Annotated in this window: 47 protein-coding genes and 1 pseudogene (1 of these 48 running past the window's edge); 21 read left to right on the top strand and 27 right to left on the bottom strand. The window is 45.6% G+C overall.

Annotated features, from left to right (window positions below; all coding sequences use genetic code 11):
- The 6 genes from ACXAH6_RS14635 to ACXAH6_RS14610 form a co-directional block, all read right to left on the bottom strand.
- Positions 1 to 70, bottom strand: partial view of an acyl-CoA thioesterase domain-containing protein gene (locus tag ACXAH6_RS14635; RefSeq protein ID WP_474877976.1) — the 5' portion only. The gene continues 800 nt to the left of window position 1, outside the view; the window shows 70 of its 870 coding nt (coding positions 1-70); the start codon lies at positions 68 to 70; its stop codon lies off the left edge, out of view.
- Between the two features lie 60 nt (positions 71 to 130).
- Positions 131 to 1969 carry a serine/threonine protein kinase gene (locus ACXAH6_RS14630; protein ID WP_474877975.1) on the bottom strand — a complete coding sequence of 613 codons (1839 nt, stop codon included), beginning with the start codon at positions 1967 to 1969 and terminating at the stop codon, positions 131 to 133.
- A complete protein-coding gene (locus ACXAH6_RS14625) occupies positions 1970 to 2824 on the bottom strand; it encodes a 23S rRNA (adenine(2030)-N(6))-methyltransferase RlmJ (RefSeq protein ID WP_474877973.1) in 855 nt (284 codons plus the stop codon).
- A gap of 111 nt (positions 2825 to 2935) precedes the next feature.
- A complete protein-coding gene (locus ACXAH6_RS14620; protein WP_474877971.1) occupies positions 2936 to 4576 on the bottom strand; it encodes a dihydrolipoyllysine-residue acetyltransferase in 1641 nt (546 codons plus the stop codon).
- A 12-nt stretch (positions 4577 to 4588) separates the two neighbouring features.
- Positions 4589 to 5566, bottom strand: coding sequence for an alpha-ketoacid dehydrogenase subunit beta (locus ACXAH6_RS14615; RefSeq protein WP_474877969.1), 978 nt, complete (start codon positions 5564 to 5566; stop codon positions 4589 to 4591).
- A 2-nt stretch (positions 5567 to 5568) separates the two neighbouring features.
- The gene (locus ACXAH6_RS14610; RefSeq protein ID WP_474877967.1) at positions 5569 to 6750 is read right to left on the bottom strand and encodes a thiamine pyrophosphate-dependent dehydrogenase E1 component subunit alpha; all 1182 of its coding nucleotides are present in this window, start codon (positions 6748 to 6750) and stop codon (positions 5569 to 5571) included.
- Positions 6751 to 7167: 417 nt separating this feature from the next.
- On the opposite strand from ACXAH6_RS14610, the gene ACXAH6_RS14605 reads away from it, so the two are divergent.
- The 7 genes from ACXAH6_RS14605 to ACXAH6_RS14575 all read left to right on the top strand — a co-directional run bounded on the left by ACXAH6_RS14605 (position 7168) and on the right by ACXAH6_RS14575 (position 19105).
- Positions 7168 to 11958 (top strand): S8 family serine peptidase, encoded by a 4791-nt coding sequence (locus ACXAH6_RS14605; RefSeq protein WP_474877965.1) that lies wholly within the window; start codon positions 7168 to 7170, stop codon positions 11956 to 11958.
- A gap of 149 nt (positions 11959 to 12107) precedes the next feature.
- Positions 12108 to 13286: a hydroxymethylglutaryl-CoA reductase gene (locus tag ACXAH6_RS14600; protein WP_474877963.1), complete on the top strand. Its 1179-nt coding sequence runs from the start codon at positions 12108 to 12110 to the stop codon at positions 13284 to 13286.
- Between the two features lie 78 nt (positions 13287 to 13364).
- The gene (locus tag ACXAH6_RS14595) at positions 13365 to 14648 is read left to right on the top strand and encodes an efflux RND transporter periplasmic adaptor subunit (protein WP_474877962.1); all 1284 of its coding nucleotides are present in this window, start codon (positions 13365 to 13367) and stop codon (positions 14646 to 14648) included.
- Between the two features lie 18 nt (positions 14649 to 14666).
- Positions 14667 to 15356 carry an ABC transporter ATP-binding protein gene (locus tag ACXAH6_RS14590; protein ID WP_474877961.1) on the top strand — a complete coding sequence of 230 codons (690 nt, stop codon included), beginning with the start codon at positions 14667 to 14669 and terminating at the stop codon, positions 15354 to 15356.
- 14 nt (positions 15357 to 15370) lie between these two features.
- Entirely contained in the window at positions 15371 to 16684 is a 1314-nt protein-coding gene (locus ACXAH6_RS14585; protein ID WP_474877960.1) for an ABC transporter permease, read from the top strand.
- 12 nt (positions 16685 to 16696) lie between these two features.
- Positions 16697 to 17923: an ABC transporter permease gene (locus ACXAH6_RS14580; protein ID WP_474877958.1), complete on the top strand. Its 1227-nt coding sequence runs from the start codon at positions 16697 to 16699 to the stop codon at positions 17921 to 17923.
- A 105-nt stretch (positions 17924 to 18028) separates the two neighbouring features.
- Positions 18029 to 19105 carry a hypothetical protein gene (locus ACXAH6_RS14575; protein WP_474877956.1) on the top strand — a complete coding sequence of 359 codons (1077 nt, stop codon included), beginning with the start codon at positions 18029 to 18031 and terminating at the stop codon, positions 19103 to 19105.
- Here the strand turns inward: ACXAH6_RS14575 and rmuC are convergent.
- Both rmuC and ACXAH6_RS14565 read right to left on the bottom strand, forming a co-directional pair.
- Positions 19092 to 20531 (bottom strand): DNA recombination protein RmuC, encoded by a 1440-nt coding sequence (gene rmuC, locus ACXAH6_RS14570; RefSeq protein WP_474877954.1) that lies wholly within the window; start codon positions 20529 to 20531, stop codon positions 19092 to 19094. The genes ACXAH6_RS14575 and rmuC overlap by 14 nt on opposite strands.
- A 94-nt stretch (positions 20532 to 20625) precedes the next feature.
- Complete coding sequence (locus ACXAH6_RS14565) at positions 20626 to 22155, bottom strand: fumarate hydratase (RefSeq protein WP_474877952.1); 1530 nt, start codon at positions 22153 to 22155, stop codon at positions 20626 to 20628.
- Positions 22156 to 22359: 204 nt separating this feature from the next.
- On the opposite strand from ACXAH6_RS14565, the gene pabB reads away from it, so the two are divergent.
- The 3 genes from pabB to ACXAH6_RS14550 all read left to right on the top strand — a co-directional run bounded on the left by pabB (position 22360) and on the right by ACXAH6_RS14550 (position 25838).
- Positions 22360 to 23751 (top strand): aminodeoxychorismate synthase component I, encoded by a 1392-nt coding sequence (gene pabB / locus ACXAH6_RS14560; protein WP_474877950.1) that lies wholly within the window; start codon positions 22360 to 22362, stop codon positions 23749 to 23751.
- A gap of 3 nt (positions 23752 to 23754) precedes the next feature.
- Positions 23755 to 24327 (top strand): CoA pyrophosphatase, encoded by a 573-nt coding sequence (locus ACXAH6_RS14555; protein WP_474877949.1) that lies wholly within the window; start codon positions 23755 to 23757, stop codon positions 24325 to 24327.
- A gap of 137 nt (positions 24328 to 24464) precedes the next feature.
- Positions 24465 to 25838, top strand: a complete 1374-nt coding sequence (locus ACXAH6_RS14550) for an L-serine ammonia-lyase (RefSeq protein WP_474877947.1) — start codon at positions 24465 to 24467, stop codon at positions 25836 to 25838.
- A 57-nt stretch (positions 25839 to 25895) separates the two neighbouring features.
- Here the strand turns inward: ACXAH6_RS14550 and cysB are convergent, their stop codons facing one another.
- Positions 25896 to 26870, bottom strand: coding sequence for an HTH-type transcriptional regulator CysB (cysB, locus tag ACXAH6_RS14545; protein ID WP_474877945.1), 975 nt, complete (start codon positions 26868 to 26870; stop codon positions 25896 to 25898).
- A gap of 182 nt (positions 26871 to 27052) precedes the next feature.
- Between cysB and ACXAH6_RS14540 the strand changes: the two genes are divergently transcribed.
- Positions 27053 to 27757 carry a sensor histidine kinase gene (locus ACXAH6_RS14540; RefSeq protein ID WP_474877944.1) on the top strand — a complete coding sequence of 235 codons (705 nt, stop codon included), beginning with the start codon at positions 27053 to 27055 and terminating at the stop codon, positions 27755 to 27757.
- Positions 27758 to 27838: 81 nt separating this feature from the next.
- Positions 27839 to 28600, top strand: a complete 762-nt coding sequence (locus ACXAH6_RS14535; RefSeq protein ID WP_474877943.1) for a hypothetical protein — start codon at positions 27839 to 27841, stop codon at positions 28598 to 28600.
- A gap of 69 nt (positions 28601 to 28669) precedes the next feature.
- Here the strand turns inward: ACXAH6_RS14535 and ACXAH6_RS14530 are convergent, their stop codons facing one another.
- Positions 28670 to 29581, bottom strand: a complete 912-nt coding sequence (locus ACXAH6_RS14530; RefSeq protein WP_474877941.1) for a LysR family transcriptional regulator — start codon at positions 29579 to 29581, stop codon at positions 28670 to 28672.
- 110 nt (positions 29582 to 29691) lie between these two features.
- Here ACXAH6_RS14530 and ACXAH6_RS14525 point away from each other — a divergent pair, with 110 nt between their 5' ends.
- The 4 genes from ACXAH6_RS14525 (at position 29692) to ACXAH6_RS14510 (ending at position 32928) form a co-directional block, all read left to right on the top strand.
- Positions 29692 to 30390, top strand: coding sequence for a CoA transferase subunit A (locus tag ACXAH6_RS14525; RefSeq protein WP_474877940.1), 699 nt, complete (start codon positions 29692 to 29694; stop codon positions 30388 to 30390).
- Between the two features lie 11 nt (positions 30391 to 30401).
- Entirely contained in the window at positions 30402 to 31061 is a 660-nt protein-coding gene (locus ACXAH6_RS14520; protein WP_474877938.1) for a CoA transferase subunit B, read from the top strand.
- A 113-nt stretch (positions 31062 to 31174) separates the two neighbouring features.
- Positions 31175 to 32530, top strand: coding sequence for a DEAD/DEAH box helicase (locus ACXAH6_RS14515; RefSeq protein WP_474877936.1), 1356 nt, complete (start codon positions 31175 to 31177; stop codon positions 32528 to 32530).
- Positions 32531 to 32691: 161 nt separating this feature from the next.
- Complete coding sequence (locus ACXAH6_RS14510; RefSeq protein WP_474877934.1) at positions 32692 to 32928, top strand: hypothetical protein; 237 nt, start codon at positions 32692 to 32694, stop codon at positions 32926 to 32928.
- An 89-nt stretch (positions 32929 to 33017) separates the two neighbouring features.
- On the opposite strand, the gene ACXAH6_RS14505 is transcribed toward ACXAH6_RS14510, so the two are convergent.
- From ACXAH6_RS14505 to ACXAH6_RS14490, 4 genes are all read right to left on the bottom strand, one after another.
- The gene (locus ACXAH6_RS14505) at positions 33018 to 34667 is read right to left on the bottom strand and encodes a SulP family inorganic anion transporter (protein ID WP_474877932.1); all 1650 of its coding nucleotides are present in this window, start codon (positions 34665 to 34667) and stop codon (positions 33018 to 33020) included.
- 16 nt (positions 34668 to 34683) lie between these two features.
- Positions 34684 to 35328: a carbonic anhydrase gene (locus ACXAH6_RS14500; protein ID WP_474877930.1), complete on the bottom strand. Its 645-nt coding sequence runs from the start codon at positions 35326 to 35328 to the stop codon at positions 34684 to 34686.
- 219 nt (positions 35329 to 35547) lie between these two features.
- Complete coding sequence (locus ACXAH6_RS14495; RefSeq protein ID WP_474877929.1) at positions 35548 to 37068, bottom strand: SulP family inorganic anion transporter; 1521 nt, start codon at positions 37066 to 37068, stop codon at positions 35548 to 35550.
- Positions 37069 to 37095: 27 nt separating this feature from the next.
- Positions 37096 to 37752, bottom strand: coding sequence for a carbonic anhydrase (locus ACXAH6_RS14490; RefSeq protein WP_474877928.1), 657 nt, complete (start codon positions 37750 to 37752; stop codon positions 37096 to 37098).
- Between the two features lie 145 nt (positions 37753 to 37897).
- Here ACXAH6_RS14490 and ACXAH6_RS14485 point away from each other — a divergent pair, with 145 nt between their 5' ends.
- A complete protein-coding gene (locus tag ACXAH6_RS14485) occupies positions 37898 to 38842 on the top strand; it encodes a hydrogen peroxide-inducible genes activator (RefSeq protein ID WP_474877926.1) in 945 nt (314 codons plus the stop codon).
- Here the strand turns inward: ACXAH6_RS14485 and ACXAH6_RS14480 are convergent, their stop codons facing one another.
- Complete coding sequence (locus tag ACXAH6_RS14480) at positions 38843 to 41683, bottom strand: TonB-dependent receptor domain-containing protein (RefSeq protein ID WP_474877925.1); 2841 nt, start codon at positions 41681 to 41683, stop codon at positions 38843 to 38845.
- A 273-nt stretch (positions 41684 to 41956) separates the two neighbouring features.
- On the opposite strand from ACXAH6_RS14480, the gene ACXAH6_RS14475 reads away from it, so the two are divergent.
- Positions 41957 to 43081 (top strand): PepSY-associated TM helix domain-containing protein, encoded by a 1125-nt coding sequence (locus ACXAH6_RS14475; protein WP_474877923.1) that lies wholly within the window; start codon positions 41957 to 41959, stop codon positions 43079 to 43081.
- A gap of 12 nt (positions 43082 to 43093) precedes the next feature.
- Here the strand turns inward: ACXAH6_RS14475 and ACXAH6_RS14470 are convergent, their stop codons facing one another.
- The 6 genes from ACXAH6_RS14470 to ACXAH6_RS14445 all read right to left on the bottom strand — a co-directional run bounded on the left by ACXAH6_RS14470 (position 43094) and on the right by ACXAH6_RS14445 (position 49656).
- Positions 43094 to 44149, bottom strand: a complete 1056-nt coding sequence (locus tag ACXAH6_RS14470) for a FecR family protein (protein WP_474877922.1) — start codon at positions 44147 to 44149, stop codon at positions 43094 to 43096.
- A gap of 13 nt (positions 44150 to 44162) precedes the next feature.
- The gene (locus ACXAH6_RS14465) at positions 44163 to 44705 is read right to left on the bottom strand and encodes an RNA polymerase sigma factor (protein WP_474877921.1); all 543 of its coding nucleotides are present in this window, start codon (positions 44703 to 44705) and stop codon (positions 44163 to 44165) included.
- An 88-nt stretch (positions 44706 to 44793) separates the two neighbouring features.
- Positions 44794 to 47373 carry a TonB-dependent receptor plug domain-containing protein gene (locus ACXAH6_RS14460; RefSeq protein WP_474877919.1) on the bottom strand — a complete coding sequence of 860 codons (2580 nt, stop codon included), beginning with the start codon at positions 47371 to 47373 and terminating at the stop codon, positions 44794 to 44796.
- 342 nt (positions 47374 to 47715) lie between these two features.
- Positions 47716 to 47958 carry an EF-hand domain-containing protein gene (locus tag ACXAH6_RS14455; protein WP_474877918.1) on the bottom strand — a complete coding sequence of 81 codons (243 nt, stop codon included), beginning with the start codon at positions 47956 to 47958 and terminating at the stop codon, positions 47716 to 47718.
- 59 nt (positions 47959 to 48017) lie between these two features.
- Positions 48018 to 49013 carry an oxygen-dependent tRNA uridine(34) hydroxylase TrhO gene (gene trhO / locus ACXAH6_RS14450; RefSeq protein ID WP_474878014.1) on the bottom strand — a complete coding sequence of 332 codons (996 nt, stop codon included), beginning with the start codon at positions 49011 to 49013 and terminating at the stop codon, positions 48018 to 48020.
- A gap of 118 nt (positions 49014 to 49131) precedes the next feature.
- The gene (locus ACXAH6_RS14445; RefSeq protein ID WP_474877917.1) at positions 49132 to 49656 is read right to left on the bottom strand and encodes a VC2046/SO_2500 family protein; all 525 of its coding nucleotides are present in this window, start codon (positions 49654 to 49656) and stop codon (positions 49132 to 49134) included.
- A gap of 102 nt (positions 49657 to 49758) precedes the next feature.
- On the opposite strand from ACXAH6_RS14445, the gene ACXAH6_RS14440 reads away from it, so the two are divergent.
- Entirely contained in the window at positions 49759 to 51462 is a 1704-nt protein-coding gene (locus ACXAH6_RS14440) for a response regulator (protein ID WP_474877915.1), read from the top strand.
- Positions 51463 to 51470: 8 nt separating this feature from the next.
- Here the strand turns inward: ACXAH6_RS14440 and ACXAH6_RS14435 are convergent, their stop codons facing one another.
- Positions 51471 to 52385 carry a DMT family transporter gene (locus ACXAH6_RS14435; RefSeq protein ID WP_474877914.1) on the bottom strand — a complete coding sequence of 305 codons (915 nt, stop codon included), beginning with the start codon at positions 52383 to 52385 and terminating at the stop codon, positions 51471 to 51473.
- Entirely contained in the window at positions 52382 to 53233 is an 852-nt protein-coding gene (locus ACXAH6_RS14430) for a DUF6279 family lipoprotein (RefSeq protein ID WP_474877913.1), read from the bottom strand. The genes ACXAH6_RS14435 and ACXAH6_RS14430 overlap by 4 nt, the downstream gene beginning before the upstream one ends.
- Before the next feature lie 186 nt (positions 53234 to 53419).
- Here ACXAH6_RS14430 and ACXAH6_RS14425 point away from each other — a divergent pair, with 186 nt between their 5' ends.
- A complete protein-coding gene (locus ACXAH6_RS14425; protein WP_474877911.1) occupies positions 53420 to 54427 on the top strand; it encodes an ATP-dependent 6-phosphofructokinase in 1008 nt (335 codons plus the stop codon).
- A 13-nt stretch (positions 54428 to 54440) separates the two neighbouring features.
- On the opposite strand, the gene ACXAH6_RS14420 is transcribed toward ACXAH6_RS14425, so the two are convergent.
- From ACXAH6_RS14420 to ACXAH6_RS14405, 4 genes are all read right to left on the bottom strand, one after another.
- Entirely contained in the window at positions 54441 to 54902 is a 462-nt protein-coding gene (locus ACXAH6_RS14420) for a hypothetical protein (RefSeq protein WP_474877910.1), read from the bottom strand.
- A gap of 104 nt (positions 54903 to 55006) precedes the next feature.
- Positions 55007 to 55423, bottom strand: coding sequence for a hypothetical protein (locus ACXAH6_RS14415; RefSeq protein ID WP_474877909.1), 417 nt, complete (start codon positions 55421 to 55423; stop codon positions 55007 to 55009).
- 45 nt (positions 55424 to 55468) lie between these two features.
- Complete coding sequence (locus tag ACXAH6_RS14410; RefSeq protein WP_474877908.1) at positions 55469 to 56095, bottom strand: LysE family translocator; 627 nt, start codon at positions 56093 to 56095, stop codon at positions 55469 to 55471.
- 125 nt (positions 56096 to 56220) lie between these two features.
- Positions 56221 to 56751, bottom strand: a complete 531-nt coding sequence (locus ACXAH6_RS14405; protein WP_474877906.1) for a hypothetical protein — start codon at positions 56749 to 56751, stop codon at positions 56221 to 56223.
- Between the two features lie 77 nt (positions 56752 to 56828).
- Between ACXAH6_RS14405 and ACXAH6_RS14400 the strand changes: the two are divergent.
- Positions 56829 to 57559, top strand: a pseudogene (locus ACXAH6_RS14400) (IS3 family transposase); the annotation flags it as partial.
- Positions 57560 to 57671 lie beyond the last annotated feature (112 nt).

The following is a 57671-nucleotide window of genomic DNA, read 5'->3' as shown; positions in this document are numbered from 1 at the left end:
TTTGACCACGATACAAGCCAGTTTCCAAGGTTTCCAATTCAAGTAATGAGGCGAGTTTTACTTCTGACATACTGTCAATTTCTCCAATAAATATAGAATGCACCAAGACGTAACAGGGAGCACGCGTTGATTACTGTACCCTAGACTTGGGGTTACGAGGATAATACTTTTCCGGTAATTGTGCACGGTGATCAAAAAACCGGGTGTCTTTGTAAGGTAACTTCATAAAACCCGAAATACCTAAACCATCAATTTGATTCACCGTTGCCAGAATATTTGCCAAAAGCTCAGTAAATCTTTGGTGTTGGGTACTGTCGAGCAATACATAATAACTGTGGATTTTTAAGTGTGTTTCAAGAGCTTCGAAAATGATGCAGCCGGTATGATGAATGCTATTAAGCTCAGTGATATAGCGCAACATTGGCGTAGGAAGCGTGAGTAATTCATCGGGGTCATCACCGTCTTCAAAATACGAGTGCATACGACTACTTTCTTGCACGCTGCCACTGTCGGCAACGTCAAAGGGAATAACCATGTCCACAGGCGGTTCAAACGGTTGAAGCGTATTTTCCCGCTCTATATGTAACGTATCTTTTGCGTTGAACAGACAACATTTAAATACACCTTGACGATGAATCGCTCGGGCCAGTGTGATCACATTGTTTACCGATTGTTCAAATGCTGCCTTTAACGGCTCGCTATGCAAATTCAAGCTCGAATCGACATAAATACCTTCCGGTTGCCAGCGAATAACCAGCCCTCCTACCACGGGGAAATTCCCTAGCCGACTCACCGCGGCAATCAGCGCTTTTTCTGTTTCTCCCATGCCTTGTAAATAGTTTTTGTAGTAACGGTCGAATTGGGCGTCGTTAATATCATGCAACTCTTCGAGGCTTTCCTGTGGCACTTCTTGGCGTAGAAAAGACTTCCGAGAACTGTACACAACAGTTTCGATATCCTTCGGAGACGTAGCAAGCCATGTTGGAATGAGAGGTGTGTAACGATGAGGTTCGTCGGCTGTAAACACCATATGTTTTAACACATGTAAATGCTTGAAAAAATAATCACCGCCCTGACGTCTTTCTTCCGCGTCGTCACTCAGCATATAGGTGAGAATAGTGGCTAACATTTTGGGCAATCCCAAGGATGAAGGGGTAATAACTTTGCAGCCAAACTTAGCAGATTGACCTGATGCTAACGCATACAAAGTGCTGGCCAATCCTTGCTCGTCAAAACGAGGGCTTGAAAGCGCGCCGTTGAGCTGCTCTTCACCAATAAAGTAGATATCACCCAGTCTGGCACTAGTGTGTTGCATGTCGCCAGACATTAAATCCATCACGTTGTTACCTACAAAGTGTTGTTGGCAATCTACCTGAGCAAATACCGATGATCCCCAATCGATTAAAGCCACTTGCTCTAGTTTCGCGTCCCACACCAAATTAGACGGTTTAATATCGCCGTGAACGATGGGTTTGGCTTCACCTAATTCGTGATAGTTACGTAAAGACAGCAAAATATCCGCCACTTGCACAGCAATTTTCACGACCACTCTGGGTGGGAGCGCCCCTTGTCGTAAACTCACTTGCTCTAAGTCGTCACCGCTAGCTCGGTCCATTACCAAGATAGATTGCCGCCGTATCTGTTGAAATTCGATAAGCGAAGGCACTAGCTCATGATTGACATGGGCCAGCATAAAGGCTTCTTCTTCGAGCCGGTCTTGAATATGTTGTGGCAGGGTAATACGCGAAAACTTAAACACATGCGATTCGTTATTAGCGGTTTTACCGGCAAAAGCGAACCCATACGCGCCTTTGCCGATCAAGGCGATATCTCGATAACCCGCGTGTGCTAGCTGCTCCGTGCACAAAGAGACCCAATCTTTTAGCTTTTTGGCATCTTTTGACGACAACAGATAAATCGATTGCTCTTCAGGTATGTAAAAGTGTTTAAGCGCTTTTTTTACCGTCATCTATTCGCTTTTGGCTAACCAATTCACCGTTACCCTTGCAGCCTCGCCCAATACTTCTCGAACGCTTTCTAACGCGTTGGCTACGTCGATGTCCAATTCCCACGCAGGGTTCAGAACTAGCATCCCTGAGCCGTACATACCCGAATCATTTTCTTTTTCGTCTACGTGCAACTGGATATTCACCACATTGGCCGCCGCGTTTGCCAATTGCTCACACATTTGTTCACTGGCGCCCGTTTTCGCCCCAGCTCTCTCGGATAACAGCGGATACCAAATCAACACTTGCGCGTTGCTCCAACGCTTCATCATGGCCTCAACGTTTTTCACTACCGCAGCGTATTCTTGTTTTTGTTCGTAGGGCGGATCGATCAATACCGCGCCGCGATTAGGTGTCGGTGGCGTCATCGCGAGTAATCCTTCGAATCCGTCGCGATGATGGATATGAACAGAGCCTTCACCTTTACACGCCTTCATGTTTTGCTTGAGTAAACCAAATTCACCAGGGTGTAGCTCCATAATGTGAAAATGATCTTGTTCTCTTAATAAGGCTTTTGCGATACACGGCGACCCAGGATACTGTTGTTGCTGCCAAAACGGCTGCGTAACGTGTTTGTATTCAACCAATAACGGATTCGCCGTATCCACTGCCATGACGGGGCTAACTCCCGTCAGGTACTCTTGATTCTTACTCGACTGTTCAGACGACAAGGCATAGCTCCCCGCCCCTGCGTGTGTGTCGAACAATACAAAGGATTTGTTCTTTCTTTTTAGCTTTTGAATAGTGTTGACCCAACATAAATGCTTGATCAAATCTGCGTGGTTGCCGGCGTGATAGCCGTGTTGATAACTCAGCACGTGATTATAACTCTTAAATCTCTTTGGGTTAGTTTACCGCTTCCCTTTCAATCAGGCCAATAACCTTGTTGCAACGCATAAAAAACGGGCTAAACGCCCGCTTTGTGTTATTTATTTTAGATGCATCAACATCAAACTTGGGTTGGTTAAATAGTCAAACCAAAGGTTGTTAAACCTTACCATCGTGGCCCCATCGATGATGCGGTGATCACCAGACCAACTGACATTCATGATAGATTGAGCGATAACCTCACCCTTGTCGTCAAACCTCGGTAAGGTTTGGGTTTTACCCAACGCGACTATTGCCGCTTCTGGTTTGTTGATTACAGGTGTTGCCACCATTCCACCTAATACACCAATATTTGAAATACTGATTGAGCCACCTTTTAACGATGCGCTTGGTAACTTGCCATCACGAGCCAGTGCGATTAGTGATTGCATTTCTTTGGCTATATCTAACAAAGACAAGTCTTGTACACGCTTGATGTTGGGCACGAGTAAACCAATTTTGCTGTCTACAGCAAACCCAATGTTATGGTCACTGAGATAGGTTAATTCTGTTGCGTCATCATTAAGACGGCTGTTTATCACAGGGAAGTCGTTTAATGCCAGCGACAGCGCTTTGATAAATAAAGGCATAAATGAAAGTTTCACACCCTCTTTTTCAAACGCGGGCTTTAGCGTAGACCTGAGCGCAGTGAGTGGCCCCATATCGAGTTCGTCGCTTACCGTGAAATGGGGGATCGTCGACACTGAAGCGACCATTTGTTTTGCCATTGCAGCTTGCACGCCTTTTAATTTTATCGTGCGATCCGCTGTTGACACACTACTAGCTTCTTTCGACTCTGCAATTGCATCAAATGAATGTGGGGCCGGCGAATTCACGTTATTTTTCGCCTGTGCAACTACACTTGCCAAATCGGCTTTAAGCACTCGCCCCTTTTTACCCGAGCCTTTGATTGTCGCTAGGTCAATCTGCTGCTCCCGTGCGATGCGACGCACAGCAGGGCTTGCTAATACTTTCCCCGGAATACATACTGGCGCCTCAAAAGCATCTTCTCTGCCGTCTGCGACTTGGGTTTTAGCATGAGGTTTGTCTGCATTCGTAGTCGTTTGGTTATCTTTAAGTGTGCTTGGTAATTCTTCGCTTGTTTTACCCTGTTCGCTTAACGTTGCTCCTTCAGCACTTAACGCAAATAACGGTGTGTGTACTTTCGCTATTTCGCCTTGCTGATGATACAACTTTGTTACGGTGCCGCTGTGTTTTGCGGGGATCTCAACCACAGCTTTATCCGTCATCACTTCAACTACAACCTGGTCTTCTTCTACCGAGTCACCTTCGACAATATGCCATTTAACAATTTCGCACTCTACTATGCCTTCGCCGATATCAGGGAGAATGAAATCTTCACTTCTATCATTAGTTGGCGTCGTTAACGCTGTAGTAGATGTTTCAACAGTTTCGGGCACGCTATCAGCGGCACTTTCAGTTTTACTCGGTGCTTGATCATCGCCCTCTACATCTACCGCGAACAAAGGCGCATGGACTTTGGCAATGTCGCCAGGTTGATAGTGCAGCTTTTTCACCACCCCAGCATGCATCGCAGGAATTTGAACTGTCGCTTTGTCTGTCATTACCTCAGCCACTGGCTGGTCTTCTTCAATGCGCTCACCTTCACTGACCAGCCATTCCAGCAATTCGCACTCTACAATTCCCTCACCAATATCTGGCAAAATAAATTCTGTCATCATAGTCAGAGCTCCTTAGTAATGCATGGTGCGTTTAATGGCTTCATAGGTTTTGTATTCATCGGGCATGTATTCTTTTTCATGGGCCAATGGATACGGCGTATCTAAACCACACACTCGGCTAATCGGAGATTCTAGGTACAAAAAGCACTTGTCCTGAACTGTCGCTGCAATTTCGGCTGCAAACCCTGCCGTTTTTGGCGCTTCGTGGTTAATTAACAAACGGCCGGTTTTCATCACAGATTCACATACCGTTTGTACATCCCACGGGAGAATGGAACGCAGATCGATAATTTCACAATTGACACCGTCTTCAAGCGCCATAGCGGCCGCCTTTTGTACGATTTCAATTTGCGCACCCCACGCCAATAACGTGATATCAGCACCTTCTTGAACAATATCAGCCTTCCCTAGTGGTAAAGTGTAATCTTCCTCAGGTACCTCACTGACCGATGCGCGGTATAGGCGTTTGGGCTCCATAAACAACACTGGGTTTTTATCGCGAATACTGGCTAGCAACAACCCTTTAGCTTGATAAGGGTTACGTGGGATCACTATTTTCATTCCAGGCGTATGGGCAAAATACGCTTCTGGTGATTGTGAGTGGTAGTGTCCACCAGCAATTCCACCACCGTAAGGCGTTCGTATAGTAAGGCCGCCACAATCAAATTGTCCGCCTGAACGGTATCTAAACTTGGCCGTTTCATTCACGATTTGGTCGAACGCAGGGAATATATAATCACCGAACTGGATTTCAGCGATAGGCGTAGCACCTTGTGATGCCAAACCATTGGCAAAGCCGAGAATACCTTGTTCTGTTAGTGGCGTATTAAAACAACGATGCTTGCCAAACTTTTCTTGTAAATTGCTGGTAGCGCGGAAAACGCCACCAAAGTGACCCACGTCTTCACCGAATACCACGGCTTTTTCATCTTCCGTCATCGCAGTAATCAGGGCGTTATTTATTGCCTGTAACAAATTCATTTTTGCCATGATTAGTTTCTCCCTGCCGTTTTCGGATAATGTTGTGGGTACAGGCGCACGTGGGCTTCAAGTTCTTCTAGTTGTTCTTTGAGGTGCCAGGGCGGCGTGTCGTAAACGTCTTCAATGATATCTTTGAGTTCATTGACCGGTATTTTCTCAGCAGTCTTAAGTGCAGCGAGTACGCCCTGACGTTGTTGCTCTAAGTGTTTGTCGAAGGCACTTTCGTCTAACCAACCTTGTGACAACAACCACGCTTTCATTCGTGCAATAGGATCTTTCGCACGCCATTTTTCTTCTTCATCTTTTGAGCGGTAACCGGTTGGATCATCAGACGTGGAGTGCGCAGCCAGTCGGTACGACATGGCCTCAATTAATACGGGGCATGTTTGTGATAACGCAATTTTACGCGCTTGTTGGGTGGCTTCATAAATAGCGATGGGATCGTTGCCATCCACACGGATCGTTTTAACGCCGTAGCCAATTCCCCGAGAGGCAATGCCATCACCAGCAAATTGTTCTTCCGCCGGTGTTGAAATGGCATAACCGTTATTGCGACAAAAGAAAATAACCGGGCAATTGAGAACCGCCGCCATATTTAAACCAGCGTGAAAGTCTCCCTCTGACGCTGCGCCTTCACCAAAATAACAGATAGTGACTGCATCAACGCCTTCCAATTTCTGACCGTATGCATAACCTGCAGCTTGGGGGATTTGCGTACCTAACGGGGATGATATGGTCATAAAGTTCAGCGGTTTGTCACCATAATGGATGGGCATCTGGCGCCCTTTATTAGGATCTTCCTGATTGCTGAACATCTGATTCATAAACTGTTCGGTGCGATAGCCACGCCACGCCAGTGCTCCCTGTTCGCGGTATTGTGACATGATCATATCTTGTGGTTCGAGTGCAGCGGCACTCGCTACCGACGCTGCTTCTTCACCGGTACTGGCAAGGTAAAAACTAATACGGCCTTGGCGCTGTGCAGCAACCATGCGCTCATCCAAAATACGGATATAACTCATAGTTTGATAAATACGCTCGGCAACTTCTCTAGGCATTGTGACGTTGGTGTCGCCCACCACCTCACCATCGGGAGAAAGCCTTTGTAGCATGGGTATGTCGATCAACCCATTTTCAATGATGTGCACAGCATTTGTTATTTTTATTTTGGCTAAATGATTCCGGTCTTTCACTGTCGTTACCTCGTTCCGTACATTACGGTAAGTTTGACCCTGTGAGATTATGCTAGACCAGATACACCTCACTCACCTTGCTATTTCGAGGTCATTTTGATGGGTAATGAGATGGGTTATCCTAATTTTTTAAGCCCCAAAGTGATAAATAACCTAATTCCTGAGCAGGTTGTTAAAACTAAGTTACTACAGGTTAAATTTATCGCATTATTTCTCTATCGATGCAGTGTAAAGCTTACTTAAATTATGTCGAAGAATTTAAAAAACCATCGCAAACTTTAACCTGTTAGAATCACGCTATACTGAACAATCATGACGATGTTTATTGATAACCAAATCGTTTAAGATAAGCTCAGTTTACGCTAACAGGACGCCCAGCGAATTCACCACCCTATGGGGTTTAAATTGGAGGTAATCGTGATTAAACCCATTCCACTGGCATTGTCTGCCAGTTTTGCCGCGTTGACATTTCACGCTGCAGCAACCACTCAAACAGGTATATCTTTACAGCCTGTTTCTATAAATAAACATGTCAAAAATAACCGAATATCAAAACGATTTGACGAATCAAGCACACTCGACAGTACAACATACCGCTATATAGTTCAGTTCGACGACGCGTCAGTGGCCACCTATAACGGCACAATTAACGGTCTCGCCGCAACGAACCCCACTAAGCAATCGGGCACAAAAAAGCTCGACACTGAACGCACTGAAGTTAAAGCGTACAACGAGTATCTAGCCAAAAAACAATCCGCAATGCTCAGCAAACTCTCATCGAGCGTTGGCATTGACACTGCAATAAAACAGTTTTCGTATTCTCTAAATGGTGCAGTGATTGAAGCAACACCGGCCCAAGCACAACAAATTGCGTCAATTTCTGGCGTGCGCAGCATAGAGCGCGATCAGGTGTTTACCCTTACCACAGATACCAGCTACCAACTGCTGGGGGCAGATCAACTTTGGCAAGGTAGCGTGGGTAGCGCAGGTGCGGTACTCGGTGAAAATGTCGTTGTTGGTATACTCGATACTGGTATTAACACCGACCACCCTGCGTTCGCTGCGACGGGTGGCGATGGGTACACGCATGTTAACCCGCTCGGTTCTGGGCAATATCTTGGCGATTGCGAAACCGAAGCCCCATCACTTTGTAACGATAAATTAATTGGGGTGTATAGCTATAACGTACTCACCAATGCATACAATGATACGTCGGTGTTTCCTGTTGGTCTCGCTCAAACCGGTGAAGACTACAATGGTCATGGTTCACACGTAGCAAGTACGGCAGCGGGTAATATTTTATATAACGTACCTGAACTCGGTCTCGAATATGGGAATGAGACCGGTGATGGCACAGTAGGTAGCTTTACCTTTGACCAAACCTCAGGTATCGCTCCTCACGCCAATATCATCTCGTTCCAGGTGTGTTTACCCGGTGAAGATGATGACAGCTATACCGGCTGTTATGCGTCGGCCTCTATTGCCGCAATAGAAGATGCGATCGAAACAGGGATTGTAGATGTACTTAACTACTCCGTCTCTGGTGGCGGGTATCCTTGGTCAGGTTCACTCAATGCCGCGTGGCTTTCGGCTCGAAACGCAGGCATTTTTGTCGCTCATGCGGCGGGTAACGAAGGCCCCGATTCAGAAACAACAGAAAAGCACGCGCCTTGGCTTACTGCTGTCGCAGCAACCTCTCATGGACGTTATGTTACCCATGAAAAAACCATGAGTAATTTTACCGGTGGCGGAACTAGCCCAGGCACACTCTCTGGCGCCAGTAACTCAGGAGCAATTACAGCGAGTGTCGTCTACGCGGGAGATTACACAAATAGTAATGACCCTGATGGCGACCCAGCTCAGTGCTTAGAGCCCTTCCCCGCAGGTACGTTCGATGGCGAGATTGTGGTGTGTGAGCGCGGAGAAATTGCACGCGTACAAAAAGCAATCAATGTCGCAGAAGGTGGCGCTGGCGGTTACGTGCTGATTAACCTAGACGGCGGCGCAGAAAACGTTGTTGGCGATGTTTACGTAATTCCGGGTATTCATCTCGATGCAGCACAAGGTGAATCGTTGATGACCTGGCTGTCAACAGGTACCAACCACTCCGCCACGATTAGCGAGGCCGATAGTGAAGTACTGAGTGATGGCACAGAAGACATGGTTGCGTCGTTCAGTTCCAGAGGACCTAACACGTCCATCAGTACTTTAACCCCCGCAGTCGCCGCACCGGGTGTGAGCATTTATGCCGCATACGCCGATGAAATGTATGGTCATGACATTACCGAACCCGCCCCCGCTGATTGGGCATATTTAGATGGAACCTCGATGGCATCGCCACAGGTTGCAGGTGCAGCCGCGTTACTAAAAGCCGCTCACCCCGATTGGACACCCGATAATATTCGTTCAGCATTAGCCATGACCGCCAAGACAGGTCTTATTGATTACGACGGCAGTGAAGCCAACTGGCACACTTCTGGTTCAGGGCGTATTCAAATCGAACAAGCCACATTAGCAGGTTTGGTCATGGATGAAAGTGATGCAAATTACGAAGCGGCCGATCCTGACGAAGGCGGTGAACCAAGAGCACTCAATCTACCTTCATTCACAGATAACAACTGTTTGATCACCTGTACGTGGCAACGCACGCTAACAGCAACCACGGCAGGCACTTGGAGTGTTACCACTGACAGTATGGAATCAGGTTTATCAATTTCTGTCTCTCCGTCAAGTTTCAGTTTGGCCGCAGGTGAATCACAAACACTGGATATCACAGTTGAAACAGGATCTGCAGATGCTGAGTCTTGGTCTTACGGCCGTGTTAACCTTTCGTCTTCGTCTTCACCTGATTTACATCTTCCTGTATCGGTGATCGCGTCAAACTCCACCGTTGAAGAAAGTGTTGATATCACAGCGCATCGGGACCGAGATTCTTACCTGATGCAAGACGTGGTCGCTGTAGAAATTACGGATTTCCAATCAACTGTTTATGGTTTAACCGCGGCAACGCTTACCACAGGTACGGTTAAGCAAGACTCCGACGCTTTTGACCCATTTGACGATTTAACTGATGGCGTTGTGATGGTGCCCATTACCATTGACGATGCTGTGCGTTTTGTCGCCACTATCAATAGCACGACGTCATTGGATATGGATATCTATCTGGTATACGACTACGACCAAAACGGCGAAGCCACTGACGATGAAATTGTTGCCATGAGTATTAACTCTGGCTCAACTGAATATATCGATGTACTCGCGCCTGAAGCCGGCGACTACTGGCTGATCATCCACAATTTCTTTGGTGACTCACAGCAAGGTGATAGCTATGAGGTTGCATACGCGGCTGTCACATCAACCGCCGATGCGTCGTTGACTGTAGACGCACCTTCGTCAAACGCAGCATCGACCCCTTTCGATATTCGTTTCTTATGGGATATAGATGGTGCTGAACAAGGTGACCAATATTTTGGTGCCGTTGCGATGGGGTCGAGTGCAACAATGCCAGATAACTTAGGTTTAGTCGGTGTGGATATTACGCGTGGTGCAGACGACGTACAAATTATCTCCAACTCGGATGGCCGTTTATCTATTGGCGATACTGCCGACTATACCGTGCGGGTATTAGCAAACGACACCAATGAAGACCGAGACTATGTGATTTCGGTAACACTCCCAGATGAAATATCAGTGGTAGAAAGTTCATTGGGAGACAATGCCCAACTCACTGACAACACCATTACGTGGGAGCTAACCCAAACCACAGACGCCGGCACAAGCTTTGTTAATGCCACGAGCGTAGATAGCAGCCAATGTTCAACCGTTAACGTAGGCCAAGGTTCTGGGTACATCGATTTGGCAGCGTTAGATATTGCGCCTGTAAACTTGAACACGGATGAACAAGATACGTTAGCGATTAACTTCAGTGGCACAATTGAGTACTTCGGTAAAACTTACTCTAGCTTTACCGTAACAGACGATGGGTTTATTCAATTGGGTAATGGCGATACTGGCACTCAACCATGGATAAACCAAAAACTTGCAGATGCCACCTCCCCTAATGCTGTGATTGCACCACTTTGGCGTGACATGACATTTGATAGCAACAGCAATTTGTATGTCGCTCAATTTAACAACGGTCTAACCACTGTGGTTGAATGGCAGCAAATGCGTGATCAAACCACCGGTCAGCGATTCAGCTTTGAAGCAATCATGCATAAAACGGCGAGTGGCGAGTCTGATATTCAGTTTGCCTATCAAGGTGTGAGTTTATCTGACGCGACAGCGACGACAATTGGCGTCGAAGATGACACAGGGTCTACTGGTGTGCCACTTTATTACACGGGTACCAGTGAAAACACCGTTAATTCCGATGTCTTAGAAGCAGTCGAGAGCGATGGTACACTTTGCCTCAGCCGGGTAAGTGAAGACCTTGCGTCTACTGATGTGGATTTAGACTTCACCGTTACATTAAGCGCTGGCACCGCAGAGGTCGACAGCATTCAATTGATTGCGGTTTCTACGGTTCCAAACATTCCGGGTACCGTGTCTTACGCCAGCGAGAACAACGCAGTTCAAATTCACGCAGGGCCTGTGATCACCATTGATGGCAGCACCGAGAATACCGAACTTAGCGTAAGTGAAGGTACTACCTACACCCTGCCGGTGAGCATTGAAGATCCTAATGGTGACGATTTCAGCGTGAGTTGGAGTCAGTCAGGCGCAGTTAGCGTTGAATTTGACGACACCACCATTGCGGCTCCCACGATCACTACGCCTGAAGTGGATGAGGCTAGTACCACTACCTTAACGGTGACAGCGACTGACAGCTACGGTTACACCACCACCCGTACAATTGCGTTAACTGTAGCGATAAATCAGCCCCCTACTTTGGAAGTGACCTATGATACCCAAGTTCAAGAAGGTAGCAGTTTCACCATCACCGCATCGGGCACCGATCCAGAAGGTGATGACCTCACTTTCACCATCAATGGTGTAACAGGTAGCAGTTATTCGGCCACTGCCCCTACGGTAGATGAAGACACAAGTGTGACTTATACAGTATCGGTCACAGATGGTTTTAATACCGTGCCTGATACCATCACGTTTACCGTAACTAATAAACCCAAGAGCGGTGGCTCTATGGGCTATATATTAGTGGTGTTGTTAGTTTTGTTGGGTGTACGCCGTACCCCAATCAAAAAATAGCGGTATCAAAGCACTAAGTGGATTAAAAACGGCAGTCTACACACTGCCGTTTTTTTTGATGACCATCAGAATTACAACGGCTCTGCTTGACACCAGCATAGCAGGCATAGTGTGATAGCCAAGAGCCATTAACAAACAAGGACTGCAATATGGGTGACGGTCGTAATCGAATTCCTCGTGATGGGACCAACGACTACAGTGTTGAGCAAGCAAAGACACGTCGAGATTTTTTAAAACAGAAAACGGGGGCTGAACTTACACATACTGGACAGTTTACAATTGACCCAACGGCATTGCCCGGCAACATTGAAAACTTTATCGGTATTGTACAAATGCCCGTTGGGGTCGCTGGTCCGATTCAAATTCATGGCGAGCACGCCAATGGTTTGTTTTATGTACCAATGGCAACCACTGAAGGTACGTTAGTTGCCAGTTACAGCAGAGGTATGCGGGTAATTAATGAATGTGGCGGAGTAAAAACCACCGTTGTTGAGCAATTCATGCAGCGCGCTCCGGCCTTTATCTTCCAAGACGCGCGTCAAGCTCGTGATTTTGGCGTCTGGTTAGAGCAAAACTTCGATGCGATAAAAGCGGCCGCAGAAAGTACTACCAGCATAGGTAAATTGACCCATTTTGAGCAATGGTCGGTATCTAAAATTCGCTATGTACGATTCAACTACACGACCGGCGACGCTGCGGGCCAGAATATGGTAGGGAAAGCCACCTTGGTTGCGTGTGAATACATTAAGGCCCACTACCCCGGTGAGTTGGAATACTTACTATCTGGCAACATGGACACCGATAAAAAGCACTCCCACCTAAATATGTTACACACACGCGGAAAGCGCGTGATTGCAGAAGTGGTGCTCGATAAAGAAATTATGCGACGCATCATGAAAGTCGATACGAAAACCATGGCTCGTTCTTCCCTACTCGCGAATATGGGCGCCATGTTGTCTGGTGCTGCTTACAACGGCCCTCATTCAGCGAATGGCATTGCCTCTATGTTCATCGCGACTGGACAAGACGAAGCTAACGTTGTGGAATCTCATGCAGGGTTACTGTCTCATGAGCTACTCGATAATGGCGATTTGTACTTGTCTGTCACCTTACCCTCTCTGATCGTTGCAACTTACGGCGGCGGCACGGGGTTACCCACTCAGCGTGAGTGCTTAGAATTACTGGGCTGCTATGGCAAAGGTAAAGCCAACAAACTAGCTGAGATCGTCGCTGCTACGGTGCTAGCTGGCGATATTTCACTGGCCTGTGCTGTTATTGCGGGGCACTGGGTATCGAGTCACGACAAGTATGGCCGCAACCGAAATTAATAAAAATTTTCACCTCATTTAAACTTTTTTAGTTTTCTTTTCGACATAGCAGGTATTCGAACAAAAAGGATACCTGCTATGCAAATAGCTGACACCAGCGGTCAGGATCGACAAATCGCGCCCAAGCGCAACCGCACCCCACTGTATATTTCAATCGCTATTCTGTTCACTATCGGTGCATGGTTTTATTTGGTTCCCGTATTAAGCCAATGGCAAAAAGCCCAAGCGACGGTTGCCTTTGAGCGTTTACGCATTGCCACTGTGAATCAAGGTGACTTAATTCGTGACCTGTCAGTAGAAGGCCGTGTTGTTGCTGCGGTAAGTCCCAAGCTTTATAGCCCCGCCCAAGGAACCATTACCTTTCATGTAGCTGCTGGCGATTCGGTAGATAAAGGGCAAACCCTCGCCACCATAGATAGCCCAGATCTCACCAATGAACTTGAACAAGAGCAAGCGGTGAAAGATGAGCTAACCACGGCTCTTGCGAGACAAAAAATTCAAGCCAAAAAGCAAATGCTCGAAGATCAAAAAGCGATCGACATCGCAAAAGTGACCCTCACTGCTGCCGACCGTGAAAAACGCAGAGCGGACAAAGCCTATGAGAATCACGCGATCAGTAATATTGACTTCGAGAAAGCCCAAGACGACCTGCATAATGCGCTGTTAGTGCACCAGCACGCGGTTAAAGATGCAGAGCTAAACAAAGAGTCACTGCTATTTGAGATAGAAAGCAAAACCCATCAGGTCACACGACAATCGCTAAAAGTGGAAGAGCTTCATCGCCAAGTCGACGCGTTAACCCTCACCTCTCCCGTTAATGGCATTGTGGGTAATCTCGCAGTTGAGCAAAAAAACCAAGTCACAAAAAATCAGGCTATTTTAAGTGTGGTAGATTTAAGTGAATTTGAACTCGACATCGCCATTCCAGAAAGTTACGCAGATGATTTAGCCATTGGTATGTTGGCTGATGTTTCGATTAACAACATCCCATTCCCTGCCACACTGGTGAATATTTCTCCCGAAATTGAAAACAATCAGGTAACAGGTCGGGTGCGGTTTATGACCGCTGAAGCGCACTCACAACCTCAAGGGTTACGACAAAACCAGCGTCTGACGACCCGCATTTTTCTGGAAAACAAACCGAATGTACTGAAGGTACAGCGCGGCCAATTTTTAGAATCTGGAGGCGGACGTATCGCATATCGTATTGATGGCGATGTGGCCCATCGAATAACCATTCAAACCGGTGCGCGTAGCTTGAGCGATGTTGAAATTATCAGCGGTCTTGCACCGAATGACCAAATAATCGTTTCGAGCACTGAGCAGTTTAACGGCGCTGAAACCGTACTCATCACACAATAAATGCAACAAGGAACTCCCATGCTAACGATGACCAATATCAACAAGGTGTTTCGCACTGATTTAGTGGAAACCCACGCCCTTCGTGACTTCAACCTAACCATCAATGAAGGCGACTTTATTTCTGTTACTGGCCCGTCTGGATCAGGTAAAACGACCTTTCTCAATATTGCTGGGTTATTAGAAACCTACACCTCTGGACAATACTGTTTAGACAATGTGGACGTCAGCCACCTAGGAGATCGGGAGCGCAGCAGATTGCGAAACGAAAAAATCGGCTTCATCTTTCAAAGCTTTAATTTAATCCCCGACCTGAATCTTTACGATAATGTAGATGTGCCTTTGCGTTATCGCGGCATGAGTAAAGCCGAGCGTCATCAACGCATTACCGCCAGCCTAGAACGGGTTGGTTTAGGCAATAGAATGAAGCACATACCGTCTCAGCTTTCAGGTGGTCAACAACAGCGGGTAGCCATTGCCCGCGCCCTTGCGGGTGAACCTCGATTCTTACTTGCCGATGAACCCACTGGTAACCTCGACAGCCACATGGCTGAAAGTGTAATGGCCTTATTACAAGAGATAAACCAACAAGGCACCACCATAGTCATGGTGACTCACGACGCTGAACTTGCCCAACAAACAACGCGCAATATTTTCGTCAAAGACGGGCAAATAAGTGAACTGCCCACCCGCACTCAAGCTGTGGCATAACAACAGGACGAACCATGTTTATCTACTATTTAAAGCTGGCGCTAAAGAGTATTCGCCGCACACCTTGGCTCAGTGGCTTGATGGTCGCCGCCATTGCGCTGGGTATTGGGGCGAGTATGACAACCATTACGGTAAATTATTTAATGTCGTCAGACCCGATACCGGAAAAGAGCGATCAACTTTACTATGTTCAGCTTGATAGCTGGAGCCCTTTTTCTGCGGCTCGTGAACCCAATGAGCCGCCCGACCAGCTCACTTGGCGTGACGCTACAAACCTGATGCGAGCGAACAAGGCCTTGCGACAAACCGCTAACGCCAGCACTGCGGGTGTTATTCAGCCTGAGAATAAAGACACAAAGCCTTTTATGGCTAGCATTCGTTTGAACTTCGCCGATTTCTTTCCCATGTTTAACTCACCTTTTTTATATGGACAAGGTTGGCAACAAGAAGATGATCAAGCTCGCAAACAAGTTATTGTACTCAGTAAGCGCATTAATGATCGCGTGTTTGGCGGCGACAATTCAGTGGGGCGTTCTATAAGCGTTGCTGGTCACCTTTTCACCGTAGTTGGCGTTCTGGATGATTGGGTATTGGTACCCAAATTTTATGACGTAACAACCGGTGCTTTTGAAGAAACGGAAGACGTGTTCATGCCATTTTTGCTGAAAGAAACATTAAGGTTGCCCAATGGAGGGAATACGAATTGTTGGAAGTCTCCTGAAGGAGAAGGCTTTACCGCGTTTTTACAGTCTGAATGTGTGAACTATCAAATGTGGGTAGAACTACCTACACAAGCTGATAAACAAAGCTATATGGACTTTCTGAATACATACGTTGATGAGCAAAAAGCACTTGGCCGATTTGCTCGTCCGCACAACAATCGCCTATCCGACGTGATGACCTGGATGGAAAACGAACGGGTTGTGGCTGAAGATGCACAAATTATGATGTATTTGTCTTTCCTGTTTTTAGTCGTTTGTATTGTAAATACCATTGGTCTGTTACTTTCTAAATTTACCAACCGGACGGCTGATATTGCCCTCAGACGCGCCATTGGCGCCAGTCAATCTGCCATATTTTCACAATATATAACTGAATCAGCGCTAATCGGTACATTGGGCGGCTGTTTAGGATTAGGGCTTGCTCTCCTTGGCTTAGAAGGCATTAAAACCTTGTACGGTAGCTTTGTCAGCGACTTGGTTCACCTTGATATCAATATGGTGCTATTAGCAATTGGGCTATCAATTTTAGCTGCCGTTCTTGCGGGTTGTTATCCGGCGTGGCGTATTTGTCGTATCGCGCCCGCCAGTCAGCTAAAAACACAATAATTAGGAAGACAGATGAAAACCAATTATGAAATAGGCCCCATGTGTCGTGCATTACTTCGCAGCCGCGTTGGTGCAATATTAATTGCATTACAGATCGCGCTAACGATGACAGTGATCGTTAACGCCGTATTTATTATTGTTGAGCGTAACGCTCTCATCGCGCGTGAAAGTGGCATGGATGAAGCCAACAGTTTCTATCTAACCTCAACTGGCTTTGGCAACGACTTTAACCCTAAATTTGTGATCCCCGAAGATCTTGCATTAATACGTTCAACCTTGGGGGTTATTGATGCTACACAAATTAACGCCATTCCTATTAGCGGTGGTGGCTGGAGCATGAGTTTGGCTACCGAAGCCGGCGATGATGTAGATGATATAGGCACCGCCAATTACATGGTGGACGAGCACGGCTTAACAGCGCTCGACCTCGCACTAGTCGCGGGAAGTAACTTTTCCCGTTCAGATGTTAGATGGCGGGAAGCTAATCAACCAGATTGGCCGGATATCGCCATTATTACACAGTCCCTTGCCACACTCTTATTTCCCGACACCGACCTAGCCGCCATTGTTGGAAAAACCGTCTATATTGGCGATGACGAGCCAGTGATTATTACCGGCATTATCGACAAACTCCAAGCTCCTTGGATTGGGTGGAGCAATGTTGAGAATGCCATGCTGACACCAGAAAACCTCGCCTTTAATTCAACGCGATATTTTATTCGCACAGAAGCAGGTGAACGAGATACTGTTATGGCCAACCTTGAAGCTACACTTGCCGACGCCTACCCCAACCGCATTATTCGCAATATCCATACTGTCGCCGACACTAGGGAGCGGAGTTATCGTCAACACAGTGCCATGATCAACATTCTCATCACTGTTATGGTGTTGCTTGTTATTATTACTGCGATGGGCATCGTAGGCTTAACCACCTTCAACGTAAATCGTCGGCGTAAACAAATTGGGACTCGCCGTGCTCTCGGAGCGAGTCGTCAGAACATTGTTCGCTACTTCTTAATTGAAAACATGTTGATCAGTGCTTTTGGTGTGGCCTTAGGCGTTGCCTTAAGTATCGGGTTAAACATGGCGATGATACAATGGTTTAATACCACACCGCTCGATTGGTATTACCTCCCCATTGGCGTTGTCGTACTGTTCATTGTCGGACAACTTGCTGTTTTTGGCCCTGCTTTAAAGGCCGCATCAATCTCGCCGGCAATTGCCACGCGTACCGTGTAATAGAACAATAATGACGCTACAGGGCCGATATCAGGCCCTGTTTCCTTCGTGATATTTCATACAAATCAACGACGAGATGATGCATAATGACCAAGAGTTTACACATTGAACAATAATGGATTGATGGAAGATAAAATTGTTGTATCGGTCGGACCGAGCCAAAACTTACTCAGCTATAATTGGGTTATTGTAGATATTATAAAACACATTCAAGGTCTCACAGACCAGTTTGAATTTCGCGAATTTCGGCGCTTCAGCGATATCGATACAGCCTCAGATATCGTGATTTATTCTAAGCAATTACCCGACATAGGCACGCTTAAATCGTTAAACGCAAAACAGGTTTGGGTGCCCATTGATTTGCCCATTAAATACCTCAATAGCGCGTTGGATTTATGGTGTCACAAGCCTACAATCGACCAGTTCGATGCTATACTCACGCACAACACAAATTTAATCCCGCTACTCGGCAATCGGCCTCAAACCTATAACATCGACCATTACGCCAAGTACCCGATTGATTGGCTGGGTAATTTGTCGAGCGGAAAATTCGTTTGGATAGGCGTATTAGAGTATCTTCCCGAAACGGTGGCTTATTTCAGGCAAGCCGGCATCAATATTGAACGCCTGCACTTATTAACTAATGTAAGCGACTACCCAAGCCAACCTGAACACCTGAAAAGTGCCATTCAGCAACTCGGAGAGGTGTCGTTTAACAAAGGCACCATCACTATTGATGACATGACATTCCATCAATGGACAGAAGCACAACAAGCCCAATCACTCGCCAATTGCAGCGCTGTGATAGATATAAAAACCCCCACCTTTAGAAACACAGTTAAACCTCCAACGAAGTGCCAGTTATATGCATTTAACGGCATCCCAGTGTTGGTGAACCCATCTCACCCTGCACAAAGCCAATTAGCGCCGTTGGGTATTGAGTTACTGCCCCTGGACAGCATCCACCACCTCGACACCGCTACACTGAAAGCAAACAGTGTTAAAAACCGAGCTATTGCCACAGAGTTATATGGCCTGGACAAAGTCGCCAACGACTATATTCGATATCTGTTGGCGATTTATCATGCTAATAGCAACGGGAAAAAAGCGCCGTCTATGTTCAGCTACCATTACCGGAATATGATTTGGAAACTCAAGAACATATGGACTAATCGTCGGTAATCATATTGTCGGGCAGTCGTTTATTCGGCTGTACCCCCAACTTTCTAAATTGTTCTATTTGACGCACGATATTGCCCCGCCCCGTGGACAACTTGCTAAAGGCACTGTCAAAACTCTTTTGTGTGGTATCTAACGCTCGACCAATTTTTTCCATATCGGTCACAAAACCGGCGAATTTGTCGTAAAGCTTACTCGCATGCGCTGCAATCTCTTGGGCATTTTGGTTTTGGTACTCATACTGCCAAATGTTGTTAATTGTGCGTAGCGCTACTAGTAAATTGGTTGGTGAAACCAACATAATATTACTGTTCAACGCCAAGTTAACTAGCTCTGGGTCGGCGTCTACCGCGAGTAGAAAGGCAGGCTCAACAGGGATAAACATCAACACATAATCCAGCGTACGCAACTCTTTTAAATCGTGATACTCTTTTTTGCCTAAGCCTTTAATGTGAGCGCGAAGCGAATTCACATGCTCTTTGAGGTGAACCTCTCGCTCGGCTTCATCCGCACTATTAAAATAACGCTCATAAGACGCTAAGCTCACCTTTGAATCGATAATCACGTCTTTGTCGTTTGGTAGGTGTACTACCACATCAGGCTGCTGCAATTTACCGGTTTCAGTACGCACCGACACCTGAGTGTCAAACTCATGGCCTTCACGTAAGCCCGATTCTTTGAGAATTCGCTCCAATACCACTTCGCCCCAGTTACCCTGCTGCTTATTGTCACCTTTCAAGGCTTGGGTAAGCGCGGCAGCTTCAGTGGTGATCTGACGATTTAATTCTTTCAACCCGAGTATTTCTGTTTTTAACGACGCACGTTCTTGCCCTTCGCGCACATACTGGTCGGTCACTTGCTTTTTGAACCCTTCAATTTGCTCCTTTAATGGATTGAGCAAGGCATCAAGGCCGGTTTTATTCATCTTAGAAAAGCTTTCGCTCTTTTGTTCAAAAATCTTATTCGCCAAATTTTCAAACTGGGTTTGCAAACGCTTTTCTGTGTCTTCCATCAACTTCACTTTGTCTTGATGGGCTTTTTGAATTTCGCTCAAGGCTGACTTGGTTGACTCAAACTCAGCGCGTAAATCGGTGATGGTTTGCTGTTGGGCACGGGTTTCATTCGACAGTGTATCGCGCTGTTTCATTAAATCAGGCACGAGTGCGGCCTTTTGCCCGTATTCGTTGGCTTGTTGCTGTAATTGCTCGAGTTGTTGGCGCGACTGCATTAGTGTGTTGTTGAGTTGATCCAGTTGCTGATCGTGATACGCCTGACTTTGCTCTAGTTGCTGTGACAGAAGTTGGTTTTCAGCATGCTGGCTTTGAATAGCACTCTGCGCCTTTTTTGACGCCCAAAGACCACCAATCACGCCCCCTAGGCCTAACCCTACTGCCCCAGAGACAAGATAACTGATTTCCAACATTTGCATTTAGCAGGTTCCTTTTTAAAACTACTGAATAAAAAAACAGGTACTAAATAGTACCTGTTTTTTCTTGATAAGGTCTAGCTTTTTAAATTGCAGATTAACTAGAAAGCTTTCCGTCCAGCTCTTCCAGTTTGGCTTTCCAAATCGCAGGGCCGGTTTTATGGGCGTTTGCCCCCGTGCTGTCTACGGCAACGGTTACTGGCATATCTTCCACTTCAAATTCGTAGATTGCTTCCATACCTAAGTCTTCAAACGCCACAACACGAGACTTTTTAATCGCTTTTGATACTAGGTAAGCTGCACCACCTACCGCCATCAAGTACACGGATTCGTGTTTAGCAATTGAGTCAACGGTAGCTGGGCCACGCTCGGCTTTACCGATCATGCCGGCAATGCCGGTTTTCTCTAGCATCATGTCAGTGAACTTATCCATACGCGTTGCCGTTGTCGGGCCAGCAGGGCCAACCACTTCGTCACCCACTGCATCAACAGGGCCAACGTAGTAAATAAAGCGGCCGTTTAGGTCGACGCCTTCTGGCAAGCCTTCGCCATTATCCAACATGGTTTGAATACGTTTGTGCGCGGCATCTCGGCCAGTCAGCATTTTGCCTGAAAGTAAGATAGTCTCGCCTACTTTCCACTCTTTAATGTCTTCTTTGGTCACTTCGTCCATGTTCACACGACGAGTGTTTTCGCTCACTTCCCAAGTCACTTCTGGCCAGTCTTCCAGCTTAGGCGCTTTCAGATCAGCAGGGCCACTTCCATCTAGGTAGAAATGGGCATGACGCGTAGCCGCACAGTTCGGGATCATAGCAACAGGCTTAGACGCTGCGTGGGTAGGTACCGATTTAATCTTGATATCCACCACGGTTGTCATACCGCCCAAACCTTGAGCGCCAATACCGAGCTTGTTCACGCGGTCGAAAATTTCCAAACGCAGCTTTTCTTCAGTGGTCTCTGCACCGCGCTCCATTAACTCTTGAATATCAACAGGGTCCATCAAGCTTTCTTTTGCTAGAACAGCTGCTTTTTCTGCCGTACCACCAATACCTATACCTAACATACCCGGCGGACACCAACCCGCGCCCATTGTTGGCAAGGTTTTGACTACCCATTCCACAATATCGTCGCTTGGGTTTAACATCACCATTTTAGATTTGTTTTCAGAGCCGCCGCCTTTCGCCGCGATCATCACTTCAATCTTTTCACCTGGCACCATATCGATATGCACCACAGCTGGGGTATTGTCTTTGGTGTTTTTACGCGCGCCAGCAGGGTCTTCAACAATAGAAGCCCGCAAAGGGTTGTCGGGGTTCATGTATGCACGGCGAGTGCCTTCGTTCACCATTTCCTGAACCGTCATATCGGTTTTGTCCCATGTCACGCCCATGCCGATTTTAACGAAACAGGTCACGATCCCTGTATCTTGGCATAATGGACGCTTACCCTCGGCAGACATGCGCGAGTTAATGAGAATTTGAGCCATGGCATCTTTTGCCGCTTGGCTTTCTTCTTTCAGATAGGCCTGTTCGACAGCTTTCACATAATCGAGTGGGTGATAGTAAGAAATAAACTGTAGGGAATCTTCAATACTATCGATAAAGTCTTGTTGACGGATAACGGTCATGGCGTCCTCTTTACGTAGCCTTATTGATATTCTATTTGAAAAAACACGTATACTACCTTATGAAGCGAATCCGCACCACGCCCAATATCGTGATACTTTGGTGGAACAGCGAGTTAAAGCAATTGATTTTAGTTAGATAATTGCAACCCCCGCCATTCTGTGCACAATACGCGCGGTAGCCATATCCAAAGAGACGAAATACCCATGTGCCAACGCCCCACTCGGCAGCTAACTATAACAAAACTAGCACTCCCTGAGACTACGTCAATTCAAGCCATATTTAGCCACTTTGCGCACCTTGATTACGCAATCTTGCTCGACAGTGCAGGAAGCCAGCAAAGTAACAGTCGTTTTGATTATATGTACTGGCAACCCGAGCACGTTGTTGTTGCCGACAATGGCCGTATAACGGTAGAAGACCATGTAAACCATACGTCAGCGGTTACGAGTGAGCCGCCTTTTCAAGCGGTAAATCACTGCGTGGAGCAACTCAAAGCGAGCCTTATTATCGAAAATGCGCTAACGCCACTATTGGCTATGTTACCCGGTGCGGTAGGCGCCGTTGGGCATGCCGGTTATGACCTTGGGCGATACTACGAATCACTTCCGTCACAAGCGGCGAACGAGGCCTCCACTCCCGACATGGTTATGGGTGTATACAGCCAGTCTTTAATATATGATAACCGCGACAAAGTGTTTTATTACGTCTCGACATCAGACAAAACACCGGTTGATTTCAGCGCCTTCATTCACACCGAGCCAAAGCCTTTTTCACTGACGTCTTCGTGGCAGTCAAATTTGTCAGAACAAGGGTATCATCAGGCCCTCGATAAGATTCACCATTATTTGGTAGAAGGCGATTGCTATCAGGTTAATATGGCGCAGCGCTTTTCGGCCCGTTATCACGGTGACGAATGGAGTGCATATGTTAAATTACGTGAGCAAAACCAAGCCCCATTTTCGGCCTTTATTCGTCTGCCGAACAGCGCCATATTGAGTATTTCACCTGAGCGCTTTTTATCTGTGAAAAATGGTAATGTTGAAACCAAACCGATTAAAGGCACCCGACCTAGAAGCGACGATAGCGACCAAGATCGCCTTAACGCAGAAGATTTATTATCAGCAGAAAAAGACCGTGCAGAAAACCTCATGATCGTCGATTTGCTGCGCAACGATTTAAGCAAGCATTGTGAACCCGGATCGGTAAAGGTACCGAATCTATTCGCTTTAGAAAGCTATGCAGCCGTACATCACATGGTGAGCACAGTGGTTGGCAAGCTGAAACCCAACGCCACAGCACTCGATCTGATGGCTGGTGCTTTTCCCGGCGGGTCGATTACTGGAGCACCGAAAGTACGTGCGATGGAAATCATCGATGAATTGGAACCCCACAGACGAAATATCTATTGCGGTAGCGTGTTGTATTTCGACATCAACGGCAATATGGACTCCAGTATTTGTATTCGTACCTTGTTAGCAGAAAATAATACCCTTTATTGTCACGCTGGTGGCGGGATTGTGTTAGATTCAAAAGCCAATGAAGAATATCAAGAAACCTTAGATAAGGTTGCGCGCATCCTACCTGTTCTGGAGTAATGATTGGATACATCCACCCTGCTTTCTCGTTTACATCGCCCGTTACAAGTGAACGCGCCACAGGATTTTCCGCTGCGAAAAAAAGCACGCTCTGCAGCAGTATTGATCCCCATCGTCGAGCGAGAAAGCGGGCTAACGGTATTATTAACTGAGCGAGCCAAACATTTACGCCATCATCCGGGGCAAATTGCGTTTCCTGGCGGAAAAATAGAAGACTTCGACGAATCAGCTGCCTCCGCAGCATTACGCGAAGCAGAGGAAGAAATAGGCTTAGCCCCTCACCACGTTGAAATTGTTGGTCAACTTAGCCACTACCGCACCATCACAGGCTTTTCGATACAACCTTTTATTGGCTTGGTAAAACCCGATTTTTCACTCACGATAGACAAAAGTGAAGTAGCAAGCGCGTTTGAAGTGCCCTTAATACATTTACTACATCCCAGCAATCAACTCACACACACGATGAAACGCGACAATACGTTCTACGATATCTATTTCATACCTTTTGAAGAACGTCTCATCTGGGGTGCAACAGCGGCGATACTTCACACCTTATCACTCCACCTCGCACCTTAATGGGTCAATAAAGCCTCGATTCAGCGAACGCCAGCACCAGATAACAATGGTTAATGCCACTCATTAACTTTTCTAATTTGTGCTTTGTCTATTATTAAAGACAATAATAGGTAGAAAATAATAATACAGGCATAGATATGATCAGCGTTTTTGATATGTTCAGCGTGGGCGTTGGCCCCTCAAGCTCCCACACGGTTGGCCCCATGCGTGCCGCCGCTGAATTTGTCGACACCCTAGCCCAGCGTGAATTACTCACTCAAGTTGCTTCTGTAAAAGTGGAGTTATTTGGCTCTCTCGGACAAACGGGAATTGGCCATGGTACGGGCAAAGCAGTCATTCTAGGCTTGTTGGGAGAACTGCCCGATTCGGTAGACGTTGACGCCATCGATGGGTGGTTAGAAGACATTCGCGTGTCAGAAACCCTACAATTAAACCACCAACACACGGTAAAATTTCCGGCCAAAGGCGCCATTGTTTTTCACCGTCGGCGAAGTTTACCGCGCCATGCTAACGCCTTAACACTCTTTGCCTATGACAATGCAGGCAATGTGGTTTTCAGCGATACCTATTATTCGATTGGCGGTGGCTTTATCATTCGTGATCAAGACTTTGATTGTGCAAAAGCAGAAGCGGTGGCCCTGCAACAACAAGTGCCCTTTGCGTTTAAAACAGCAGGTGAACTCGTCAACCTATGTCGTGAGAATGGGCTTACCATCAGTTCACTTATGCTTAAAAATGAAACCACCTTTCGGCCCAAAGCCGAAGTCAAGAAAGCTCTCTATGATATTTGGTTAGTAATGAAAGCCTGCGTTGATAGGGGCATTCAGACCGAAGGGATTTTGCCAGGAGGTTTAAAAGTAGTCCGACGGGCTCCAGGGCTCTATCGCCGCCTACAAACCGAAAAAAGCGGCGACCCTATGCAGTGCATGGATTGGGTTAACTTGTTCGCGTTAGCCGTGAATGAAGAAAACGCCGCCGGTGGCCGAGTGGTCACGGCCCCCACCAATGGCGCGGCGGGCATTATTCCCGCAGTTATGCACTACTTTGACCGTTTCGTTCGTCCGATGGATGAAGACACCGCAGCAAGATTCTTACTCACAGCTGGCGCCATCGGTATTCTGTACAAGGAGAATGCATCAATATCAGGCGCTGAAGTGGGTTGCCAAGGTGAAGTTGGCGTTGCCTGCTCGATGGCTGCCGGTGCTCTCACTGAAATATTAGGCGGCTCTGTCAGTTCAGTAGAAAACGCTGCGGAAATTGGTATGGAACACAATTTAGGATTAACGTGCGATCCTGTCGGAGGGCTTGTTCAGGTGCCTTGCATTGAACGCAATGCAATGGGGGCAATCAAAGCCATTAATGCATCGCGTTTAGCCTTGCGTGGTAGTGGTGAACACAAAGTTTCGTTAGACAAGGTGATCAAAACCATGCGTGATACCGGCAATGACATGAAGACTAAATACAAAGAAACCGCCCGAGGCGGTTTAGCGGTTAATATAATCGAGTGTTAATTAACAAGGTGACATTGAACTTGCCCTATCAGTTGGCAAGTTCAATCACAGGCCTGGTTATTTAACCGGTAACGTATGACCTTTAAACATCTTTTCTACTTCATCGTTGTTTTTCAGCATCATTGCCTTTTCCACTTTGTCGCGGGTTAGATGTGGCGCAAAGCGCTCGATAAAGTCGAACATGTAGCTACGTAGGAATGAACCTTTTCGGAAACCGATTTTGGTGGTGCTGTAGTCAAATAGATGGCTGGCATCAATTTTCACCAAATCATCGTCCAACTCTTCATTAACGGCCATTGATGCAATCACACCAATACCCACACCTAAGCGTACATAGGTTTTAATCACATCGGCATCGGTTGCGGTAAACACAATCTTAGGTGTCAGCCCCGCACGCTCAAACGCATGGTCGAGCTCGGAACGGCCGGTAAATCCAAACACATACGTCACCAATGGAAACTGAGCGATATCTTCGATTTCAATGGTCGATTTACTTGCCAACGGGTGGTCTTTGTTCACAATGACACTGCGGTTCCAGTGATAGCACGGCAGCATCACAAGGTCGTTATATAGATGCAGAGCCTCAGTGGCAATCGCAAAATCAGCCTCACCTTTCGCCGCTAAATCGCTAATTTGCGAAGGTGTACCCTGATGCATGTGTAATGACACCCGTGGGTATTTTTTCATGAAACCTTGAATGACATCAGGTAACGCGTAACGCGCTTGAGTATGAGTAGTCGCAATATTCAGCTTACCTTGGTCTGGCAAGGTATGCTCTCGTGCTACCGCCTTGATACTCTCAACTTTATTCAAAATTTCGCGTGAAATATTAATCACATCACGCCCCGCCTCGGTCACGTGCGTCAAGTGCTTGCCACTGCGACCGAAAATTTGCACACCCAATTCATCTTCGAGCATACGAACCTGTTTGCTGATACCGGGCTGAGAGGTATACAAGCTTTCAGCGGTCGCTGACACATTCAGATTATTATTCAACACTTCAACAATATAACGCAGTTGTTGTAATTTCATGTCTTGTCCATTTAATTTTCAGATGTGTCGCCAGTGCGCTTATAACCAAATTTATATACTTATTTGCTATTTATTTCTATAGCTCTGTGCTTATGTTATCAAAGCCGCCGCAAAAAATAAGGAAAAAAACCGTAATATAATAGATACTAACAGTTATTACTTAGTTACAAATGGAAGGTTACATGCCAGAACAACAGGCCCCTCGCCCGCTAAATATCGACTTTTCTTCGGTATTAGCCGCTGCGGTCCATGATATGAAAAACTCATTATGCCTGTTAATCCAATCTATAGAACAGATTGCCGAACAATTGCCTCCCGCCCAAACAGAGACCAAAGAACAAGTCGCCAATTTGCATTATGAAGCCGCTCGTCTCAATACCAGCTTGGTCCAAATACTGTCTTTATATCGGGCCCAGTTAGAAAGCTTGCCGATTACGGTAGACCAGTGCTTTATTGAAGATCTGTTTCTCGACATTGTCAGTTCAAATCATTTATACATTGAACAACGAAAAATAGACATTACCACTGAATGCGAGCCCGATCTTGCATGGTATGTTGATAACGACCTTATCTATTTGTTAATTAATGATGTTTTAGTAAACGCCCTTAGGTATGGGAATTCATGCATCCGTATGCATGCATATACCGAAGATAACAAGCTAGTCATTCAGGTAGAAGACGATGGCCCAGGCTACCCACCGCAAATGCTTGCGCAGAGTGACGCTGAGCTGTCTGAATTTACTATGAGTCAAGGTCGCACAGGATTAGGACTATTTTTTGCGCGATTGATCGCATCAGCCCACACGCGAGACGCTCAATGCGGCGAGATTTCATTATCTAATGGTGGTAGTCTAGGTGGGAGTGTTTTTAAGGTTATCATTCCTTAAATTCAGTCGATAAGAATACAAATAATTGAGTTATGCAAATTATATGCATGGAATATTAGCGAGTCTGCAGGAATTTAATCGATGACAATCATTATTATCGTCACGTTAGTTGTGGTATTGCTTGTGGTAGCCATTTTGGCAAACGCATACCAACAGCATCGCGCTCAAGTTGAAGCCGAAAAGCGTGCCGAATTAACAAAACAAAAAACAATTATCGATGAGACCGAAAACGTTATCATGGCATCTAGCCAAATGCCCGTTTCTCAACGTTTGCACCAAATATTACACGGCCGAGTGCTGTCAGCGCTCAAGTTGATTGCCGAGCTAAACCCACAAACCCCTGATATTCGACAACGTATTAAAGATGTCGAGCAACGCACCTCAAGCCTAAGCGGTAGCGCCGACACCCCCGCCGACTTTAGTCTTCCTGAAACCGACAAGCTTATTATTCAATATATTCAGGCTGTTAAAAAGCTACGAGCGCTACTCAGAGCAGAACATAGCAAGGGTAAAATTGATACTAAAACCTATATCGACGAAGACAAGCAATTAGAGCGTTTACAACTCAAAGTTAATGTTGAAACCCTTAACCGACGTGCGCGTGCAGCGATGCAATCAAATATGCTTGGCTCAGCTCGCCAATACCTAGAAAAGGCAATTGCTGCGTTGGAAAACCAGGTTAACCTTGATGACTTTGGTAAAACTCGATTGACCGAGATGAAGTCTCAACTGTCTGAAATTCAAGACAACCTGAAAAATGCCAACGCCAAAGATCGCGCGAAGAAGAAAGAAGAAGAGCGTGATGAACTGGACGAGTTGTTTGCTCCGAAGAAAAAATGGTAACCGTGTGCCGCTCAGCGCAGTATTGTACAGAGCGGCATATTTTTATGGCTTTACGCTAGCCAATTTCAGTTACTCTGGGCTTCGAGCCTTGCCTGTATGGCCGTAAGTACGCGTAATCTGCTGCCATAGCGCATTAGCCGCCACCGACATACTGCCTCGAGAGGCTTTTATCATTCCTACACGTTTCACTAACGGGTTTTCGGTTATCGGCCGACACACAAGCCCTTTACTTTCCATCTGAGTACGACACAACTCAGGTACCACAGAAACGCCTAAGCCTTGTGCAATGAGTTGCCCTACTGAACCATACTGTCCTGTTTCAGCAATAATACTCAATGCCCCTTTCGAACTTGCCACTTGCTCGGTCCATTTCCTCACACTAGAACCGCGGTTCATGGCAATAAATGGGTATTTTAATAAGCTTTCCCACCGAGTTTCTGGCTCGTTCGCGGCGGGATGATCTTTAGGCATTACAGCAACAAAATGATCCGAAAACATCGGGTGAAATACCAAGCCATCCATTAACTCAGGTTCAAAAATAAACCCAATTTCTGCGCGCCCACCCAGCACGCTGTCAATCACTTCCTCCATCACAATGTCTTGAATACGAATACGGATGTTAGCGTGAAACTGATGATAAGTTTGTAATAACGACGGCAATATTGACTCTGCAAACGAAGGCATAGAGGCCAGAGTCAGCCGGCCTTGTTGCACCGCAAATAAATTTTGCATCTCCTCGAAGGTGTCATCCCAGTCGTTCACAAGGCGCTTGGCCGTAGGCAGTAAAATCTCGCCTTCTGGCGTTAATTGCACGCGGCGAGTTGTGCGGCTAAATAACCGACCGCCGAGCTGTGTTTCCATCTTTTTGATTGCACTTGATAATGCTGGTTGCGTTAGATGTAATTTTTCAGCTGCTTCGGCAAAAGTGGCTGATTGCGCCACCTGTATAAAGGCCTGCATATTTCGGTAGGAAATACTCATTGCTATTCTTAAATTCAATTTATTAATAATGTTATAAAATCAATTTTACAAAACTTCAACTGTCGCTGATACTTTTTCTGTCGCTTATTTTATCTACAGGAGAGACGTGGATGTCAGGTTTCGATAAGGTCGTCACCAGTTACACAGAGGCCATGCAAGGGCTAACAGATGATATGACCGTGATTGCAGGCGGTTTTGGTCTGTGCGGTATCCCAGAGGGGCTAATTGCTGAAATTAAAAATGCTGGCGTGAAAGGTTTAACTGTCGTGTCAAACAACTGTGGCGTAGACGGTTTTGGCCTTGGTATTTTGCTAGAAGACAAACAGATTAAGAAGATGATTTCGTCTTATGTTGGTGAAAACGCCCTGTTTGAACAACAACTTTTAAACGGCGAACTAGAAGTTGAACTTACCCCTCAAGGTACATTAGCTGAAAAAATGCGTGCTGGCGGCGCGGGTATTCCAGCATTTTACACGGCAACAGGCTACGGCACTCCTGTAGGCGAAGGAAAAGAAGTTAAAACCTTTGACGGCCGCCCCTACATATTAGAAGAAGCAATTACTGGTGATTTTGCCATTGTAAAAGCGTGGAAAGCCGACCGCTACGGTAACTGTGTTTACCGTCACACAGCACAGAACTTTAACCCTATGGCGGCAACAGCAGGCAAAATTACCGTTGTCGAAGTAGAAGAAATTGTCGAGCCTGGCGAACTCGACCCCGCGCATATCCATACGCCCGGCATATACGTTGACCGAGTGATTAAAGGTACGTTTGAAAAACGCATTGAACGCCGTGTATTGGCTAAGTAGGGAGAAGAAAAATGGCTTTAACTCGTGAACAGATTGCAATGCGCGTGGCGCAGGAGTTTCAAGACGGTAGCTATGTGAATTTAGGAATTGGTATTCCGACATTGGCTGCTAATTACGTACCAGATGGTATTGAAGTGATGCTGCAATCAGAAAATGGCTTATTGGGTATGGGCCCTTACCCAACTGACGAACAAGTCGATGCGGATATGATCAATGCCGGTAAAGAAACCGTGACTGCCGCAACCGGAGCTTCTATTTTCAGCTCGGCCGAGAGCTTTGCCATGATCCGTGGTGGTCATGTTGACTTTACCGTGCTGGGGGCTTTTGAAGTTGACGTAAATGGTAATATTGCGTCATGGATGATCCCAGGAAAATTAATAAAGGGCATGGGCGGTGCGATGGATTTAGTCGCAGGCGCTAAAAATATAATCGTCACCATGACCCATGCAGACAAACACGGTAACTCTAAATTACTCCAGTCTTGTAATCTCCCTCTGACTGGAGTGAACTGCATCACACGTATTATTACCGACTTAGCGGTTCTAGAAGTGGCCAATGGCGCATTTCATTTACGTGAACGCGCGCCGGGTGTCGGTGTAGATGAAATACAAGCAAAAACAGCCGGTGAATTGGTCGTCGAAGGCGACATACCAGAAATGCAGTTCGCCTAATTTAGTGATAATTTGCCAAAATAGCACACAGTGGGCCCTTCACTGTGTGCTTTGCCTTTACTCTGCTGGTGATTCAAGGATAATAGGCCCGTTTTCAATAAAGAGGCCTATTTGTGCAAGTATCTGATCTACCCGTTAATCATAAAATCGTTTCTCGCCTGACGGACAAAGGCATCACTGAATTAACGGATGTGCAACGCGAAACCATTCTTCCCGCTTTACTCGGCAAAGATATTATCGCGTCATCAAAAACTGGATCAGGCAAAACTTTCGCATTTTTGGTGCCTGCGGTCGAACGCTTACTCACTAACAAGGCATTGAGTAAGCAAGATCCTCGAGCGCTAATACTCGCGCCTACTCGAGAGCTAGCTAAACAAGTATTTTTAGAAACCAAATCTTTGATACAAGGCCTTGGTTTACAATGTCAGCTTATTGTTGGCGGCGAAAATTATAATGACCAAGTGAAAGCTCTGCGCCGCAACCCTGATATTTTAATTGGAACCGCTGGGCGAATTGCCGACCATTTAAGTGATCGCTCTTTCTTTTTGAACGGCCTAGAACTACTGATTTTCGATGAAGCCGACCGTATGTTTGACCTTGGTTTTGCTTCACAGCTGTCTCACATCAACGAAGCAGCAGACCATCGCAAGCGTCAAACTATGTTGTTTTCAGCAACACTGGACAATATTGAACTCAACCACATGTGCAATAAGCTGTTGCGTGCTCCTGTGCGCGTGGCAATAGGCTCATCAGCCGAACAACACGTGGATATTAGCCAGTCGTTGTATTTTGCTGATTCAGTGGAACACAAAGATACATTGCTTAAAGCGTGTTTGGCGGCAACCGAATACAACCAAGCAGTAGTATTTACCGCAACGCGAGAAGACACCCAGCGTATTGCTGATGCATTGAATGAAGCTAATTTGGACGCTGTAGCATTACGCGGCGACTTCTTACAGAATAAACGCGCTCAAATTATGAGTGAGTTTAGTCGCGGCCAACAAAGTATCTTGGTTACTACCGATGTGGCATCGCGTGGCCTCGACCTGCGCAAAGTGGGCTTAGTTGTCAATTACGATATGCCAAAACACGCCGAGGAATACATTCATCGCATTGGACGAACAGGCCGAGCGGGTGACAAAGGGGTTGCCATTAGTTTTGTGAGTAAACGTGACTGGCGTAGTTTTACAGCCGTAAACAATCATGTTGCCTATTCATTGAATTGTGAGCAGCACCCAGACCACCCTGCTAATTTTAGTGGTTTTGAAGCTGCAAAACCTAAAACCGGCCAACAGCGCACTAAAAACAACCTTGATGACCAAGCTGCAAATAAAAATGTCGCTGATAAACCGGTAAAACGCATCAACACAATGACAGGTAAAGATGTAGGTATGCGCCCGGTGAAAAAGAAAAGACGTCCAGTTGAAGATATCGACGACATAGATAATGACGGTAATGACGACTTGTAATATTACGTCGAGTTAACTATTGTTTTAATCACAGGCGAAGATTATCCTTCGCCTGTTCTACACAGTTATAGGATACGGATAACCTGCAATTAACTGTACAGAGGAAACAGGCTTACCTCTGTTTTTTAATCCCGTCAACAAACAAAGATAAGGACTTCTGAATGACTATGTTGAATTTTGGCGAAATCATCCTCGCAGGCTTTGCGTTCTGGATTGGTTTTTCCACCTTAATAATCGCACTACTTGCCCGAAGAAAAAGCCCCACTCCCTTGTACACCGCCTGTATTGGTTTTTTCCTCTCTTTTATCCCGGTATTTAGTTTGTTGTACATGACGATCCTAGTATTGAAAAACGATTCGACAGACTCCGCAGCCCCGCTAACTCGCGAAGTGCAATAACACTCTTCGCTTCGCTATTTCTCTATCAATACACATAAAAAAGCCCTGTCAATTAACAGGGCTTTCAAGCGATACCATTGGTGAGCTAGTTAGCTTTGTTGCGCCAAATTACCACCAACGGCCGGATCAGACTTTCCCGCTTCGGCACCTTCTATTTGCCTTACTGCATAATCCAGTGCTTCAAGTAAAGTGTTATAAACGGTGACATCACCTTGTAAGGCGTTAATGCCTTCAAGTACAGTTTGAATGTTTTCGTTCGCACCACAAATAACCAACTCTCTACCTGCCGCAATTGCATCAGAAGTGACGGTTTCAACCGCCATTGCCGCAGATACGTCAACAACCGGTACACGGGTAAAGTCGAGGATCAACACTTGCGTGCCTTTCGCTACTTTTTCACGTACATGGTGCCCCACATCCGCCGCCGCACCAAAGCTTAACGGGCCGCCAAAGCTAAAGATGTTTATTTTGCCTTTACCGCGTTTCAACAGTGCATTTTCTTCTGGGTCATTTAGAGTTTCAGGAATGCGCTTAAGTTCTTCAATTTGCAAGCTTGCAACCTGACGAACATACGCAAGCGCCGCTAACACAACACCCACACCAACCGCAGTGATCAAATCGACAAATACAGTACAGCCGAGTACTAAAATCATTAACGCGAAGTCCCAACGAGGACCATTGTGTGCACGCTTCAAATAGGCCCAGTCGATAATATCTAACCCAACTTTAACTAGGATACCAGCCAGTACTGCATGAGGAATAGCCGACGCCAGCGGGCTTAAACCAAGGACCACAGCAAGCAACACTAATGAATGAACCATTCCTGAAATGCGGTCTTTACCACCACTTCGAATATTCACTACGGTTCTCATGGTAGCGCCTGCACCAGCGATACCGCCAATAAGGCCCGCTACGGTATTACCAATACCCTGCCCGACTAATTCTTTATTGCTGTCGTGACGTGTACGGGTCATGTTGTCGGCTACCAATGACGTTAACAGACTGTCTATCGCGCCGAGTACCGCCAAGATAAAGGCCGCTTCTAATATCAACAGGGCTTTGCTCTGTTCAAATACAGGTAAATGTAAGCTTGGCAGCCCTGTAGGGATTTCACCCAAAACAGGCACATTACTCAAACCTAAACTCACTAAGGTACCAATAATCAGCGCTGCCAGTGCGCCTGGCACAAATTTACCCAACGCCGGTGGCCATTTGTATGCAATTACTAAGGTACCCAAACCCAAGGCTAAGGTAACAAAGTCGATATCGGCTAACGCTGTAGGTAGGTAAGTCAGTGCGCCCATGGTACCACCAGGAGGCTCATGACCTAATAAACGACCTACCTGTAATATGATGATAATGGCACCAATGCCTGACATAAAGCCCGAGATAACTGGGTACGGCACTAAGCGTATATACTGACCTACCCCCAAAAAGCCAAAGACTATTTGAAAAATACCGGCCAACATCACGGCGGTGAAAATTAATGACGCATCGCCAGACAAACTGGCAAACAATCCAGCAAGAACAACAACCATAGGGCCAGTTGGCCCTGATATTTGTGACGGTGTACCGCCGAATAGCGCGGCAAAAAATCCTACTGCGATCGCACCGTATAGGCCAGCCATTGGCCCTAAACCTGATGCAACACCCAAAGCTAAGGCGAGTGGTAATGCAACAATACCCGCCGTCAATCCGCCGGTAAGGTCGCCTCTAAGATTCGATAAATTGAGTTTCATTCTTTCCCCTACCTGATTATTTTGAGTTTAGCTGTCCGTACGCTTTTTCTAGGTTTTCGAACGCCCCTTTGCTTTCACTAAAGCAAAGAATATCACCCGTTTCAATATTGTACATCCAACCATGCAATTGAACTTGACCGGTTGCGATTTTCGCGGCAACCGCAGGGTGCGTGCGTAAATGTTGTAATTGTTGTACCACGTTTTCATGGGTGACTTGATGTAAATGGTCTTCTGCATTGAGCTCGCACTTGCAACGCTCTTTAACGACTTCAGTCGCAACACGGCAATGGCTCAACCATTCTTTCACATGGGGTAGTGCATCAAGTTTTTCAGGATGCAATGCTCCTTTCATCGCTCCACAGTCGGTATGCCCGCATATTACGATGTGTTTTACACCTAATGCAGCGACTGCAAACTCTATAGAAGCCGTCATACCACCAGTTTGATTACTGTGCGGTGGCACAATATTCCCCGCATTACGGCAGATAAACAGTTCGCCAGGGTCAGTTTGTGTGAGCAAGTTCGGATCAATACGAGAATCTGAACACGTAATAAACAGCACTTCAGGGTTTTGACCGTTCGCTAATTTTTGAAACGTGCCTTTTTTCTCGGGGAATACCTCGTTTTGAAATTTGGCAACGCCTGATATTACATGATCCATAATTTGTCTCCGATTTCATTGTTATTTATAAGAGTCAATAACAGTTTTACTTGATAGGTTAATAGAAAAAAACATTATCTCGTGATAATAATTTGCTATCAGATGGATACAATGATGTAGGACTTGTGTTAATGCAATGTTTATTTTAGGCGGGAAGAAATAATATTGAAAGCAGGTGCAGTTCACTAAGGGAGAATGAACCGCACCTAAAAACGCATTTTATGATTGGAAATCAATCGTTTTTACAGTGATATTTTGATGATGTGCCTTAGCAGAATACTCTTTTACGAGCTCTACCACATCATGTGCGAGGGATTTAGTGTTGCTAAAATCCAATATCACGGTTGAATCTTGAGGAATAGTATTTAACTTTTTCAAAATACTCGGTTTATTGAAAAATGAAACTTCCTCTGCCATGACGATATGGTGTGTTTCTTTATTATCCACCACCTGCACGTTGTCTTTAAAGTGAAACGCATTTTTATAGCTGTGTTTCAACGTAAAGAATACGCTTACTGCAAGGCCGGCAATCACCCCTGTCAAAAGGTCTGTAAACAGCATTACCAGAATCGTCGACATAAAGGGCACAAACTGCTCCCAGCCAGTACGATACATCAAAGCAAACATGCTTGGCTTGGCCAGTTTATAACCAACAATAATCAACACAGCCGCGAGTGAAGCCAATGGGATCATATTGAGCATTGACGTAATCAGACCGACAGCGATAAGCAAGAAAAAGCCATGCATAATGCTAGACCACTTAGACTTGGCACCAAACGCAATATTTGCAGAACTACGTACAATGACCTGGGTGATAGGTAAACCACCAATCAAGCCAGAGATAATATTCCCCAGTCCTTGTGCTTTAAGCTCTCGGTTAGTGGGTGTGGTGTGACGTTCTGGGTCAAGCTTGTCAGTGGCTTCAACACTGAGCAAGGTTTCGATACTTGCCACAATTGCCATCACAACGGCTATCTTCAATACATCGAATTGCCACATTTGTGAAAATGCAGGGAATGCTAATTCATTCGCTAGCGCACCAAAACTCGCAATCACAGGTAATGACACCAACTGCTCAGGAGCTAATGGAGAGCCAGATTGCTCAAACACTAATGTGAATACAATACCTAGCAGAACCACTACGATAGGGCCCTGAATCATCTGAAATACTTTGTGTTGGTGCGTGAGATATTTATCCCAGATAACCAACAACGCCAGTGAAATTGCAGATATTGCTATGGCACTACCCGACATTGCTGAAAGCGCATGCTCGATGGCAGTGAGCGTATTCTCACCGTTAGTTTGAGTAAACGATTGTTCACCCAAGAAATCAGCATGCCAACCCAACAGGTAAGGTAACTGCTTCATGATAATCAATACACCAATACCAGTAAGCATACCGGTGATCACAGAGTTAGGGAAAAAGTAAGCAACAAAACCGGCTTTTAAATACCCCAACGCTAGTTGAATGACACCCGCAAGCACGACCGCACAGAGAAACAATTCCCAACTGCCCAGTGTTGCAATGGCATCAAATACAATAACGGCAAGCCCTGCTGCCGGCCCACTCACCCCCAAACGCGATCCGCTGGCGTAACCCACGATAATCCCGCCGATAATTCCTGCAATGATACCAGAGAACATCGGCGCGCCTGAAGCCAGAGCAATACCCAAACACAGGGGTAAGGCTACGAAAAACACCACAATACTGGCAGACAGATCCGCTTTAAAATTTTGCATAATGTTCAATCCTATTGAAACCAGCGATTATGCTTGTTTTTCGCGAGCCAGTAGTTGACGCTCTGCATACGCTTGATCCATTGATTCGAATTCACCTTTTTCAGGGTTAAAACAAAGGATCTGACCGCTACCAATTTCATAAACCCAGCCGTGGATTTGCACTTGACCTGTTGCCAACTTAGCAGCAACGGCTGGATGCGTGCGTAAATGTTGCATTTGTTGAAGCACGTTTTCTTTCGTGACTTCTTCCAAATGTTCGTCTGTCAATTCACCAAATTTTTCTTTCAATACTTCGGTTGCACAACGGCAGTGGCCTAACCACTCTTTTACGTGAGGCAGACTGTCTAACTTCTCTGGATGCAACGCCCCTTTCATCGCGCCGCAGTCAGTATGACCACATACTATGATGTGCTGAACGCCTAGCGCCGCAACAGCAAATTCAATTGAAGCTGTCATGCCCCCAGTTTGATTACTGTGTGGTGGAACGATATTACCGGCGTTACGGCAAATAAAAAGTTCACCTGGTTCGGTCTGCGTTACGAGGTTGGGATCGATACGAGAATCGGCACAGGTGATAAACAACACTTCTGGGTTTTGACCGCTCGCCAACTTTTTGAACGTCCCTTCTTTACCCGGAAATACTTCGCGTTGAAATTTAGCAACGCCTGAAATGACGTGATCCATAATTGAAACTCCTAATGAATGTAACTGAAAAATAGAGAAAACCGTCTTGGTTTTAGAGTTTTAACTGATAGGCATATAGTAATATATAGCATTTGGTGATAGCATTTACTTATCACGAAGACGAATTGTATGATTTAACCGACCAATGCCATTTTTATTTTCAGATAAACTACCACCGGTTAACCAATTGCGATATTTTGCAACCGTTGCCCACTATTTAAGTTATCGAAGAGCGGCATTACAGCTCGGCATTAGTCAACCTACGCTCACCAGTCAAATCAATACACTCGAATCGCAACTCGGTTTTTCGTTATTTGAACGTTCGCGAAGCGGTACGCTTTTGTCTGCCCAAGGCCGTGCCCTACTCCCCGTTGTTGAGAACATATTACGGGATTACCAAACGCTACAAGAAACTGCAAGAGACATTGCAGAGGGCCAAAAAACCACCTATCGGTTAGGGATACCACCAACACTCGGCCCCTATTTATTGCCTTATGTATTGCCGGATATTCATTACCGCTACAGTGAACTAAAGTTTTACGTGCGCGAAGGGTCACCGGGTCAGTTGGAACAAGGGTTATTAAACGGTGAATACGATTTGATCTTACTTCCAACCTTTAACGCCACTTCGCAACTGATTATCGAGCCTTTATTCACAGAGCCATTGAAGTTTGTTATGCCCAGTGACCACGAACTGGCGGGGATACCGTTTATCGACCCAGAGTCGTTACGTGGAGAACAAGTGCTTACCCTCGAAGATACACACCACTTTCATTATCAGGTACAGGAAATTTGCCAGTCGCTGGGCGCTAACGTACAACGCGATTTTGAAGGTACGAGTTTAGATACATTACGACAAATGGTCGTTATGGGCATGGGAGTGTCGTTTTTACCTGGGTTGTATGTTCACTCAGAGCTACACAGACCCGAAGCTTTACACGTTTGTGAATTAGCGGATATGCCGATCTCTCGTCAACACGGTCTGGCGTGGCGCAACACATCTCCAGGCCGCGTTTTCTTCAGAGAGTTAGTGAGTGAAATCAAAGCAATTATCAACAAAAACTTATCTGGCATCGTTAGAGTCGACTAACTACCAATGTGATCGCCATTGCGCATAAACCATCCCACCATCTATGCCTCCGGGAGACGTTGAGGGGTACTTTGCCCCTGCTTCACCACTGTATGGGTTGAGGCTGGGATAAGTATTCAGCAAATTACGAGCACCAATACTCACACTGTGTTGATCACTAAGTTGCCATAACCAGTTCACATCGACGATGAACCGCGCCCCTCCCCGAATATCCATTTGTGCGCCAGCGTCGAGGTGATCTTCATAAAAATGGCCATAGTAATGCAAACGCCAGGTTAACTGATTGGCATCAAACCACTGTTTCAAGGTCAACGTCGCACGTAAATCAGGAAGGTTGTCTTCCAGCATCGCTATTTTAGACGGCGTTAAATTGGCGACATCCACGACATGCCCGTCAGGTGTCACACTCGGATAAGTTGAAATGTTTTCTACCCGTGTATTGGTGTAATTAACTGCAAAGGTAAATTCATGAGGAATATCTAAAACCGCAGTTTGCCAGTGTGAAACCAAATCAACGCCTTGAGTTAAGGTGTCGAAATCATTGGTAAAGAATTTAATACTGCCGTAACTATCGGCTTCAACAAACCCTTGTCTTACCAGTTGTTCAACGTTTTCAGGCATCAAGGCAATAGGTGAGGTAATGCTGATCCGATTTTGCAGTGCAATACGAAAATAATCCAAAGTAAAGCGCAAACGGTCAGTCAACTGCCCCACCACACCAAAACTGAAACTAGTTGATTCTTCGGGCTTTAATGGCCTCGCACCAAGAGAACGAGCAACCGCATTCGTCGGTGGGAGTGTGATTTGGTCTTCTAAGCCTGTACTGCCGTACTTAGTACTGATATTGATAATGTGGTTTTGGCCTACCGTGGGCGCTTTAAAACCCGTGCTCAACGATGTGCGAAAAGCGTAATCGTCGGCCATATCGTAGCGCAATGATAACTTTCCATCGATATTGGTACCAAAATCGCTGTAATCTTCCAGCCTGAGCGCTAAGCCCAACAGCAATTTTTCGTCGACTCTCGCTTCAGTATCAATATAGGTTCCAAAGTTTTGTCGCCCCCAATCGCCTGACGTTTCGGGGCGGTAACCCGGAAAACCATTGGCGCCAGCACTGAATTCATAACCAGAATGACCATCCAATGCATAAGGCCCGACTTCATAAGACGCTAATTCTCCCGCCTTTTGAAAATAGGTTTCCTTTCGCCACTCAGCCCCCAAGGCTACATTGAACTCCAGATCGTTCGAATACTGCCAGTCATAAACCCAGTCGGTGGCAATTTGCTGCTCTAACTGGGCCGCACCGCCAGGTTTAAATGACGTAGGTGAGCTTAACCCCAAAGACGGGTTTACAGTATTCGTCAGCGTGTAATCAATACCCGAATAACCCACTCCAACGCTTAGGTCATATTGCCAGCCATTAGACAACAGGCCGCGAAAACCGGTATACATAGCCCCATCCTTGATCACGCCTCCAAATCGCGGTGTAAAACCGCCTGGAAACCATTCATTGTAGGCAAAACAGTTTTGTCCTAAAGCGGTTGTATTGTCAGCTATGGCTTGATAGCTGGATAAGTCTTGAATGTTGACATTTTCAGTGTAAATCGTTGGGCAAGCGATGCCGTTATTCAGGCCGTCCTGATCAATCACAAGCAGTTTCTGGGGGCCTGACGCAGCATCACTGACAAACACGCCTTCTCTTAATTGAGGGTGCCGATAATAAAAGCCTCCGTCCATTTTACGCTGATTAGCCAGTGCAAAACCGTACCATTCCGCGTGAGCATTAAGTGGCAATGCGCTATTAATCGCAAATTTATAATCGTAATCTATGTTTGGAGCACCCCATGTTTGTGCGGGGTTGGGAATATCACTATTGCCCAAATTGGCTAATGCCGCTGCGTCTTCTCGCTGAACGCTTCTATCGGTCGGATTTTGATTAAAATATTCCAGTGTTAGGTTAGCAAAGCCAGATTCACCGACACGCCAACCTTGGTTAAATTGCACTTGCACACTCTCGCCGTCGCCCGCAAAATACTCGCCGTACTGCACATTGACTTGTGCACCATGGGCTTCCTCGCGTAAAACGAAGTTCATCACCCCGGCAATAGCGTCTGAACCATACTGGGCTGCCGCGCCATCACGCAACACTTCTACCTGAGACAGCCCTGATGCTGGTAGCACCGATATATCGGGGCCTTGAGCACCGTCTGACAAGCCACCACCTAAAAATGTGATAACGGCCGAGCGATGCCTCCGTTTACCGTTGATCAGCGTGAGAGTATGGTCCGACGCTAACCCTCTCAGGTTAGCTGGCCTTACCAGCATAGCCGCGTCATTGGTAGCTTGTGCACTAACATTAAATGAGGGAAGCACTTGAGTTAACGCGTCTAACACATTGCCCGCGCCCTGATTTAACAGGCTTTGAACTGAGATAATGTCGATGGGAACGGGGGCGTCATAAGCGGTTCTGGCGGCGTTACGCGTACCCACAATTGAGATACGTTCAAAGATTGGTAGCGTGTCGTCTTTCTCTGCTGTAACTGCGGCCAACGCTACTGTAGTGGTGGGTGTTTCGACCCTTTCTCGCTCAACGATTAACATAACGCCATTATCATTGGTTCTCAATTCTAAATTGGTACCCAATAACAAACGAGTAATGGCCTCTTCCAATGTATAAACGCCGTTTAACGGCTTCACTACTTCTTGTTGTGCAATTGCATAAGGGAAGAGCAACGTTGTGTTGGCTTGCTTAGCCAGTTCAATTAATGCTTTATCGGCTGTTTGAACCGCAATATTAAAGCGGATATTTGCTGGCTCTTTTGCTAAAACAGAAGACGACATTACCCCACTACCAAGGCTGACAAGCCCCAGTGAAACACTAAAAGCAATGGGTTTTATTCGGGTAGATAAATAGCGCAAGAACGAGCTTCGTCTGTGAGTTATTATTATTAGGCATAAATATTGACACAAACTGTGACAATCTGCCAATTATCACGCTACGCCCATACTCGGCTTTAGCTCAACTGTTCAATAAACAAACATTTCGCTGCGACAATTTGCCGTACTTACTTCACATCCTTAATGGGATAAAATGGCCGTTTTCGTTATTTACCTATGAAGCAGTTTTGTCGTACCTGGCATATTCGAATTGGTATAGTATTATCCATCTTTGTATTGTTTATGGGGATATCTGGTGCATTCCTCACCTATTACACCGACATCGATCGTTGGTTGCATCCCGAATTACGCGCTTATCACGCCTCTAGCGACTCAGCCCCAAATTGGGACAATATTCTATCAACGTTAAAAGCGCGATACCCGAACTATGAAAATCGTTGGCGATTCGAGGTAAACAACGACAACACTCAGCCAATCGCAGCTCGGTATTATTCGCCCCCTGATCACAAAAGTATTAATTTTGCCCCCAAACTCGTGTGGATTAGTAGAGACGGCAATCTCATCATCCGTGAGACGTTTTGGGATACGTCGTTGATGACGTGGCTATTTAATGCCCATTTCCAATTGTTAAGTGGTAGTACCGGAACCATGATTGTCGGCATTTTGGGTTTAGTGACGTGCGTGTTTTTAACGATGGGCGCTGTAGCTTGGTGGCCGAAACCTAAGCGGTGGAAAAGAAGACTGAGTTACCATAGGCACAGTGCAAAACAGATCAAATTACACCAATTACATCTGTTAGTCGGCGCAACTGCATGCATACCGCTGCTTATACTCTGTATTACAGGCGTTGCACTTGCTCTTCCCACACAAACAAAATTTGTGCTTAACCTTTTCTCGCCGAGTACTGTATCAGCTTCTATCGCAACAACAGAGCAGGCACCATTACCTGCGCCTCCGTCATATATCCGTATATCTGAGGCATTAAAGGTAGCGCAAGCAACTATTGGTCAACAAAGGCTGGCGTGGATTTATACTCCCGATACTCACACGCCGTATTTCACCATTAGATTTAAAGAAAATGGCGAACTATCAAGGCGGTTTCCGAAGTCGAGTATTGTTATCGACGGCCTTTCTGGCAAGGTTATTAACACGCAATTAGCCAGCAGTGCTAGCCGCACCGACAAAGTCATGCAATGGATGCACCCGTTGCACAATGGCGAAGTGGGAGGCAATGTACTGCGTGTATTTTGGATAGTCACGGGGCTAGCAAGTGGCTTGCTTGTGATTACAGGTGTGTGGCGCTGGTGTTGGCGAAAGCGTCGCTACGCGCCCGCCAAATGAAACAAGAAAGAACTACGGCGCGTCTTTAATCGACGAAAGGTGAATGACATTGTGCGCGTCTTTGTGATGAGCAATGCCAAAGCTATACTCAAGCGACGCCAACAAGCTGTTAATATCACCGACTTTAAAATAGCCAGCAACCTGGGTTTGCTTTAACGCATCGTTATCGATGATAAAATCTTGAGAAGAATAACGGCTGATTTCTTTTAACACGCTTTCCAAATTATCGCCTGAAAATACTAATTGCCCTTCTTGCCACGCAAGGTTTTGCGACATTTCAGACTGGGTTAAACTCTCTCTGCGCTCAATTCTATCGCTGACCCATGCTCTTTCACCAGAAAACACCAAAACGCCTTGATTTTGAATTACGCTGTCAGCAGTCACTACTTGGCCAGCGTCTCCCTGTTTCGGAGAGTTTTTCACCAACACCTTACCTTCGGTAACAACGAGCTCCAACTGACGGCTGTCGAGAAACTCCATATTAAATGCTGTTCCAACGGCAGTCACTGAGTGCTCGCCTGCGTAAACAGTAAAGGGGCGAGATTTATTCGAGGCCACGTCAAAGTGCGCTTCCCCTTGTAATAAATGCACCACACGTTTATCAGAATAGTAATCAATCTTCACTGAGGTTTGGGTGTTTAATAAAATCTCAGAGCCATCAGACAACACTAAGTTTTTTTGCTCACCCACTTTAGTGCTCGCAAACTGAGTGATTGGCGCTTCGCTGTAGGTAGAAGATGAAGGCGTAATATGAGAGTACGTCACCCACCCGACTAACACCAACACGAGGAATGAAGCTGCTGCAGAAACAGGCATAAACCATTGTTTCGTTTTACGCTTTTTAACGCCGCTATTCGCTATTAAACCTTTGAGTTCGTTCAATACACTGAGGTCGTCCCACAAACTCGCCATATCGACCAAAGACTTGTAATTCGCAGGACTTTCATTCACCCAGTCTTGCAACATGGCTTCCTCGTCGGACTTCAGACCACGATCGAGCTTGCTGATCCACTCACATGCTTGCGACTGAATTTGTTCTTTGCTGACGAATTGACTGACGTTACTCATTACTGCGATAAACCTAACCTAATTGCTTATGTGTTTTTTGGGCTTTGTTGGGATGCCCGACCCGCGCGAGATGTTGCGCACACAACATCAGGCCTTTCGCAACGTGCTTTTCTACGGTACTTTCACTCAAATCCAGCATCTCGGCAATTTCTGCCTGTTTGAGCCCATAAACCTTTTTTAACAGAAACACCCTTTTCACATCGGGTGTTAAATTGTCTGCTGCACGGCAAAAATTTAAAAATCGCTCTTTACTCTCAATATCTTTTTCAAGAGAGTACCCCAGAATTTCATCTGGTAACGCGTCCATGTTATCAATTAAATCGTTCTGTTTGTAGGCAGCCTTGCTGACATGATTAATCGCAAGATTCTTCACTGTTCGCATCATATATGTGCGTTCGTAACTAATTTCTTGCTTTAATTCAGCCTCATAGCTTTTTACAAATGCGTCCTGCACAATATCTTCGATATCATCAACGTCTACGATCGCGCTTACCGCCCGCATCAAGCGGTTTCGATATTTGATAAACGTATCGGCAACTTTTGACTTATTCGACATTACTTTATTTATATGACCGTTTGATAAAAGCCCGGCCATTACCGGCCGGGCCACAATTATACGCAGTTACACTGCACTTTGCTCAGCTTTAGAAGGTGTAAATACCACGAAGGTAATAAAAACCACCATTAATGCCGATAGGTGATGTAGTCGGATATTCAGAGCCTGCTACTTCATTGTCGTACATAGTATTGCGATCAGGTCGCTCATCAAGGGCATTTTTTGCACCTGCAACTAACTGAAGGTTTTCAGTTAAGTAGTAGCCTACTTCAACATCTACCGTAAACTCAGATCCTACTTTGTTAATAGGTAACGCCGAGTCTAAGTGATCTTCATAGATACTACCGGCATAGTTTAAGCGACCAAGGAAGCGCCAATCACCATTGGTATGATCCGCAGTAAGGCTATAACGAACGGCTGGTAGGTTATTTTCTAACATGCGAACACGTTCTTCAGAGATGTTATCTGAATATTCGTCTACTGTGGTCGACGTCCAGTTATACGCTAATGCAAACTTAGTATCACCACCCATCATTGGCATGCTGTAGTTAGCAACAATATCAACGCCTTCCGTTGTCGTATCGAAGTCATTGGTAAAGAAACTTACTTCAGAGAAGCTAGATGCGTCTTCAACACCCTGCGCCAGTAGCGCAGCAATATCTTCTTCAGTCAACGCAATACCTGAAGTGGTACTAATACGGTCAGTCAGCTCAATGTTGTAATAGTCAGCTGTAATAAATAAGCCACTATCAAACTCAGCGATAACACCAAAGCTCATGCTTACTGATTCTTCTGGAGTAAGTTGAGTACCGCCCTTCTGAACAGAGATAGGATCGGTTGGAGGTAAGGTAGCGCGGTCGATTAACTTGCCACCAGTACCAAATGCGGTAGTTACGTTACGCACGTTACTTTGACCAATAGTCGGAGCCTTAAAGCCTGTGCTATAAGCACCACGGAACGCAATGCCGTCTGTGGCCTGATAACGCAATGCTACTTTACCTTTGGTAGTGTCACCAAAATCTGAGAAGTCTTCATAACGCAATGCAGCAGTTAACAACAAATCTTCAGTTAGGTAAGTTTCAACATCAAGGTAAAACGCAATGTTGTGACGAGAGGCTTTACCCGCGCTTTTCGCTGACAAGCCAGGGAAGCCGTTAGAACCAATACCAAAGCCTTGAGACGCTAGGCTACCGATGGCGTAAGACGCATCATCACCGGCAATGCTTTCGTAAGACTCATGGCGATATTGAAAACCACCGGCGAAATAGAGCGGTTCAGACAAGCCAACATCAACAGGCTTAGTCAAATCAAGGTCCAGGGTTTGTTCTGACTGTATATATTTACCTGGTTTGAATGATGTTGGCGAGTCTGGACCTAAAGAAGGGTTAATGGTGTTTTTAATCGCGAAATCGACTTCATTTCGACCCAAGTTAACACTCACGTCGTAACCAATTTCATTACCAAATTCACCTTTGGTACCAAAAACAAATGACGCATCATTTACTGTGCCACCGAAACGTGGTGTAAAGCCACCTGGGAACATTTCGTTGAAGGCAAAACAGTTTGCCCCCACTGCAGTGGAATTGTCGGCAATAGTGAGGTAATCATTATCATCGAGCACGTTACCGTCGGTAATGGTAACTGTTGGACACTCAATACCTGTGCCTACACCATCTAAATCGCCGACTAGCAATAATGCATTGCCGTCTTCATCTGTGCCACCGTCATAAACACCACCGCGAGTGTGTGGGTTACGATAGTAAAATCCACCTTCTACTTCTCGGGTCGCATAGTTACCAAAAGCGTAAAGCTGGCTATCACCTAAGTCGTAACCGAAGTTTGCGAAGATTTTAATGTCGTCTTTGACTTCTGGATTTCCCCAGATCTGAGCGGGATCTGCCACATAGGTGTTACCGGCTTCAATAAGTGCCGCGGCGTCATCACGCTGAACGCTACGAGACGTTGCATCAGCGGTACGGTACTCTGCTGAAATATTCGCAAAACCATCAGCGCCTAGTGGTAAACCAATATTGCCAGACAACTGCATCATATCGCCGTCGCCTTCGTAATAAGAGCCTGAGCGGGCCTCAAAAATGCCGCCTTCAGCATCATCTTTCAACACAAAGTTCACCACACCAGCAATGGCGTCAGAACCGTATTGTGCCGCAGCACCATCACGCAAAACTTCTACTTGCTTAAGCGCTGATGCTGGGATAGTTGAGATATCAGGGCCTTGAGCACCGTCTGACAAACCGCCCCCCAAGAAGGTGATGACCGCTGAACGATGACGACGCTTACCGTTTACCAACACCAAAGTGTGATCTGAAGCCATGCCGCGTAAGTTCGCCGGACGAACTAACGTCGATGCGTCGTTAATGGGTTGGTCGTTAACGTTAAAAGAAGGCACAACCGTTTGTAACATTGACACCATATCAGTGGCGCCTTGATTAACAAATTCTTCTTCAGAAATAATGTCTACTGGAACAGCTGAATCAGTGGCTGAACGAGGTGCAGCACGTGACCCCACTACCGCAATTTTCTCAACAACGCCGTTATCAGCTTCTTCGTCTTGCGCTAAAACTGGTGTAGATACCAATGCACCTGCAGCAACCGTGGTTGCCAGTGCATATCGCATCTGCTGAGCCAGCATAGATACTTTAGTCTTCATAGTGTGGTTTCCCGGATAATTTTTCGGTGGTGAGCTGTGAACCTATCCACCTTTCATTTTTTAAGTTTTATAGATACCTTCAACACTAATTCGAAAAACCGAAATAGTATTTTGCTGGAATGTCATATCCAGCCTTTTGGTTATAGTCGGGAAACTATTGAATTATAAGTTTTTTTAACTTAATTCGCTTATGTAGAAAAAAAATGGAGGATTTTCTTTGTTGGCTTGTCTATGTAGTAATTGGGATAGTTGTAAATGGCCGAGTCTCTCGTCAAAACAGTCACAAAAAAGCCGGCATTCGCCGGCTTCTCTATTAGGTATTGAATTGACCAAATAGGTTGATCAGTATTCCCACCAAGACTCTTGCCACCACGACAAGAACTCTTCGAAGTCGATAAAACCATCGCCATTGCTGTCGATTAAGGCAAAACCGTCTTCAACACTGCTGACTTTAGTTTTAGGTGATAAAACCGTTAATAATTCAATGAACTCGGGCAAATCGATCTGACCGTTGCCGTCTCGATCGAAAAAACTGAAATCCTTTTGTATTTCAGCGATCTTCTCCGCTGATAATTGAGTTTCCATGACCTGTTCCACTTAAAAATAAAACTTGAAGGCAGTGTACCGCCCTCTTTTACCCATGTCTACGACTGCTTTTGCTTAGCCGCTTCTGCACGAGCACGTTGCTCTTGTGCTTTTTTCTGGCGACGATTGTGCATCGCATCACGCGCTTCCGTGCCCACGTGCTCTTCGTTACGCGCTCTGGCAAGGTTAACTTGCTTTTCACGTTCGCGGAACCGCGCAACTTGTTCTTCAGAATGGGTACCATAGCAATGTGGGCAACTTACGCCTTGCTCGTATTTATCACTGGCTTTGTCTTCGTCAGTAATGGGTAAACGACACGCGTAGCACTGTTCATATTCGCTTTTCTCAAGGTCGTGGTTTACTGCAACACGGTTGTCGAATACAAAGCAGTCGCCTTCCCACATCGTTTCTTCTTTAGGAACGTCTTCCAAGTACTGCAAAATGCCACCTTCAAGGTGATACACTTCTTCAAAACCTTGCTCTTTCAAATAAGCAGTCGATTTTTCACAACGAATGCCACCCGTGCAGAACATCGCCACTTTTTTGTGTTTTGCAGGGTCGAGGTTGTCTTTTACATACTGCGGAAACTCACGAAATGTTTTGGTGTCAGGGTTTACCGCATTTTTGAAGGTACCAATTTCGATTTCGTAAACATTACGGGTATCAATCAAGGTCACGTCTGGGTCGCTGATCAATGCGTTCCAGTCTTTAGGTTTTACGTACGTACCCACCGTGCGACGTGGGTCGATACCTTCCACGCCCATGGTCACGATTTCTTTTTTCAGTTTTACCTTGGTGCGGTAAAAAGGCTGGGTATCGTGAAGCGACTCTTTAAAAGAGATGGGGTTTATGCGCGCATCGCTGTTGAGATAAGCAAGTAGAGCATCGATGCCCTCTCTTGTACCCGATACGGTGCCGTTTATCCCTTCTTCAGCGAGGAGTAATGTCCCTTTAATGCCATAACTTTCCATTGCTTCAACCAGTGGCTGACGCATAGCTTGATAATCTTCTAACGCAACGAATTTATACATTGCGCATACTACATACTGACTCATCATTATTTACCTTTGCGAGTTGGAACGTAAAACCAGTGCAAAAATGCGGCGCGCAATATACCAGAGCGAGACGTAGTTTTAAAGCCTAAGTGCCAGATGTGTTGATATTCAATGCACGCTAACTTGCCAGAGAGAAAGAGTTAGCCAGTTCAATTAGCTCAGAAAGTTGTGTGGCATCGGTTGGGTAAGCTTCTGTCGCGTTGGTTTGTGCTGTTTTATCAGTTTGACGTAAACGTGACAAACGGCGCTGAGCTTGTAAATCACAATTTTCGATAATATCCGGCGTAATAAACATCGGATCATCATGCACAGATAGCGCATCAGGATGCATGCTCTGCCACAAGTTTAAGTAACAATGCTGAGCTTCATTGGTGTGATATAACCCTTCATGCCAGGCTTTGTGAATTTCAGCACGCACCTCATCAATTTTAAGTGGCGGGCGGCGATATTGATTTAATCGCTGAGGAAAATCGTCTTCAACCGGCAACGAACTGTTGTCATCAAAATGTATATGGCTATCAGCTGACTGCGCCAACGCTAAGTACAAATTGAAGGCCGCACCTTGACCAGCGGTACGTGCAAGCGTGCCCTGCCACTCGATACCTGAGGGCGCACGAACCACAGTTTGATCAATGTCAGCCATGTACTTTCACTTATTCAGATTAAGATGATTCATTGATATTGCTATCGACAGGTTGTGAAAATACTTAAGCACGTTCATAATTTAGCGATAATCACATAATACATGGTTTCATTTTTGCACCCTTTGCTTAATGACAAACAGGATACGCCTTTTGCATCCACGACTTATGCAAATAAACGGATTTTAATCATTGAAGATCAGCGTCCGTTTTTATTGCTATTACGTGGATTGGTGAACAACCTTGGTGCCAAAGAAGTGGGTATTGCCCATTCTGCAGACCAAGCCCTCTCAATGTGCAGAAAACAAAAATTCGATGTTGTGATTGCCGATTTGCACTTAGGTGCTGACAAGAAAAATGGCTTTGAGTTAATCGAAGAACTACGCATTCGAAAAATGATCAAAGCCAGCACTGTCTTTTTAATCATGAGCGCGGATAGCGCGCGGCCAATGGTTTTAGGCTCGCTTGAACGCCGGCCAGATGATTATATCGTCAAACCCTTTTCACAAGCTCAGCTGAAAAGCCGTATTAATCGTGCATGGCTTAAACGCCAATTTATGTTGCCAGTGTATGACGCCCTGTTTAAAGACGACATCTATACCGCAATTAAGCTGGTTAAAGGATTAGCGAAGCAAAGTAGTATTTATCAACGCTATTGTGTGCAAGTATTAGTGGAATTGTATTGGCAGACCGAGCAATTAGATAATGCACTTGCTTTGTTGACCCACGATGAAAAAGCAATGCCGGCATTATGGACACAAATCGCGCTAGCGAAAACCCATTTGCTCAAGGGGAATGCTGAACAATCGGCCAAATTGGCGAAACAAATTCTCGTGCACAATCGGTTTAATGCAGAGGCCTACGATATTCTGGCAGAAAGCGAAAGTATACTGACGCATAAAGAAGAAGCCATCACCGCGATTAAGCAGGCCATAAAAATATCGCCACTCTCGCTTAACCGACAGTATATCGCTTGCCGCATTGCTCGTGAGAATGGGGATTGGGAGTTATTAACCGAATCCAGTTTGCAAATTTGGGAGTTGTCTAAACGCACTGTACATCAAGATATTCAGCATTGGTGCAACCATATTGCAAGTATTCTCGATGCCGCTGAGGCCAGTGATGATCGGCGGGTTAAAAACCGTTATCAGCAAGAAGCATTACTTCTGATCCACCGAAGTCAATTTGATGACAATTTGTCAAAAGTAAACCAAGATTTTGACCTCAGTATATTTGAGAAATTGGTCAATGCGCGCGTGTCTTTACTCGATGGAAAACTCATTGAAGCCAAGGCTGAAATGTTGCGCTCACAATTACAAATAGAACGCCGTTATGACGAATATCCAGCTGGGTTTGCGCCAGAAAGCCTTAAGGTCATGTTCGACTTAGGTGAATTTGAAGAAGCCGCGAATTTAATGGCGCAATTAAAGGCGCAAGGCACAGAATTAGATCCTAATAGCCAGTATCTGATGGGACGCATTAGAAATCGCGCAGAACGAAAACAAGCCGATTACGCCACTCACAACAAACGTGGTATTACGCTTTATCAGCAAGGGAAATTTGAAGAAGCGCGAATAGCCTTCCTTCAAGCACAAGAACATGCCCCAGTGAATACTGGCGTAGCGCTTAATTTATTACAATGTAATTTAAAAATTCTCGCAATGAACACCAAACCTGAACCCGTGCTAGTCAGAGAATGTAAACAGGTATTCAAAACGGTTGATGGCATGCCACTCAAGCCTCACCACCAACAAAAATTAGACGGGTTGTTGGAAGATCTCACACGATACATCAAGCATCAAAAATAACAGTACGCTTACCTTTCTCGCCCTAACGCCGCAAGCATCGAGCCACCGACTACTAACGCAGCGCCAGCATATGCAACCCAACCTAAAGCTGGTTGGGTAAACTGATCTGGCCATAGGCTCTCGGCCACCGCGGTTGAGACAAATGTGAAAACAGGTGCCAGTGCGATCACAGCACTGACTCTTGATGCATACCAAACCCTAAGGGCTTCCGTAAAAGCACCATAACCAATTAGCGTATTCAAACAGCAAAATGCTAATGCAGACAATTGAACTGCATCCATATTTCCTAGGTGCTGCAATTCGGCGAAAGGCAACAAGATAACGCATCCCATGACATATAAAAACAAGGTTAATTGCATCGCCGTCATTTGTTTCAATATTACTTTTTGGCACAATGCATAGGCCGCCCAGGTCAACGCTGCGATCACAATGATGCCAATACCCACGACATCTTCTGAAGGTGACGAGATAATTTGCGGTAATCGCTGATTGAAAAACAACGCGAGCCCTGCAATCAGGCATACCGCGCCCCAACGCTGCATGCGGGCAAAACTCTCTTTGTAGAAAAACACCCCTCCCAACATTAACGCAAACGGCGCTATTTGCATGAGGACCTGAACACTGCCAGGGCTGAGATACATTAACCCAATAACATTGAAGGTATAGTTAATAACCAACATTACCGTTGCCAACACCGACAAACCAATAATGGGTGCGCTAAAGCTAGTTAGCTTTGGGAGTTTGCGTTTATAGGCAAGCACAGCCGCGACGACCACAGCCGCGGTGAAAAAACGATAAACAGTAATGGTGGGGCTGTCCATCGCTTGTAAACAAACGGTCAAAAACAGCGGTAGTACTCCCCATAACACCGCAGTAATTAAAGAGAGAAATAAACCTAAACCCGGCCTAACGGCGTCGTTCACTCATTGTCTTCCATTAAATCGTTAAGGTCGGCGATGATACCGTCTAATTCATCGATAAGCTTGTCTTTTTGTTTATTTGTCAACGTAGTTGATACTTCTGACAACATACGCCCAAATTCAACGCGATTAAAGCGACGTTCGACTTGATACTGCTCACCGCGATAAGCGTCTGGGTTTTGCATCAACGCATTGAGATCAGTAACAAACTGAGGGTTGTCATTACGCGTTGCGAAGAGTTGTCGTGCGGCTTGTTGAATGTCGCGTCGATAAGCCAACCAATCTTTTCTTGTAGACGTAAAGTTGGGCGCATATTTGATCACTATGGCCTTTTGCTCTTCCGTCATTTTGCCAATAAAGCCTTCAACATTTTGTTGTAAATCTTCAATTCGACGCGACAGTCGCTCTTCATCATCTAATGCATCAGCTTCTCGTATTTTTTCCTCTTCCTCTTTATTTTCTTTTTCTAAGGCAGCAAAAAAATAGGAGATTTGTTTTGCGTCTAACGTCGCGGCTAACTCTGCAATTTGAGGCGATAAATGGTCACGTACTCGTTCCCAATGCGATGTCCCTTGATCTAAATGGTAAGTGACACGTTCGGGAGTCATTTTACCGTTTAATACGTCATCTTTTACCTGCAACAAATGCGCTTTGTATTTAGCAAGCTCCTCGTTGCGATGCCAGCGCATCCAGCCTGCCATTTTTTTATCGAACACGTCTTCTTGATCACTGGTCAATTCTACGTAGTCATCTAAATACCAGTAGATCAACCAATCCGCATTGTTGTAACCAAACTTAGACGAACACGCACTAAGCAATATAACAGCGATAAATAACAACGCTTTTTTCATGAATACACCCTGTGTTTGATCTGAATCCTTGGTAGATGATGATTTTTCTGCCAAGCTTAAGCCTTTGAAGTTAATCTATATATTGAAACACACTCTGTACCCTAATGGATGACTATAGCGTGTATTTAGTTCCGCACAAGACGTAACAAACTGTAACGCGAAAACACGCATAAACGAGGAAAAACAATGACCAAACGGATTGCTGTATTAACCTCAGGCGGAGACGCCCCCGGCATGAATGCCTGTATTCGTGCGCTTGTTATTGAAGCGGAACGCAAAGGCTATACCATTCTTGGCTTTGAACACGGCTATCAAGGACTACTCAACAATGATAGCAAGCCATTAAACACCCGACTGGTTCACAACCATATACAACGCGGTGGCACACTGTTACGCAGCGCTCGCTGCAAACAATTTGAAACTGATGACGGCGCATCATTGGCCGCGGCAAATCTCGAGTCTCACAATATCGATGCCTTGGTGATCATCGGTGGAGACGGCTCATTTCGTGGTGGTGTCCATCTCTCACAATTTTGGAATGGGCAAATTATTGGTTTACCTGGCACCATCGACAATGACATTTACGGCACAGACGCCACGATTGGCTACTATACCGCTATTGAAACCGCCGTGACATCAATCGATAAAATTCGAGATACCGCAGAAGCCTTCGAACGCGTATTCGTAGTAGAGGTTATGGGCCGTCATGCCGGATTTTTAGGGTTAAACGCCGCAATTGCGTCGGCGTCAAACTTTGCCATTTTACCGGAGTTATTCCATGACACCGAGCGAACATTGACACAGTGTATTGAACAAATTAACGTGCATCAGCAACGCTACGGCCATGAAAGTTTTATCATCGTTTTGGCCGAAAAACTCTGGCCTGGCGGGATCAATGCGCTGTGTGAACAGCTGTCACAATTGACAACCAGTGAAATCCGCCCCGTGATCCTCGGCCATGTACAGCGCGGAGGCTCTCCGGTCAGCCAAGATAGATTACTCGCCACTAAACTTGCGATTCGGGCGATTGAAGCAATTTCGCAAGGAGAATCAGGTGTCATGGTAGGCGAAAAGGATCATCAAGGGGTCACCGTTCCTCTCGCCGATACGTGGCATAACAAGAAGTGTATGGATACCTTAACAATGCAAACGTTGAATGCCTTACTGAACACAAGGCATCACATAGACGTTTGAGCAAGCCCACTGTTTAAAGTACCTGTGGTGTATCGTTAGTCGCAGGTACGACGTTTTCAAGCCTATTACCATTCACTTTGAATTTCAGCGTTTTTTTGATACTCGGGCAGCACCTTGGATCACTCTCTGCATACTGTTCTACATCAATTAATAAATGATTCTCTGAAGTTTTCGCAGCAACAACCCGCCCCAAAAGAGCGCGTGTTGATAATTCGATAAAATCTGAACCATCAACCCGTAACAACGTTAACCTCTCTTGCCAAGCATTACCATTTTGATAAGTCCATAGTACAGACACAAGGTCTTTTTGTAGTACAAAATACTGCTTCAAGACCCCGACTTCATCATCGGAAACAAGTTCGGGTGAATGGGTTAAATGCTGGCTATCGATAAAACGGCTGACCGCATCTGTAGTGCGATCATCAGCATTTGAACAAAAAGCAATTAAAAACGCCAATAATAGAGAGTATTTCACAACCTACCTACTTAAAATATTACGTAACACTTCTTAAGGTATACTTTGTTGAGATTGAACCACGGCTAAGTAAAATCAGGCGGTAAAAACACAATTTCGCTAGATTATACCTTCTTCAACCAGCCGTTTCGCGACGCCAATTTCACCACAGCATCACTGACCGAAGTGTTTTCAAATTTTTTGATGTTTTCGACCGCGGGGCCTATCATCTCGAAATGTTCATTGAGTTGCTTCACCAGAATATCGCAGTAAGGTATCAATGTATCATTACTTGCGATGTCGAACGTAAGCATCCCCTGCTTATGAAGCGCACGAAGGTAATCAGACAACGTAGCACGTTTGTTTTGAAAAGACGCTTTTTGCCATTCTAATCCGGTAGCAAAATGTAACGTACCATCATCGAGCCAAGTCTCTACTTCATTGCTTTTGTTGTATTGCTGACTCGCCAAAGACGCTAGTTCGTCTGTCTCTGTTGAGCAAGCAGAAAGCATAAAAAGTAGTGTTAGAAATAATAATCTCATTAATCATCCTTGAATTAATAAAGTGATAATCATCAACGTAAAAGGCTAACGCTCGTTGGTTGCGACCTTGGCAGCAAGGCCAATAAGCAATACTCCCGAAAAGCCTTCCAATACGCTTGAGTATTTTTGTGTTTCAGGTCTAGAAAACAATAAAGTACCCAATGTTGCGTAAATTGCATTACAAGCCGTTGCCAAACAGGTAAATATCACGCCCAAAATCAAAAACTGCATGCTTGAAGAGGCTTCACCCGAGTTAACAAATTGCGGAAGAAAAGACAGAAAAAACAAAGCGACTTTAGGGTTTAGAATACTAACGATCAGTCCTTGTTTAAAAATATCGCGTTGCGGCGAGTGATTATCCACAATGGCTAAATTGGATTTTCCCCTCAATGCACTCACAACAGCTTGAATACCTAAATAAAAAAGGTATACGGCACCCAACCACTTAATAATAGAAAAAGCGTAAGCAGAACTGAGAATAAGCGCAGAAAGCCCCAGGCATGCAGCCAAAGTGTGAAACAAATAACCAACGCCCAAGCCTAGGGCCGCTTTCCAACCGTCACTAACCTTGCCTTTCATGGCGTTAGTAACGACGTAAATAACATCAGGCCCGGGGATCATATTGAGCGTTAAACACGCAACAACAAAAAGAAGTAGAGAATCTGTTTCCATAAACATTCCTATGTAATTAAATTCTGTATCTATCACCGGCACTGCGCACTGAGTAAAATCTTATTGGGTTTACTCGTCAACATATCCCGAATACTTGGGTTCCTGCGGAGAATTTAACACTATTGTTAATCCATACGATGGATTTTTATCGTGGCATCTTCAAAAATTGGCGTGAAGTCGTCGTCACTCGCCAGCTTTAAAAGTATCGATAAATTAACACTTTCAAGATCTGAAGGTAAAGACTCAAACCCCGAGTTGACAGACAAACCAAATGTTCCGGTACTGTGTGTAGATAATAATTGCTGTACTTCTTGGAAATTTTGAAGAGACTCAGAGCTCAAATTGAATGTATACTCTGTCTTAGCCTCATCATCACCGAACCAACCGGTTTTTGCTGGAATGTCTTTCGTTTCAATTAACGATAATGGAAACTTATACATTTTATTGTACTGCTCAGTTTCCAACTCAAGACTCAAATCAACTTTTTCGATATCAATTTTAACAGGCTCATCAATTATGATTTTTGCTTTGATATCCTCTGGTTGTAAGGCCACAAAATCACTCATTTGAAAAGAGCTAAATTTCATCATTGTGCTCAGAGGAATGCTAGCGCAACCACTCATTAAAAAAACGATAAAAAAACTTAGTAACTTCATTTAGCAACATCTGAATCGACACTAATTCCCTAGACGCCTCTTAGTTAGATAAACTAACTAAAAATATAGAGGTGCATATGAGCGGCAAGCGCTACCCAGAAGAATTCAAAATTGAAGCGGTTAAACAAGTGGTTGATCGCGGCCATGCAATATCTGACGTTGCCAAACGATTAGATGTCACAACGCACAGTCTTTATGCGTGGGTTAAAAAATACGGTCCTGATTCTAAACAGCACAACGAATTAAGCGATGCTCAGGCTGAAATTAGACGGTTGCAAAAAGAGTTAAAGCGAACAACAGAAGAACGTGATCTGTTGAAAAAAGCCGCGGCATACTTCGCAAAGCAGTCCGACTGAGGTATGCCTTTATAAAAGAAAACTCGGACAGGTGGCCTGTTCGCTGGCTGTGTAAAATGTTCGATGTTCATCCGAGTGGATATTACGCATGGAACAAACAGCCTCATTCTAAACGAGCAAAAGCCAATCAACGTCTTACAGGTTTGATTAAGCAGTTCTGGTTAGAGTCAGGTGGTGTGTATGGTTATCGTAAAGTCCACTCTGATTTACGTGATGTTGGTGAAAAGTGCGGTGAGAATCGTGTTTATCGGCTGATGCGAGATGAAGGGCTAAAAGCTCAAGTTGGATACCGGAAGCCTCGTCATCGTAGCGGCGAAAGCCATATCCGCACTCATGAGGGGTGGCTTTACTTGGCTGTGGTTGTCGATTTGTTCTCACGTAAAGTCATTGACTGGTCACTGCAATCACGGATCACTAAGGAAATAGTGCTAGATGCCTTATTAATGGCGATATTGTAAACCTCCCCTAAAATAGCGACATACCTTTTTAGAGTTCTTCGGCGTAAACTGAGCCAAGAAAGGAGAACTCCTGATGAAAAAGTCTCGATACACAGAAACGCAGATC

The organism is Alteromonas sp. ABE4_545 (assembly GCF_056161325.1).
Note: the sequence above shows the minus strand (reverse complement) of the source record. Positions and strands in the feature narration are given on the sequence as shown.

Coding starts and splice junctions, on each gene's coding strand:
- ACXAH6_RS14630 (WP_474877975.1), bottom strand. CDS start 1,969: ATGACGGTAAAAAAAGCGCTTAAACACTTTTACATACCTGAAGAGCAA.
- ACXAH6_RS14620 (WP_474877971.1), bottom strand. CDS start 4,576: ATGATGACAGAATTTATTTTGCCAGATATTGGTGAGGGAATTGTAGAG.
- ACXAH6_RS14615 (WP_474877969.1), bottom strand. CDS start 5,566: ATGGCAAAAATGAATTTGTTACAGGCAATAAATAACGCCCTGATTACT.
- ACXAH6_RS14600 (WP_474877963.1), top strand. CDS start 12,108: ATGGGTGACGGTCGTAATCGAATTCCTCGTGATGGGACCAACGACTAC.
- ACXAH6_RS14595 (WP_474877962.1), top strand. CDS start 13,365: ATGCAAATAGCTGACACCAGCGGTCAGGATCGACAAATCGCGCCCAAG.
- ACXAH6_RS14590 (WP_474877961.1), top strand. CDS start 14,667: ATGCTAACGATGACCAATATCAACAAGGTGTTTCGCACTGATTTAGTG.
- ACXAH6_RS14585 (WP_474877960.1), top strand. CDS start 15,371: ATGTTTATCTACTATTTAAAGCTGGCGCTAAAGAGTATTCGCCGCACA.
- ACXAH6_RS14580 (WP_474877958.1), top strand. CDS start 16,697: ATGAAAACCAATTATGAAATAGGCCCCATGTGTCGTGCATTACTTCGC.
- rmuC (WP_474877954.1), bottom strand. CDS start 20,531: ATGCAAATGTTGGAAATCAGTTATCTTGTCTCTGGGGCAGTAGGGTTA.
- ACXAH6_RS14565 (WP_474877952.1), bottom strand. CDS start 22,155: ATGACCGTTATCCGTCAACAAGACTTTATCGATAGTATTGAAGATTCC.
- pabB (WP_474877950.1), top strand. CDS start 22,360: ATGTGCCAACGCCCCACTCGGCAGCTAACTATAACAAAACTAGCACTC.
- ACXAH6_RS14550 (WP_474877947.1), top strand. CDS start 24,465: ATGATCAGCGTTTTTGATATGTTCAGCGTGGGCGTTGGCCCCTCAAGC.
- cysB (WP_474877945.1), bottom strand. CDS start 26,870: ATGAAATTACAACAACTGCGTTATATTGTTGAAGTGTTGAATAATAAT.
- ACXAH6_RS14540 (WP_474877944.1), top strand. CDS start 27,053: ATGCCAGAACAACAGGCCCCTCGCCCGCTAAATATCGACTTTTCTTCG.
- ACXAH6_RS14535 (WP_474877943.1), top strand. CDS start 27,839: ATGACAATCATTATTATCGTCACGTTAGTTGTGGTATTGCTTGTGGTA.
- ACXAH6_RS14530 (WP_474877941.1), bottom strand. CDS start 29,581: ATGAGTATTTCCTACCGAAATATGCAGGCCTTTATACAGGTGGCGCAA.
- ACXAH6_RS14525 (WP_474877940.1), top strand. CDS start 29,692: ATGTCAGGTTTCGATAAGGTCGTCACCAGTTACACAGAGGCCATGCAA.
- ACXAH6_RS14520 (WP_474877938.1), top strand. CDS start 30,402: ATGGCTTTAACTCGTGAACAGATTGCAATGCGCGTGGCGCAGGAGTTT.
- ACXAH6_RS14510 (WP_474877934.1), top strand. CDS start 32,692: ATGACTATGTTGAATTTTGGCGAAATCATCCTCGCAGGCTTTGCGTTC.
- ACXAH6_RS14505 (WP_474877932.1), bottom strand. CDS start 34,667: ATGAAACTCAATTTATCGAATCTTAGAGGCGACCTTACCGGCGGATTG.
- ACXAH6_RS14500 (WP_474877930.1), bottom strand. CDS start 35,328: ATGGATCATGTAATATCAGGCGTTGCCAAATTTCAAAACGAGGTATTC.
- ACXAH6_RS14495 (WP_474877929.1), bottom strand. CDS start 37,068: ATGCAAAATTTTAAAGCGGATCTGTCTGCCAGTATTGTGGTGTTTTTC.
- ACXAH6_RS14490 (WP_474877928.1), bottom strand. CDS start 37,752: ATGGATCACGTCATTTCAGGCGTTGCTAAATTTCAACGCGAAGTATTT.
- ACXAH6_RS14485 (WP_474877926.1), top strand. CDS start 37,898: ATGCCATTTTTATTTTCAGATAAACTACCACCGGTTAACCAATTGCGA.
- ACXAH6_RS14480 (WP_474877925.1), bottom strand. CDS start 41,683: ATGTCGTCTTCTGTTTTAGCAAAAGAGCCAGCAAATATCCGCTTTAAT.
- ACXAH6_RS14475 (WP_474877923.1), top strand. CDS start 41,957: ATGAAGCAGTTTTGTCGTACCTGGCATATTCGAATTGGTATAGTATTA.
- ACXAH6_RS14470 (WP_474877922.1), bottom strand. CDS start 44,149: ATGAGTAACGTCAGTCAATTCGTCAGCAAAGAACAAATTCAGTCGCAA.
- ACXAH6_RS14465 (WP_474877921.1), bottom strand. CDS start 44,705: ATGTCGAATAAGTCAAAAGTTGCCGATACGTTTATCAAATATCGAAAC.
- ACXAH6_RS14460 (WP_474877919.1), bottom strand. CDS start 47,373: ATGAAGACTAAAGTATCTATGCTGGCTCAGCAGATGCGATATGCACTG.
- ACXAH6_RS14455 (WP_474877918.1), bottom strand. CDS start 47,958: ATGGAAACTCAATTATCAGCGGAGAAGATCGCTGAAATACAAAAGGAT.
- trhO (WP_474878014.1), bottom strand. CDS start 49,013: ATGAGTCAGTATGTAGTATGCGCAATGTATAAATTCGTTGCGTTAGAA.
- ACXAH6_RS14445 (WP_474877917.1), bottom strand. CDS start 49,656: ATGGCTGACATTGATCAAACTGTGGTTCGTGCGCCCTCAGGTATCGAG.
- ACXAH6_RS14440 (WP_474877915.1), top strand. CDS start 49,759: ATGGTTTCATTTTTGCACCCTTTGCTTAATGACAAACAGGATACGCCT.
- ACXAH6_RS14430 (WP_474877913.1), bottom strand. CDS start 53,233: ATGAAAAAAGCGTTGTTATTTATCGCTGTTATATTGCTTAGTGCGTGT.
- ACXAH6_RS14425 (WP_474877911.1), top strand. CDS start 53,420: ATGACCAAACGGATTGCTGTATTAACCTCAGGCGGAGACGCCCCCGGC.
- ACXAH6_RS14415 (WP_474877909.1), bottom strand. CDS start 55,423: ATGAGATTATTATTTCTAACACTACTTTTTATGCTTTCTGCTTGCTCA.
- ACXAH6_RS14410 (WP_474877908.1), bottom strand. CDS start 56,095: ATGGAAACAGATTCTCTACTTCTTTTTGTTGTTGCGTGTTTAACGCTC.
- ACXAH6_RS14405 (WP_474877906.1), bottom strand. CDS start 56,751: ATGAAGTTACTAAGTTTTTTTATCGTTTTTTTAATGAGTGGTTGCGCT.